This is a genomic window from Streptomyces hygroscopicus, from assembly GCF_026168105.1.
GTDB classification, from domain to species: domain Bacteria; phylum Actinomycetota; class Actinomycetes; order Streptomycetales; family Streptomycetaceae; genus Streptomyces; species Streptomyces hygroscopicus_D.
Window position 1 is genome coordinate 1 of sequence record NZ_LBMW01000020.1, and the last position, 57,671, is coordinate 57,671.

The window sequence follows — 57,671 nt, forward strand, 5'->3', positions numbered from 1 at the left end:
TTCTGGTTCATGTGGGACGACCTGGTCCGCGGCGCCATCGGCGCGATCGTGCTGGTCGACACCCGCCGCCTCGCCGACTGCTTCCCCGCCGTCGACTACTTCGAGAACTCGGGCCTGCCCTTCGTCATCGCCCTCAACGGCTTCGACGGCAACCAGCCGTACAACCCCGACGAGGTCCGCGAGGCCCTGCAGATCGGGCCCGACACCCCGATCATCACCACCGACGCCCGCCACCGCGCGGACGCCAAGAGCGCGCTGATCACCCTGGTCGAGCACGCGCTGATGGCCCGGCTTCGCTAGGGCCGGCCGTACGGACGCCGAAGGGGCCCCTCCTCGGAGGGGCCCCTTCCTTCTGCGCAACGCCCTCGGCGCCCTCCGTCTTCGAGACCCCACCCTTGCACCCCGTGCCTTCACCCCTCCGTCTGCCCTCTCAGCACACCAAGAAGGGCCCCTCCGCGGCGGAGGGGCCCTTCAAGGAGCGACTGAGCGGCGCGGCCTAGCCGTGCCAGCTGTGCGGAGCCCGGAAGCCGGGCTCGCGCTCGAGGCGGCGCCAGCCGGCCTTGGCCCGGCCTCGGCGGGCCGAGGCCGTGGCAGGGGACTGGGCCGCGGCGCGGGCCAGCAGGATGGCCGTGATGGCGGCCACTTCCTCGGGCTCGGCGTGGCCCTTCTCGACGCGGATGTCAGAGCTGTTCATGGGTGTCAGTCTCCGTGAGAGAGTGGTCCGCGGGGTTGCCGCGGTGGGTCCGCCCGGTTACTGCGGCGGGTTGCCGTGCTTGCGGGAGGGCAGGTCCGCGTGCTTGGACTGCAGCATGGCGAGTGACTTGATCAGGACCTCGCGCGTCTGGGCAGGGTCGATGACGTCGTCCACCAGGCCTCGCTCCGCCGCGTAGTACGGGTGCATCAGCTCGGACTTGTACTCCTTGACCATCCGCGCCCGCATGACCTCCGGGTCCTCAGCCCCCGCGATCTGGCGGCGGAAGATGACGTTGGCCGCACCCTCCGCACCCATCACGGCGATCTCGTTGGTCGGCCAGGCATACGTGAGGTCCGCTCCGATGGACTGGCTGTCCATCACGATGTAGGCGCCTCCGTACGCCTTGCGCAGGATGAGCGAGATCCGCGGCACGGTCGCATTGCAGTAGGCGTACAGCAGCTTCGCGCCGTGACGGATGATCCCGCCGTGCTCCTGGTCGACTCCGGGGAGGAACCCCGGGACGTCCAGGAACGTCATCAACGGGATATTGAAAGCGTCACACATCTGGACAAAGCGCGCAGCTTTTTCCGAGGCCTCGATGTCCAGGACCCCGGCGAGCGTCTGCGGCTGGTTGGCGATGATGCCCACCACCTGGCCGTCCAGACGGGCCAGCGCGCAGATGATGTTGCGCGCCCAGCGCTCGTGGACCTCGAGGTACTCGCCGTCGTCGACGATCTCCTCGATGACCTTGGCCATGTCATACGGGCGGTTGCCGTCCGCCGGGACCAGGTCCAGCAGGACGTCGCTGCGCCGGTCCACCGCGTCCGTGCACTCGACCCGCGGCGGGTTCTCCCGGTTGTTCTGCGGGAGGAGCGAGAGGAGGTAGCGCACCTCGGCGATGCAGGTCTCCTCGTCGTCGTACGCGAAGTGGCACACGCCGGAGGTCTCGGCGTGCACATCGGCGCCACCCAGTCCGTTCTGGGTGATCTCCTCGCCGGTCACGGCCTTGACCACGTCGGGGCCGGTGATGAACATCTGCGAGGTCTCGCGGACCATGAAGACGAAGTCCGTCAGCGCGGGGCTGTAGGCCGCGCCGCCCGCGCAGGGGCCGAGCATCACGCTGATCTGCGGGATGACGCCGGACGCCTTGGTGTTGCGCTGGAAGATGCCGCCGTAGCCCGCGAGCGCGCTGACGCCCTCCTGGATCCGGGCGCCCGCGCCGTCGTTCAGGGAGACCAGCGGCGCACCGGCCGCGATGGCCATGTCCATGATCTTGTGAATCTTCGTCGCGTGGGCCTCGCCCAGCGCGCCGCCGAAGATGCGGAAGTCATGGGCGTAGACGAAGACCGTACGGCCCTCCACCGTGCCCCAGCCGGTGATCACACCGTCCGTGTACGGCTTCTTGGCCTCCAGACCGAACCCGGTCGCCCGGTGTCGGCGCAGTTGCTCGACCTCCTGGAACGAACCCGGGTCCAGGAGCAGCTCGATGCGCTCCCGGGCGGTCAGCTTGCCCTTGGCGTGCTGCGCCTCGGTCGCCTTCTCGCTGGGGCCCGCCAGGGCCTGCGCACGGATCTCGTGCAGCTCGGCGACCCGCCCGCGCGCGTCCTTGGGCTCGCTCCCGGAATCCACAGCCTCGTCCAAAACGGTCATGTAGTGACCTTACGAAGTCCACCGAGGAAAGCGGGCCGTCGACTCCGTACAGTCTCCAGCCCGTTTTACTGGTGCCCCTGAACAGAATCCCACCCGGTTGCAGCCGATGTGACTGTCCACAAGGCCCTGGCGTTGTGGAGGTCTCACAAAGTGTTCGGCCGAGAAGCACCCCACATTGAGGGGCCGCACATGCCATCCCTGGAGTGACACGGGGCCGCGAGCGGCAGCCCGGAGCGACCAACCTCCTATTGTTGAAACTTGAATGGAATAGGTCTACCGTCGCCCTTGTTCTCGTTGAACGTTAAACAGCTTGAGCGTCGTGGCCTCCGCCGGAGACCGCGAACCGTCCCCAAAGGAGCACATCATGGGTATCTTCGGCCGCAAGAACACCACCACCGCCCCCGCCGCCGCGGTGAACCCCGACCTCGCCGCACTCACCGGCCACTACACGGTGGACCCGGCGCACAGCACCTTCGGCTTCATTGCGCGCCACGCCATGGTCACGAACGTCAAGGGCAGCTTCCAGGACTTCGAGGGCGCGCTGCGCCTCGACGGCTCGGACCCGTCGAAGTCCACGGCGTCGATCGACGTCAAGATGGACAGCATCGACACGGGTTCGGCCGACCGCGACAACCACCTGCGCAGCTCCGACTTCTTCAAGACCGACGAGCACCCGGCGATGACCTTCCGCTCCACCGAGGCGCAGGCGCTGGGCGGCGACGACTACCGGATCACGGGCGACCTCACGATCCTCGGCACCACCCGTCCGATCACCATCGACCTGGAGTTCAATGGCGCGGCCACGGACCCGTTCGGAAACGAGCGCGTCGGCTTCGAGGGGAAGGCGGAGCTCCTGCGCTCGGAGTGGGGCCTGACCTGGAACGCGGCGCTGGAGACGGGCGGTGTGCTGGTCTCGGACAAGATCAAGCTGGTCTTCGACATCTCGGCGATCAAGCAGGCCTGACCCGCACCCCTGAGCGCGCCCACCCTCCTGTCCCCGTATCGGAGGGCGGGCGCTCACGCCGTATAGGAGGGCGGGCGCTCATGTGCGACACGCGGCCGGTCCGCGCGCGGGCTTCGGCCGAGCGAGAGGTCAGAACCCTCCGCCGAAGTCGCCGCCGCCGCCGAAGTCGCCGCCGCCGCCGAAGTCCCCTCCCCCGCCGAAGTCTCCGCCGTCGCCGAAGCCGCCGCCGAAGTCGCCCGGGTCGAAGTCGGCGCCGGACTGGTCTCCCCCGTCGAAACCGCCGAAGTCGCCGTAGCCGGCGCCGTAGTCGGCCGCGTACGAGGGGGTGGCCATCATGCTGCCGAGCAAGGTGCCGACCAGCAGGCCGGGCAGGATTCCGCCGCCGAAGTAGCCGCCGGCCCAGGGGCCGTAGGCCGGACCCGCGTCCCAGTACGGGCGGCGGCCGTACTCCGTGTCCACCTCGCGGACCATGGGGTCGCGGCCGTCGGCCAGCCGGGCCTGGTCCGCGGCGCATACCGGGACCTCGCGCGCGGTGCCTCCCACCGGCGTCCATGCGGCGTCGGCGACGGACGGGCCGTGGCGCGGATCGAAGAAGCACGGCGCCCGGCGCTCGGGCAGCGGGCGGCCCTCCCGGCGGGCGGCGAGCCGCGCCAGCGAGAAGCGGCCGTCCTCCAGGGCCTGGGTCACGGCCTTCACGTCCTCGGGGCGCTGTGCCGCCGCCATGAAGGACTTCGCCTGCTCGTACGCGTCCAGCCCCCGCTCGTAGTCGGCGCGCATCGCGTCGTCCGCGGCCGGTTCCGAGGGGCTGAAGTCGAGGCGGTCCAGCTCCTCGCCGAAGGCGGTGATGTCCTCGTCGACCACGACCCGCAGCTTCTCCAGTGCGGCCCGCTGCTCCTCCTGGTGGCGCCGCCTGCTGCGTCGTACGAGCGTGTAGGCTCCCGCGCCGCCCAGCACGAGCATCACGCCGGCCGTGATCAGCGCGGTGGACGAGACCCCGCCGGCGCCGCCGGAGCCGCTCCAGCTCGACGGGGCATGACCACGGACGCTGACGAGGGCACGGTCGGTGAAGTCGTTCAACTGGGCCTTGGCGCTCTCGCCCTGGACGCTGCTGACCAGGTTCCGGACGGCGGTGCGGGGCAGGACCGAGGAGTCGGCCCGGGCGTCGAAGCGGTCGCCGAGGCGGATCGCGTACAGGCCCGTGATGCCGGTCGCCGTGCGCAGGTCGGAGAAGATGTTCCGGGTGGGGTAGCCGGCCGGCAGGACCGCGATGAAGACCGGCTTGCCCGCGTCCTCGATCTTCTTCGCGAGGGCGTCGGCGTCCCGGCCCGACAGTTGCCCGGAAGCCGCCGGATCGACGTACACCGGGCCCTTGCGCAGCGCCTCGGCGATGGCCGAGACATTTGTCGCCGCCTGCGCGCGGGGCGCACCGGCGGACAGGACCGTCAGCGCCGCCATGAGCAGGGCGACCAGCGGTACGGCGAGTCCTCGGACCAGTACTGACTTCATACTCCGAAGCTACCCGAACCGGCCTCGGGCACGTCGTCGGGCCTGTTGGTGCAGACCGCGCCGACCGGCTCCGGGACATGCATGACCGGCGGGCGGTACGCGCCGCGTGCCGCACCGCCCGCCGGGGCTTCGCCCGAGGAGCACCGGGCCGTCAGGCCGCCCGGTACGCCTCGCTCAGCTTCGCCACCGCTGCCGCGTACTTCCCGGTCAGCAGCAGATGGTCCGCGTCCGCGAACGGTCCCGCGACCGCCGAGGTGATCCTGGATCCCACCTTCCTCTGGACGAGCAGCCGCGCCGTGGTGACGATCTCGCGCCCCGCCCGCGTGGAGCCCGTCCTCTCGGCCGCCGAAGCCGCGAGGCCGAGCGCCTTCAAGGCCGCCGCTCCCCCCTCCGGCACCGTGGTGAGCGTGGTCAGCCCCCAGCCGTACGGGAACTGCGGATCGTACGACGCGTCACCGACGTTGATCGGCAGCTGGGCCTCCGACTTCGGCCAGGTCACGGGGAGTTGGCCGGTGAAGGGCCGCTTGCCGTAGAGGACGTCGGCCACCCCGTCGCCCTCCGTGCCCGGCAGCCAGGAGGCCACGAGCGCGTCGATGGCGCCGAGCCGGTCGCCGACGAGCTGCGGGCGCCCGGAGACGATCAGCACCGCGCACTTCATGGCGCCGCACACCTTGTCCACGGCGGCCCTGTCGGCGGCGGACAGCTGAAGGTCGTGGCCGTTGCCCACGTCCCCGACGCCCTCGGCGTACGGGGTCTCGCCGACGACGACCACGCCGACGTCATGGCCGGTGGTGGGCGCCGAGGCGTCCTTGGAATAGGTGATGGTCGCGCCCGGGGCCGCGTTGCGCATCCCCTGAAGGATGGTCGTGCCCCGGGTGTGGCTGCCGGACGCGCCCTGCCAGGTGACGGTCCAGCCGCCGGTCTGGTTGCCGAGGTCGTCGGCGTTGGATCCGGCGACGTACACCTTCTGGTTCCGCTTCAGTGGCAGCACGCCGCCGTCGTTCTTGAGCAGCACCTGGGACTCGGCGGCCGCCTGGCGGGCCACGGCCCGGTGTGCGGCGGAGCCGATCCGCGCGGCCCCGCTCGTGTCGGCGTAGGGGTGCTCGAAGAGACCGAGCCTGAACTTCTGCGTGAGGATGCGCGAGACCGCGTCGTCCACGCGCGCCTCGCTGATGCGGCCCGGCTTCACCTCGGCGATGAGCGTCGAGGTGAAGTCCTGATACGCGTAGGGGACCATGATCATGTCGAGGCCGGCGTTGACCGACGTACGGACCTGGGACGGGCGGTCGCCGGGGAGCTGGTCGATGGCCGACCAGTCGCTGATGACGAAGCCGTCGAAGCCCATGCGGTCCTTGAGCACTCCGTTGATCATGTCGCCGCGGGCGTGCATCTTCACCGGCCCGCGGCCGTCGCCGACGATGTCGAGCGACGAGTAAGACGGCATGACCGAGCCGATGCCGCGGTCGACCGCGGTGCGGTACGGGGCCAGGTGGACGGCCTCCAGCTGCCGCCGCGTGACCTTGGTGACGCCCTGGTCGATGGTGTACGAACCGGTGGTGGACGAGCCGTACGCGGTGCCGCCGTCGCCGACGAAGTGCTTGGCGGTGGCGAGGACCTTGTCGTTCCGGCCCAGGTCCCGGCCGTCCGCGCGTCCCTGCAGCCCCTGGATGATCGTCTCCATGGACTGGACGAGGGCCGGGTCCTCGCCGAACGACTCGTAACTGCGGCCCCAGCGCTCGTCGCGAGAGACGCACAGACAGGGCGCGAAGTCCCAGGGGACACCGGTGGCGCGCACCTCGCTGGCCGTCACCGCACCCGTTCTCCCGGCGAGTTGAGGGTCGCGCGTCGCGCCGATGCCGATGTTGTGCGGCATGATCGTGGCGCCCACGAGGTTGTTGTGGCCGTGCACCGCGTCCACACCGTAGATCAGCGGGATCTGGTACCGGGTCGCCCGCGTCCGGAGCTGGAAGGAGTCGACCATCCTCGCCCAGTCTTCAGGGGTGTTGGGCGTCGGGGTCGAGCCGCCGCCGGACAGGAGCGAGCCCAGGCCATAGGTGGCGATGTCGCCCGGTGAGGTGAGGGCGGCGCGCTCGGCCTGGGTCATCTGGCCGGCCTTCTCCTCCAGGGACATACGGGAGAGGAGATCGGCGACGCGCTTGCGCACGGGCAGCCTGCCGTCGAGGTACGGCAGGCCGTGGGCGTCGATGACGATCTGCGGAGTCTCGGCAGGGGCCTTGGCTCCGGTGACCGCCATCTTCAGCGGGATGGTCCCGGCGGGCTCGGCGGCCTTGTCCCTGAGGGTGGGGACCCGGATGGTCCGCGTACTGCCGGAGGCCGTCCCCGCCGGGAAGGTGAGGGTGCCGGTGACCGGGGCGTAGTCCTTGCCGGCCTCGGCGGTGCCGCCGGCCGTCCCGTATGTGACGCTGACGGGTTCGTCGAGGGGCGCGGAGTCTGTGGTGGCCACGGAGACCTTCACCTGGCCCGTGCCGCCCGCCTTGACCGGGTAGACGGCGGAGTCCGTGGTGACAAGGGCCCGCAGGGACTGGTCGGCCTTGCCGTACAACTCGACGTCGTCCAGGGCGAAGTCCCCCCTGAGACCTGGGGGGAGCGTGACGGCGTACCCCCACATCCGCGTGAGGCCGAGGAAGTGGTCGATGCCGCCGACCGGCTGGTAGTCCGTGCGATAGGTGAAGTCGGTGAACGGGATCTCGATCCGTTTCCAGCCGGTGAAGTCGTCGGTGAAGGACGTCGTCCACAGCTCCGAGGCCTCGCCGTTCGCGCCACCGTCCTTGATCTCGAAGGCGATCTTCCTGCCATTGTTCCGGCCGTCCCACCAGAAGCGGATCCCCTTGTGGGCGGACCAGTCGTGGGCGGGCCGGTCGGCGGCGAAGTCATGGGTGAAGCCGCCGTAGCCGCTGATGTCGTAGGTCCCGGTGAGGACCTTGGCGCCCTCGGGGGCGTCCGCGCGGTCGGCGAACTGCAACGCGGGCTGGTCGTGCGTGGAACTGCCCCAGGCGAAGATGCCGTCGGCGGGCTGGTGCGCGAAGGGCACCTCGCCCTCGAAGCGGTCGACCGGGACGGGGGCCGGGTCGTCGGCCCCCGAGGCGGAGGCGGCGGTGGTGAGCGGAAGCAGGGCGGTGAGCAGGGCGGCGGAGGCGAGCAGGGCGGTTCTTCGCATGGACCTTCCCCTTGGCTCTCGTGGTCCACGTGTGTGGGCTCACGGCATGTGCTGTCTCACGACTTAGATCACGGCGTGAGTTAACTGGAGCCCCGCGATGCCGTCAAGACTTCACGTCAGAACGGATACAGACTCAATTCCCGGCGGAATCAATGCCGTTGTTCTTTCGGAAACTGAACGCACACCCCCTTGACGCCGCCGCGCCGCGGTCATTTACTCACGCCTCGCACGCCACCCAATCCCCCACTCCGAAAGGGCGGCGCACCATGAGAAGATCCTTGCGCGCGGTGCGCGTACTCCTCGCCGGACTGCTGACCACCGCCGGACTGACCGCGGCGGACGCCGTGCCCGCGCATGCCGCCGGTGAGCAGATCACGACCTGGCTGACCACGACCGACGACGCGGGCGGACGCCATGTCGTTCGCGGGCTCCAGGCGCAGACGCCGTTCGCCTTCCAGCCGGGGACCGGAGGCGACGGCGAGAACATCACGGTCGACGAGAACACGCGGTACCAGACCTTCACCGGCGGCGGGGCGTCCTTCACGGACACCGCGGCCTGGCTGATCAACGGCAGCGGGGCGCTCTCGCCGGCGACACGGGACGCCACGATGCGGAAGCTGTTCTCGCCGACGGACGGGATCGGGCTGTCGTTCCTGCGCAATCCGATGGGCGCCTCGGACCTGGCGCGCTACGGGTACACGTACGACGACGTTCCGGCAGGCCAGACGGATCCCGGTCTGTCGCGCTTCTCGATCGCGCACGACCTGGCGGACGTGGTGCCGCTGACGCGGCAGGCGCTCCGGCTCAACCCGTCGCTGACGGTGATGGCCACGCCCTGGACGGCACCGGCCTGGATGAAGGACAGCGGGCAGCTCAACGGGGGCTGGCTGAAGGCGGAGGACTACGGGGCGTACGCGTCGTACTTCGTGAAGTACCTGGGGGCCTACCGGGACCAGGGCATCCCCGTCTCGTACGTCACCGCACAGAACGAGCCGACGTGCTGCTCGGGCTATCCGTCGATGAGCTGGAACGCCTCCGGGCTCGCGTACTTCACGAAGAACGAGCTGCTGCCGAAGCTCCAGGCGGCGGGGCTGACGACGAAGGTGCTGGCGCACGACTGGAACTGGGACACGTTCGACTCCTACGCGGCGCAGACGGTGGACGACGCGGCGATCCGCTCGCACCCGAACTTCGGGGGCATCGCCTGGCACGGGTACGGCGGTGACGTGACCGAGCAGACGACCGTCCACGACCGGTATCCGCAACTGGACGCGTTCGGCACGGAGCACTCCGGGGGGACCTGGATCGCGAACCAGCAGCGCGAGGACATGCTCAACATCGTCGACTACACGCGGAACTGGGCCAGGTCGCTGACGAAGTGGTCGCTGGCGGTGGACCAGAACATGGGGCCGCACAACGGCGGTTGCGGCACCTGTACGGGACTGGTCACCGTTCACAACGGGGACGGGGCGAGCGGGACGGTCGACTACACGGTCGAGTACTACACGATGGGCCATCTGACGAAGTTCGTACGGCCGGGTGCGCAGCGCATCGCCTCCACGTCGAGTACGGCGGTACCGAATGTGGCGTGGCGGAATCCGGACGGTTCCAAGGCGCTGATCGCCTACAACGACTCGGCCGCCGCGACGACCGTGACCGTCAACTGGGGCTCGCAGCACGCGACCTACTCGTTGCCGGGCAGGACCTCGGCGACGTTCACCTGGTCGGGGACGCAGTCGGGCGGCGGCAGCCGGTCGGGGTCCTTCGTGGGCCTGGCGGGCAAGTGCCTCGATGTGGCGGGTGGTTCGGACGCCGACGGCACCGCGGTGCAGCTCTACGACTGCAACGGCACGGCGGCCCAGAGGTGGACGGTGCAGGCGGACGGTTCGATCCAGGCGCTGGGCAAGTGCCTGGATGTGACGTCGGCTTCGACGGCGGACGGAGCCAAGGTGCAGCTGTACGGCTGCAACGGGACCGGGGCGCAGCAGTGGTCGTACAACACTTCGACAGGTGATGTGGTCAACCTCGCGGCGGCCAAGTGTCTGGACGTGACGGACAACTCGCCGGCGAACGGGGCGCGGGCGCAGATCTGGTCGTGCACGGGTGCGACGAACCAGAAGTGGCGGTTGCAGTAGCCCAGCGTGGCTGAAGGGTGCCGCCTGCACCCTTCAGCCCAAGCGTGGCTTCTACTGCGCCGGTTCCACGCCCGCGCGCAGCAGCCCGTACGCGTATGCGTCCTCCAGAGCCTGCCAGGACGCCGCGATCACGTTCTCCGCCACGCCGACCGTGGACCACTCGCCCTTGCCGTCCGACGTGGAGATCAGTACGCGCGTCGTGGACTGGGTGCCGTGCTTGCCCTCCAGGATGCGGACCTTGTAGTCGACCAGCTCGAGGGCGGCGAGCTGCGGGTAGATCTTCTCCAGGGCGACACGCAGGGCGCGGTCCAGGGCGTTCACCGGGCCGTTGCCCTCCGCCGTCGCGACGATGCGCTCGCTCTTGGCCCAGAGCTTGACGGTCGCCTCGTTGGCGTGGGTGCCGTCGGGGCGGTCTTCGACGATCGCCCGCCAGGACTCCGTGCGGAAGTAGTCCAGGGGACGGCCCGCCACCTCCTCGCGCAGCAGGAGTTCGAAGCTCGCGTCCGCCGCCTCGTATGTGTAGCCCTTGAGCTCGCGCTCCTTCACCCGCTCCACGACCCGGCCGATCAGCTCCCGGTCGCCGCCCAGGTCGACGCCGAGTTCCTTGCCCTTGAGCTCCACCGACGCGCGGCCCGCCATGTCGGAGACCAGCATCCGCATGGTGTTGCCGACCAGCTCGGGGTCGATGTGCTGGTACAGGTCCGGGTCGACCTTGATGGCCGAGGCGTGCAGGCCCGCCTTGTGGGCGAAGGCCGAGACGCCCACATACGGCTGATGCGTGGAGGGGGTGAGGTTCACCACCTCGGCGATCGCGTGCGAGATGCGCGTCATCTCGCGGAGTCCGCCCTCGGGCAGCACCTTCTTGCCGTACTTCAGCTCCAGGGCCGCCACCACGGGGAACAGGTTCGCGTTGCCGACCCGCTCGCCATAGCCGTTCGCCGTGCACTGCACATGCGTGGCGCCGGCGTCCACCGCCGCCAGTGTGTTGGCGACCGCGCAGCCCGTGTCGTCCTGAGCGTGGATGCCCAGGCGGGCACCTGTGTCGGCCAGGACCGTCGACACCACCGCGTGCACCTGCGCCGGCAGCATGCCGCCGTTCGTGTCGCAGAGGATGACCACGTCCGCGCCCGCCTCCGCGGCCGTACGGACCACCGACTTCGCGTATTCCGCGTTCGCCCGGTAGCCGTCGAAGAAGTGCTCGCAGTCGAGGAAGACCCGGCGGCCCTGGGACCGCAGGTACGCCACCGTGTCGCGGATCATCTCCAGGTTCTCGTCCAGCGTTGTGCGCAGCGCCAGCTCGACATGGCGGTCATGGGACTTGGCGACGAGGGTGATCACCGGCGCTCCGGACTCGAGGAGCGCCCTGACCTGTGGGTCCTCCGCCGCGTTGCCGCCGGCCCGGCGGGTCGCGCCGAAGGCGACGAGCTGGGCGTTTCGGAAGTCGATCTCCTTCTGGGCGCGGACGAAGAACTCGGTGTCCCGCGGGTTCGCGCCGGGCCAGCCGCCCTCGATGAAGCCCACGCCGAAGTCGTCCAGGTGCCGTGCGATGGCCAGCTTGTCCGCGACGGTGAGGTTGATGCCCTCGCGCTGCGCGCCGTCGCGCAGCGTCGTGTCGAAGACGTGGAACGAATCGTCGAGCTCGCTGGTTTCCGTCATGGTGTCAAGGCTCCTGTTTGGATCTCGGTCTACCGGAATGACCGGTTCCACCGTCCCCCCATGGTCCCTCGCGCTCCCCTCCTGGCTGAAGGTGGGCCAGGAAAACGAAAAACCTCTCGCGGGTGCGAGAGGTCTGCGCGCGGGTCGAGGACAACGATGGCCGCCCGTACCTGGTCGTACGTGGCGGTCACTGCGGACCGGCGCGCCTGCTGCCAATAATCATGGCGAACGAGAGCACGGGGGCAGTCTGGCACAATCCGCCCCCGTGCTCACCGGCGTCTCAGGATGCGGTCGTCAGGGTGGACGACTCGGCGCCCTTCATCCGTGTCAGGTCAAGGTCCCGGGTCTCCCTCATGGACAGGTACACCAAGAGGGACACCGCCGCACAGCCCGCCACGTACCAGAAGAACCCGGACTCGGCGCCCGCCTCCTTGAACCACAGCGCGACGTACTCCGCCGTGCCGCCGAAGAGCGCGTTGGCGATGGCGTACGGCAGGGCGACCCCCAGGGCGCGGACCCCCGTCGGGAACAGCTCCGCCTTCACACAGGCGTTGATCGACGTGTAGCCGGTGACCACGACCAGGGCCAGCAGGGACAGGCCCAGCGCCGGCCAGAAGCCTCCCGTGTGCTTCAGCATCGTCATGATCGGCACCGTAAGGAACGTGGAGCCGACCGCGAAGGTGATCAGCAGCGGGCGGCGGCCGATCCGGTCGGAGAGCCGGCCGGCCGGCGGCTGGAGACAGGCGAAGACGATCAGCGCGGTGAAGGAGACGAGGGTCGCGGTCTGCTTGGACAGACCCGCCGAGTTCGACAGGTACTTGGTGAGGTAGGTGGTGTACGTGTAGTAGGCGACCGTACCGCCCATGGTCAGGGCGATCACCAGGAACGCCTCGCGCCTGTGCCGCCACAGCGCGCGCAGCGTGCCGCGCTCCTCGCCGCCCGTCTCGTCGGCCTCGTACACCTCCGTCTCCAGCATGCTCCGGCGCAGATAGAAGATCACCGCCGCTCCGAGCGCGCCCAGGACGAACGGGATGCGCCACCCGTAGCTGTGCAACGCGTCGTCGGACATCGTGCGCTGGAGGACGATCTGGAGGCCGAGGCCGACGATCTGTCCCGCGGTCATCGAGACGTACTGGAAGCTGGAGGCGAAACCGCGCCGCTTCGGATCGGACGCCTCGGTGAGGTAGGTCGCACTGGCGGCGTACTCGCCGCCCACCGACAGACCCTGCAGCAGGCGGGCGACGAGCAGCACGAGTGCGCCACCGTATCCCGCGACCGCGTACGTCGGAGCGATCGCGATGAGGATCGCCGAGGCGGACATCAGCGTGACCGTGAGAGTCAGCGCCGCCTTGCGGCCCTTGCGGTCACCGACCCGGCCGAGCAGCCAGCCGCCGACCGGGCGCATGAAGAAGCCGACCGCGAAGATGCCAGCGGTGTTCATGAGCTGGGCCGTGGGGTTCCCGTCGGGGAAGAAGGCCCCGGCGAAGTAGGTGGCGAAGCTCGCGTAGACGAACCAGTCGTACCACTCCACCATGTTCCCGGCCGAGCCGACCCAGATCCTCTGCCAATGCTGTCGTTCCATGGGCGGTAACGTGCCGGGCGCTCGCGGGTGCGACAAGAGTGCCGCGGGTTGTGGTCATTGCGTTCACGGCGGGCGGGTCACCTCGGCCGCGGTGTGGCGGCCCCCGGCCGGCTCAGCGACTCGTCCAGGAACTCCCTGACGTGGCCGATGATCTGCTGCCGGTCCGTGCCACGCAGGCCGATCGCCACATGGATGGAGAAGCCGTCGAGGAGGGCGCGCAGCCGTGCGGCGAAGCGGTCCGGGTCGACCTCCCGGAACTCCCCCCGGGACACGCCCTCGGCGAGCAGCGCCACGAGGTCGCGGTGCCAGGCGCCCTCGATGGCCGCCTGGCGGTCGCGAGCGTCGTCATCGGCGTTCTGCGAGCGGTTCCAGACCTCCAGCCAGAGTGTCCAGTGCGGGTCGCGGTGGCCGTCGGGGACGTAGAGGTCCACATACGCGTCAAGCCGTTCCCGAGCCGGGGCGGAACGGCTGAGCAGGCGACCGCGTTCGGCGCCCAGTCTGCCCTCGCTCCACTCCAGGGTCCGCAGGAGCAGTTCGTCCTTGGAGCGGAAGTAGTAGAGCAGATGGCCGCTGCTCATCGAGACCTCACGGCCGAGCGCCGCCATGGTGAGCTTCTCCAGGCCGCGTTCGGCGATCATGTTCATGGCCGCGGCGAGGACGTCCTCGCGGGGCGGCGCGGCGGTGCGCCTGCGGGTCACTCGCCGGCCTCCGCGGCCCCTGTGGCCTCCGCGGCCGTCACGCGCAGGGCGTCCGGGGCCGGGCGGGCCTCGTAGGCGCCGCAGCAGACGCGTGCCGGGCCGTGCCGCCGTCCGCCGGGGCCGGGCAGCCCGTCCTGGCCGGGGTACTCGGGCATCTCGTCGAAGCGCCCCACCGGTTCGGTCGGTCGACGGCCGCACGCGGCGCAGAGCAGTACATCCACGCGTACGTTCTACCTGACCGCCGCCGTCACCGGAGCCTCGGCTGCTGCTGGGTGATGCAGTGGATGCCTCCCCCGCCGGCGAAGATCGTCCGTGCGTCGACGAGCGTGACCGTACGGGTCGGGAACAGCCGGCGGAAGATCCCGGCGGCCGTCTCGTCCCGGGGGTCGTCGAAGCCGCAGAGCACGACGCCGCCGTTGCAGAGGTAGTGGTTGATGTACGAGTAGTCGGCCCAGCGGCCGTCCGCCTCCAGGGTCGTCGGTGCGGGAACCTCGACGACCTCCAGGGGGCGGCCGCGCGCGTCGGTCTGAGACCTCAGGATGCCGATGACTTCCCGGGTCACCTCGTGGTCGGGATGCGCCGGGTCCGGCTGGTAGTGCGCCACCACCACACCCGGGCGGGCGAACGCGGCGACGATGTCAACATGGCCGAGGGTGCCGAAGCCGTGCGGGGGGTAGTCGCCGGTCAGACCGCGCGGCAGCCATATCGCCTTGCGGGTGCCGAGGTGGGCGTGGATCTCCGCCTCCACCTGCTCCCTCGTCCAGTGCGGGTTGCGCTCGGGACCGAGCTGGACGGTCTCGGTCAGCAGCACCGTGCCCTCTCCGTCGACATGGATCGCCCCGCCCTCGTTGACGAGTTTCGAGACGTACGTCCGCGCGCCCGCAAGGTCCGAGACATACCCGGCGATCTTCGCGTCGTGCTCCCAGCGGGCCCAGCCCTGGGCGCCCCACCCGTTGAACGTCCAGTCCACGGCGGCGAGTTCACGTCCGTCGGTGAGGAAGGTGGGCCCTGTGTCGCGCATCCAGGCGTCGTCGAGGTCGCGTTCGACGGTCTCGATGCCGTCGCCCAGCAGGGTCCGCGCCTCGGCCGCCCGGCCGGGGCCGCAGACCACGGTGACCGGTTCGAAGCGACGGACCGCGCGGGCGACCGATGCCCAGGCAGCACGGGCTGCGGCGAGGTCGTCCGGGTCCTCGAAGGTCGGGTTGGAGCCCGGCCACGCCATCCAGGTGCGCTCGTGCGGGGCCCACTCGGCGGGCATGCGGAAGCCGTCGGCGGCGGGGGTGTTCATAGGGGTCCTCAGAGGAAGTACAGGCGGTTGAGGGACACCGAGTCGGCGGGCTCGGAGCGAACCGGGTCGCCGTCGAGAGTGACCAGGCCGGTGCGCTGGTCGACATCGACCGCTCCCGTACGGGAGTTGAGACGCAGGTCGGCGGGGCCGATGCCCCGGGTGCCGCGCACGGCGACCCTTCTGCGCCGGGTCGGCATACGGTCGCCGCCCTGCTCGGCGGCGGCCCGCGCGACGAAGGCGACGGACAGGTCGGCCGGGGTCGCGCCGTGCGCGCCGAACTGCGGTCCCAGTACGAGGGGTTCGCAGGTGTCGGTCGCGGCGTTGGGGTCACCGACCACGCCGTACGCCGGGAAGCCGGCCTTGAGCACGAGCTGCGGCTTGGCGCCGAAGTACTCCGGCCGCCACAGCACGATGTCGGCGAGCTTGCCGGCCTCGAGGGAGCCGACCTCGTGCGCGAGGCCGTGCGCGATGGCCGGGTTGATGGTCAGCTTGGCCATGTACCGCAGGACGCGCGCGTTGTCGTCGTGCGGGCCGTCGCCCTCCAGAGGCCCCAGTTCGGCCTTCATCTTCCCGGCCATCGCGAAGGTGCGGCGCACGGTCTCGCCCGCACGGCCCATGCCCTGCGCGTCGGACGAGGTGATGCCGATCGCGCCCAGGTCGTGCAGCACGTCTTCGGCGCCCATGGTCCCGGCGCGGATACGGTCGCGTGCCATGGCGGCGTCGCCGGGCAGATCGGTCTTCAGGCCGTGGACGGAGACGATCATGCCGTAGTGCTCGGCGACGGCGTCCCGGCCGAAGGGCAGGGTCGGGTTGGTGGAGGAGCCGATGACGTTCGTCACGCCCGCCATCTTCAGGACGTTCGGCACATGACCGCCGCCGCAGCCCTCGATGTGGAAGGCGTGGATGGTCCGCCCGTCGAGAACCCGGAGCGTGTCCTCCACGGAGAGGCATTCGTTCAGACCGTCGCTGTGCAGGGCGACCTGGACGTCGTGCTCCTCGGCCACGCGCAGGGCGGTGTCCAGGGCCCGGGTGTGGGCGCCCATGTCCTCGTGCACCTTGAAGCCCGAGGCGCCGCCCTCGGCCAGCGCTTCCACCAGGGGCGCGGGGTCGGACGACGAACCCCGGCCCAGAAAGCCGATGTTGACCGGCCAGGCGTCGAAGGAGTTGAACGCGTGCCGCAGCGCCCAGGGCGAGTTGACGCCGACGCCCCACACCGGGCCGAACTCCTGGCCGATGACCGTGGTCACCCCGGAGGCGAGCGAGGCCTCCATGATGCGCGGCGACAGCAGATGGACATGGGTGTCGACGGCGCCGGCGGTGGCGATCAGCCCCTCTCCGGACACGATCGACGTGCCCGTGCCGACCACGACGTCGACCCCGTCGAGGGTGTCGGGGTTCCCGGCCCGTCCGATCGCGTGGATGCGGCCTTCCCGGATCCCGATGGAGACCTTCCGTATGCCCTGCGCCGCGTCGATCACCACCACGTTGCTGACGACGACGTCACAGGTCTCGCGTACGGCGGCGGCCCGCAGGTGCAGCCCGTCGCGGGCGGTCTTGCCGAAGCCGGCGAGGAACTCCTCGCCGTACTTCTGCGCGTCCGACTCGATCCGCACGACCAGCCCGGAGTCGCCGAGCCGGATCCGGTCACCGGCACGGGGGCCGTGGGTGGCCGCGTACTCGTACGGATTCATCGTCCGGCTCCCAGGTAGCCGCAGGCGGCGGCCCGGCGCAGAGCCTCTTCCCTGGCCCCCGGCGCGTCCAGCGGCCCGTCGACGAGCCCGGCGAAGCCGATGGCCACGCGTCCGCCGCCGATCGGCACGAGCCCGACCTCGATGCTCTCCCCCGGCCCGAAGCGGACGGAGGATCCCGCGGGCACGGCGAGCCGCATCCCGTACGCCGCTGCCCGGTCGAAGTCGAGCCGCGGATTGACCTCGAAGAAGTGGAAGTGGGAGGTGACGGAGACGGGCACGGTCGCGGTGTTGGTGACCGTCACCCGGGCCACCGCAGCGGGCTCGGTGTGCTCCGGTCCCGGCAGCAGCCCGCCCGGGGCCTGCTCCCCCGGTCCGCCCCCGATGGGGTCGCCGACGACAGCGAGGCGCGAGCCGTCGTCGAAGACGGCCTCGACATGCACCTCCGTGACGATGTCCGCGACCCCCGGCAGGACGTCGACCGGGCCGAGGACCGCGCGGGCGCGCTCGATCGCCTCGACGAGACGGGCGCCGTCGCGGGCCGCCTCGCAGACCGTGTCGGCGATAAGGGCGGTCGCCTCCGGCACGTTGAGCCTGAGGCCGCGGGCCTTGCGGGCCCGCGCGAGTTCGGCGGCCGAGAACAGCAGCAGCCGGTCCCGCTCCGTGGGAGTCAGTCTCACGCCGTCTCCTTGACCTTCCGAGATTTAGAGCGTCACTCTAAACGCAGAGTCCTTTAATGGGAAGCATCAGTGGCGTAAGAGATCTCTCTCCATCGACCAGCGCTCTAATTCATGGGCAGGCAAAAGGGCCGTCCCGGACGCGAAGTCCGGGACGGCCCCGAAGGCGGGCGGCGTCTAGCCGAGCCTGTGCATCCAGCCGTGGGTGTCCTCGCGGGTGCCGCGCTGAAGGTCCAGGAGGGCCTCGCGGAGCCTGAGGGTGACCTCACCCGGCTCGCCGCCCGACTGCGTCCACTCGGCGCCTGTGCGCTGGACCGTGCCGACCGGGGTGATGACCGCCGCGGTACCGCAGGCGAAGACCTCGGTGAGGGTGCCGTTCTCGGAGTCGGCCTGCCACTGGTCGATGGAGACGCGGCCCTCCTCGGCCTCGTAGCCGAGGTCGCGGGCGACGGTCAGCAGGGAGTCACGCGTGACGCCCTCCAGGATGGAGCCGGTCAGACTCGGAGTGACGATCTTGTTCCCGTACACGAAGTAGAGGTTCATGCCGCCGAGTTCCTCGACCCACTTGTGCTCCACGGCGTCGAGGTAGCAGACCTGGTCGCAGCCCTTGGCCGCGGCCTCGGCCTGGGCGAGCAGGGAGGCCGCGTAGTTGCCGCCGGTCTTGGCGTCGCCCATGCCGCCGGGGACGGCGCGGACCCGGTCCTCGGACACCCAGATGGAGACCGGCCGCACACCGCCCGCGAAGTAGGCGCCCGCCGGGGAGGCGATGACCAGGAAGAGGTACTCGTTGGCCGGCTTCACCCCGAGGCCGACCTCGGTGGCGATCATGAACGGGCGCAGATAGAGCGACTCCTCGCCGCCGTGGGCGGGCACCCACGCCAGGTCCTGCTGGACGAGGACGTCGCACGCCTCGATGAACGTCTCGACCGGCAGCTCGGGCATGCCCAGGCGGTGGGCGGAACGCTGGAAGCGCCGGGCGTTCATCTCCGGGCGGAAGATGGCGACCGAGCCGTCGGGCTGGCGGTACGCCTTGAGGCCCTCGAAGATCTCCTGCGCGTAGTGCAGCACATTGGTGGCCGGGTCGAGGGAGATCGGCGCGTACGGGACGAGCTGACCGTCGTGCCACCCCCGTCCCTCGGTCCACTTGATAGTCACCATGTGGTCGGTGAAGTGGCGGCCGAACCCGGGGTTGGCCAGGATCGCCGTCCGCTCGGCGTCGGAGAGCGGGGTCGCGGAGGGCTTCAGCTCGATCGTGGGCGTCGTCATGTGTGGTTGTCCTTCACCGGTTGTGTTGACGGGCCGCGCTCACGTCCGTACTGGCAGTGGCCAGTGCTAGGACGTCCGAGCATTCCCTCATTCCGCGGCTCCTCGTTCGATTATCGCAAGCGGGCAGCCGTGGAAGAAACGGTCTGAATGCGGCCCTCGGGTGTGCCCAGGGGTGGGTCGATGGTGACACCCGGCGAGGGCATGGAAAAGCCGCCGGGCGCGATGGCGACCCGGCGGCCTTGTCAGGGAGTGTGAGAGCGGCCGGGTCAGCCGGCTACTCGTGCAGCGAGCGCGTCGCCGATCTCGTCGGTCGTGCGAGCGGGCTTGCCCACCCGCTCCGCGAGGTCGGCGGAGACGGCCTCCTCGATGCGGGCGGCCTCGGCCTCGTGGCCCAGGTGGCGCAGCAGGAGGCCGACCGAGAGGACGGTGGCCGACGGGTCGGCCTTGCCCTGGCCCGCGATGTCGGGCGCCGAGCCGTGCACGGGCTCGAACATCGAGGGGAACTCGCCGGACGGATTGATGTTGCCGGAGGCTGCGACCCCGATGCCGCCGGAGATGGCCGCGGCCAGGTCGGTGATGATGTCGCCGAAGAGGTTGTCGGTGACGATCACGTCGAAGCGCTCGGGCTGCGTGACGAGATAGATCGTCGCCGCGTCCACGTGCATGTACTCGGTGGTGACCTCGGGGAACTCCTCGCCCACCTTGGTGAAGATGTCCGTCCACAGGTGACCGGCGTGCACGAGCACGTTGTTCTTGTGGACGAGCGCCAGCTTCTTGCGGGGACGGGCCTGCGCGCGGGCGTACGCGTCGCGCACGACGCGCTCGATACCGAAGGCGGTGTTCAGCGAGACCTCGGTGGCCACCGCGTGCGGGGTGCCGGTGCGGATGGTGCCGCCGTTGCCCGTGTAGGGGCCCTCGGTGCCCTCGCGGACCACGACGAAGTCGATCTCGGGCTGGCCCGCGAGCGGGGTCTCGACGCCCGGGAGCAGCTTGGAGGGCCGCAGGTTGACGTGGTGGTCGAAGGCGAAGCGGAGCTTGAGCAGGAAGCCGCGCTCCAGGACGCCGGACGGGACCGACGGGTCACCGATCGCGCCGAGCAGGATCGCGTCGTGCTGCCTGAGCTGCTCCAGGTCGGCGTCGGTGAGGGTCTCGCCGGTGGCGTGGTAGCGCCGGGCGCCGAAGTCGTACTCCTTGGTCTCCAGCTTCACATCCTGCGGGAGGACGGCGGAGAGGACCTTGAGCCCCTGGGCCACGACCTCCTGGCCGATGCCGTCACCGGGGATCACTGCGAGATTGATGCTGCGAGACATGACGGCACCGTACTCCTTGTCCCATGGGATGACACGGGCTGTCCGGGATGCGGACGCAGGGGCGGGCCGCCTGATGTGTCGGCGCTGGACGCAGAGCGGCGAGCGGCTCGACCACCTCGAGGTGCGGCGCGGCGGGCGACGCGAGGCGCGCGACCGCGCCGCACCTCGTGCGGGTGCGGCTCCCGGCTCGTGGGTGGTGCTCAGACCCCCGGGGTGGCGGCCCCGGAGTGACGGGGGGTGACGCTGCTCAGTGGCCGGTCTCTCCGCCGTTGTCCCTGCGGTCGAGGGCGCGCTGGAGCGCGGCGGCGGCGTTCTTGCGGTCGGACTCGTTCGTCCGGGAAACGTGACGGACTCGGCGGCGGGCGGTCGTCTCGGCCATGGGGAATCGACTCCTTCGATGATCCGGGAGTGCGGAAAGGGGTTTCGAGACGCCGGAGGGGCGGGGAGCTGTGCCGCAGGGGTTGCCTGCACGGGGCCCGGCTCACGACCGCCATTCGCTGGTTCGAGCGAGACGTTCGGCTCCTACAAAACTAAGGGAGGACCGGGCATCTGTCTCCACAACTACTCGGACTTCCTACTATCTGAGACGGCCGATCGGGTCACACCTCGCTGAACTGCGGAAACGTCGGGCGGCGGGACACACGTTCCATGACGCGCATCCGAGACACCGTCAGATTCGTCAGAGCAGGTCCCCGTTGCGCCAGTCGAATACCAGCTCGTACGCCGGATCGAGCGGGCCGGCCGCCGCCGGGCGCAGGAAAGTGCAGTCCTCCTCGTCGGGGAGGCGCAGCACCCCGTCGGGGCCGAGGGCGCAGACGCGGCCGGACCAGAGCTGCCAGCCCCGGGCCGCATACAGGCCGGCGCCCTCGTCGCTGGCGGAGAGCGCGCCGAGGTCGTAGGCACGGTCGACGATCCGTTCCAGCCCGGCCATGACGCGCCCGCCGAGCCCCTGGCGCTGCACGTCCGGCCGCACACCCACGCTCTCCACGTACCCCACGCGCAACCAGCGGTCACGATGCCCGACGCGCCGCAGGATGACCGACCCGTGCGCGGCGAGCCCCCGGTCGTCGCTCACGAGGACGTGCATCCCGCCGAGTGTGTGGTCCCAGTCCTCGTCGTCGAAGTCGCCCTCGAAGGCCTCCTCGAGCAGTTCCCGAAGGGCCGGCAGTTCGCCGGGAGCCAGGTCGGCCGTATGGACGGTGCGGACTCGGACGGTCACGGCGTCAGTATCCCGTACCGGACCACCGTCGGCCATGACCACGGGCCGCATCACCCGGAAACACGCGCGGGCCGGGTCGTCGTCCTGGCGGACGGCTTCCCGGCCCGGAGCCTCGGGAGGCAGAGGCTCAGCCCATGTGCGGGTACGTGTAGTCCGTCGGCGGGACCAGCGTCTCCTTGATGGCGCGGGTCAGGGTCCAGCGCAGCAGGTTCTGCGGGGCGCCCGCCTTGTCGTTGGTGCCGGAGGCACGGCCGCCGCCGAAGGGCTGCTGGCCGACCACGGCGCCGGTCGACTTGTCGTTGATGTAGAAGTTGCCCGCGGCGTAGCGGAGCTTGTCCATCGTGTACGCGGCCGCCGCGCGGTCGTTCGCGACGACCGAACCCGTCAGGGCGTAGTCGGAGACCGACTCCATCTGGGTCAGCATCTCGTCGTACTTCTCGGCCGAACTGTCGTCGTAGACGTGCACCGCGAGGACCGGGCCGAAGTACTCGGTCCTGAAGACCTCGTTCTCCGGGTCGGTGCACTCGATGACGGTCGGGCGCACGAAGTAGCCGACGGAGTCGTCGTAGGAGCCGCCCGCGACGATGGTGCAGGCCGGGTCCTCCTTCGCCCGGTCGATCGCGGCCTTGTTCTTGGCGAAGGCGCGCTCGTCGATGACCGCTCCGATGAAGTTCGACAGGTCGGTGACGTCACCCATGGCCAGGTAGTCGACCTCGGCCGCGAACTCCTCCTTGAAACCGGAGTTCCAGATCGACGCAGGGATGTACGCCCGGGAGGTCGCCGAGCACTTCTGGCCCTGGTACTCGAAGGCACCACGGGTGAGCGCCGTCTTCAGGACCGCGCGGTCCGCGCTCGGGTGGGCGACGAGGAAGTCCTTGCCGCCGGTCTCGCCGACCAGACGCGGGTACGAGCGGTACTTCTCGATGTTGTTGCCGACCGTCTTCCACAGGTACTGGAAGGTCTTCGTCGAGCCGGTGAAGTGGATGCCCGCGAGGTCGCGGTGCTCCAGGGCGACCTTGGAGACCTCGATGCCGTCACCGGTCACGAGGTTGATGACGCCCTTGGGCAGACCCGCCTCCTCCAGCAGCTGCATCAGCAGCACCGCGGCGTGCGTCTGCGTCGGGGACGGCTTCCAGACCACGACGTTGCCCATGAGGGCGGGGGCGGTGGGCAGGTTGCCGGCGATCGCCGAGAAGTTGAACGGGGTGATCGCGTAGACGAAGCCCTCCAGCGGGCGGTGATCGAGGCGGTTCCAGACGCCCGGGGAGTTGGCCGGGGGCTGCTCGGCCAGGATCTGGCGGGCGTAGTGGACGTTGAAGCGCCAGAAGTCGACCAGCTCACAGGGGGTGTCGATCTCCGCCTGCTGGGCCGTCTTCGACTGGCCGAGCATGGTGGAGGCGGCGATCGTCTCGCGCCAGGGGCCCGCCAGCAGCTCGGCGGCGCGCAGGATGATCGCGGCGCGGTCGTCGAAGGACATCGCACGCCAGGCGGGTGCGGCGGCCAGGGCGGCGTCGATGGCGTCCTGGGCGTCCTGCTGGGTGGCGTTGCGCGAAGTGCCGAGGACCGCCTTGTGGTTGTGCGGCTGCACGACCTGGAACGGCTCACCGCCGCCCATGCGCTTCTCGCCGCCGATGGTCATGGGCAGGTCGATCGGGTTCTCGGCCAGCTCCTTGAGCTTGGCCTCCAGCCGGAGGCGCTCGGGCGAACCGGGGGCGTAGCCGTGCACCGGCTCGTTGACGGGGGTGGGGACCTGGGTCACAGCGTCCATGTGTTCCGTAACTCCTTATTGAGCGGTGTGGGTCGGGCTCAGCCGTTGCTGACCATCGAGCGGACGAAGAAGCGCAGGTTCGCGGGCTTCTCCGCCAGGCGGCGCATGAAGTAGCCGTACCAGTCCGTGCCATAGGCCGTGTAGACCCGCATGCGGTGGCCCTCGGCGGCCAGGCGCAGGTGCTCCTCGCCGCGGATGCCGTACAGCATCTGGAACTCGTACTCGTCGAGCTTGCGCCCGGCGCGCCGGGCGAGTTCCTGCGCGACGGAGATGATCCTCGGGTCGTGGGAACCGACCATCGGGTATCCCTCACCCTCCATGAGGGTCCTCAGGACACGGACGTACGCCTTGTCGATCTCTTGCTTGTTCTGGTAAGCGACCGACGCGGGCTCCTTGTACGCCCCCTTCACGATACGCACCCGGCTGCCGCTCGCGGCCAGGCGCCGAGCGTCGGCCTCCGTGCGGAAGAGGTAGGCCTGGACCACACAGCCGGTCCCCGGGAAGTCCTTCCGCAGTTCCTCGTGGACGGCGAACATCGAGTCGAGAGTGGTGTGGTCCTCGGCGTCCAGCGTGACAGTGGTACCGATCGCGGCGGCGGCCTCGACGACCGGGCGCACATTGGCGAGGGCCAGCTCATGGCCGCCGGGGAGGGCCTGGCCGAACATCGACAGCTTGACCGACATCTCGGCACGGGGGCCCAGCTCCAGCGGCTGCAGCCGGTCGATCAGCTCCAGGTACGCGTCACGGGCTGCGGCGGCCTGCTCGGGGGTCGTGATGTCCTCACCGACGACGTCCATGGTCAGCTCGAGGCCCTTGGCGGTGAGGTCCTCGACGACCGGGACGATCTCGTCGACGCTCTCGCCGGGGATGAAGCGGTCGACGACCTGCCTGGTCACCGGGGCTGCCGAGATCAGACGGCGCATCCGGTCGCTGCGCGACGCGGCGAGAATCACGGGACCCAGCACGGGGCACCTCCACAAAGGCATCAGGAGGCCGAATCCCGACTATTCGGGTACGGCACGGAGAACCACCGTGAAACCTAAGGATTGCTCTGATCTTCAGCCATCGACAGCTGTCACGCATCCGTGCCCTGGATCTCAGACATCTGTATGAGCGCGACGGGAGAATGCGGGAGAATGCCCGCGTGGCGGATGTTTTCAAGGCAGGCCGGGGCGACTACCAGGAGCTCGTGGACGAGATCTCGGAGCTGCTCGGCGCCCCCACGACCCTGGAGAACCGGGACTTCGAGCTGATCGCCTTTGCCGCGTACGACAGCGAGGGCGAGTTCGACGAGGCGTCCCTCGACCCGGTGCGCACCCGCTCGATCCTCACGCGGCGCTCCACGGCGGCGGTGCGCCGATGGTTCGAGGGCTTCGGCATCGCACGCGCCACCGGCCCCGTGCGCATTCCGCCCACGCCGGAGGCGGGCGTCTACCGCGGGCGGATCTGTCTGCCCGTTCGCCACCGGGGTGTCGTCCTCGGGTACGTATGGGCGCTGGCCGACGAGCCGGGCCCGTCCGAGGCGCAGCTGTCCGCCGCGATGGAGGTCGCCGCCCGGATCGGCGCCCTCCTCGCGGACGAGGCGCAGGCGGGCGCGGACCTGACGCGCGAGCTGCGCGCGGTCCTCACCGCCGAGCGCGGCTGGCAGCAGGACATGGCGGTGGCGGAGCTGCGTACGGCGCTGGGGGTGCGGGGCGAGGGCCTGCACACGGTGGTGTGCGTGGCCCCCTGGCCCTCGGCCGACCCCGACCACGCCCCCTCGGTCCGGACGATGCCTGCCACGACCGCGCTGTGCACCGTGCCGTGGGGCGCAGCGGGCCAGTGCCTGGCGCTGCTGGTGCGGCTGCGCTCGACCGACGTCCTGACCCCGGCGCTGACCGCGGCCACCCGGCTGCTGCGGGAGGCGGAGGGCTCGCGCGGCGGCGGGCGGACCGCGGCCGGGGTGGCCGGCGTCCGCCACGGCCTCGCAGAGCTTGGCAACGCCTGGCAGGAGGCGTCGGCGGCGGCCCGCGCCGCCCTGGCGGAGCCACGGCTCGGCCCCATCGCACAGTGGGCGTCCATCGGGCCCTACCGCCTGCTGACATCGCTCCCGCCGCAGGCGGCACGCGACCCGGCCGTGCGTGTGCTGCTGTCCCCCGCCCACCGCGAACTCGCGCGCACCGCCGAGGTGTTCCTGGACTGCGCGGGCCAGGCGGGACGCACGGCGGCGGAACTGGGCATCCACCGGCAGACCCTCTACTACCGCCTGTCCCGCGTCGAGCAGCTCACCGGCCTGGACCTCGACGACGGCGAGGACCGGCTGCTGCTGCACATGGCGCTGAAGGGGGCGCGGCTCTAGCGATCCGCGCTCTTCGCCGTACCGGCACCCTTCGCCGTACCGGCACCCTTCGCCGTACCGGCGATCACCCGGCGCAGCCCCTCGGTGAGCTGATCGGCGTCGGTCGCGGAGTCCGGGTCGAAGAGCCACTGGACCATGAGCCCGTTGAGGAGGGTCTGGTAGAAGCGGCCCTCCGTGTCCACGGCCCCCTTGTCGAGCTCGCCCTCCGGGATGCCGGTGAACATGGAGACAAGGCCCGAGCGCCCCTCGTCCTGTGCTTCACCCAGCAGGCGGCGCACCTCCGGGATCCGGTCGCTCTGGAAGATGAGTTCGAAGCTCAGCAGCCAGATCGCCCGTGACTCCGGCACCGAGCGGATGACGTTCGCCCACACCTCCTGGAAGCGCTCCAGCGAGCCGGGCGGCGCCTTCGCCTCGCCGCCCGCGCCCCAGCCGGGATCCATGGTTTCGCCCACCCCCTCGATCAGTGAGACGTACGCCTGCACCAGCAGCGCGTCCTTGGAGCCGTAGTGGTAGCCGATGGACGCCAGGTTCGTCCCCGACTCCTTGACGATGTCGCGCGCCGTCGTGCGCAGGAAGCCCTTCTGGAGCAGGCAGCGCTTCGCGCCCTCGAGCAGATCCTCACGGTGTCCCATGCCCACCACCCTATCTCGATTCATACAGCCGTCCTATACGAGCGATTTAAACGGCCGTATTAGACAAGCGTTTAAGACGCCCGTACAGTCTCTGGCATGACGAACTCGACAAGCACGACGGCCCAGTTGGGCCCGGACGCCGCTGCCACCCGGGCCGGCCGCCGTGAATGGACCGCCCTGGGCGTCCTGATGCTGCCGCTGCTGCTGGTCTCGATGGACGTCTCGGTCCTCTACTTCGCGATACCGGCGATCAGCGCGGACCTGAGGCCGAGCGGCACCCAGCAGCTGTGGATCTTCGACATCTACGCGTTCGTGCTGGCCGGGCTGCTGATGACGATGGGGTCGCTGGGCGACCGCATCGGCCGTCGCAGGCTTCTGCTCATCGGCGCCGCCGCGTTCGGCGCGGCCTCCCTGGTCGCCGCGTACGCGAACAGCGCCGAGACGCTCATCGCGGCGCGGGCGGTGCTCGGGATCGGGGGCGCGACCCTGATGCCGTCGACGATGGCGCTGGTCCGCACGATGTTCACCGATCCGGGCCAGCGGGCGAAGGCGATCGGCATGTGGTCCGGGGTGATGACGGCCGGTATCGCTCTCGGCTCGGTGATGAGCGGCGTCCTCGTCCAGTACTTCTGGTGGGGCTCGGTCTTCCTGGTGAACCTGCCCGCGATGGCCCTGCTCCTGGTCCTCGGCCCGTTCCTGCTGCCCGAGTCGAAGAACCCCGAGCCCGGCCGGTTCGACCTCCTCAGCGTCCCGCTGTCGATGGCGGCGGTGCTCCCCGTGATCTACGGCCTGAAGGAGATCCCGTCGGAGGGCTGGCACGTCCGTTACGTCGTCTCGGTGACCGTGGGCCTGCTCTTCGCGGCGCTCTTCATCCACCGTCAGCGGACCACGGCTTCACCCATGATCTCCCCCGCCCTCTTCCGCGGACGGGGCTTCGCCCCCGCCGTGGTGCTGAACCTCGTCTCCTCGTTCGGGATGATGGGCTCGGCGTTCTTCACCACGCAGTACCTGCAGTCGGTGCTCGGCAAGAGCGCGATGGAGGCGGCCCTGTGGGCGCTGCTCCCCTCGGTGCCGATCGGCATGGCCGCCCCGATCGCCACCCAGCTGGTCCAGAAGGGCGTCAACCGCGCTTACGTCGTCTCCGCGGGCTTCGCGATCGCCGCGGCCGGCTACGCGATGCTCGCCCTCGCCGGTACGGACTCCCTCTGGCTGGTACTGGCCGCCTGCGGTGTCCTCGCCTCCGGGATCGTCGTCGCCATCTCCCAGATGACGGACCTCGCGCTGAGCGCGGCCCCGGTCGAGCGGGCGGGCTCCGCTTCCTCCCTCCTGGAGACCGGCGGGGAGTTCGGCGGAGCCCTCGGCATGGCGGTCCTCGGCTCCATCGGCACGGCGCTCTACCGCCACGACATCCCGTCCTCGGCCCCGGCCCCGGCCCGGGAGACACTGGGCGGCGCGCTGGCCATCGCGGACCGGCTCCCGGGACGCGCGGGCGACGCCCTGGCCTCGGCCGCCCGGGACGCGTTCACCAGCGGGATGCACGGGGCGGCGATCGCGGGGGCGGTGGTGCTGGCGGGGGCCTCGGTCGGGGCGGCGGCGACACTGCGCCGGATCCACGTACGCGAAACCACGGCCGCGGAGCCGGAGCGGGTCTCCGCCTGAGGACACTCACAGCGCAGGAAAAACGCCGGACGGGCTGGTCAACCAGCCCGTCCGGCGTTTGAGGACGAGCCCGTTCAGGGCGAACGGGGGTCCGGGGGCGAGGTCCCGGGGAGGGCGACCCGGGCCGACGGTCAGCCCGGACGAACGGTCGCCTCAGACCAGGTTCACCGAGCGGGCGGACGTCGCGCCGATCTCCTCCGCCACCTCCGTCAGGACGTTCTGCGGCACCGTGTCGTCGACTGTGAGGACCGCGAGGGCCTCGCCACCGGCGATGTCGCGGGCCACCTGCATGCCGGCGATGTTGATACCGGCCTCGCCGAGGATGCGGCCGAGCGTGCCGACGACGCCGGGACGGTCGGTGTAGCGCAGCACGACCATGTGGTCCGCCAGCGCCAGGTCCACGTCGTAGTCGCCCACCGCCACGATCTTCTGGTGGTGCTTCGGGCCGGCCAGCGTGCCGGACACCGACACCTCCTCGCCGGCCGAGAGCGTACCGCGCACGGTCACCACGTTCCGGTGGTCCGTGGCCTCCGAGCTGGTGGTCAGGCGCACCTCGACACCGCGCTCCTGGGCGAAGAGCGGCGCGTTGACGTACGAAACCGTCTCGTCCACGACATCCTCGAACACGCCCTTGAGCGCGGACAGTTCGAGCACCTTCACATCGTGCTGGGTGATCTCGCCGTACACCTCGACGTCGAGCCGGACCGCGACCTCGCCCGCGAGCGCGGTGAAGATACGGCCGAGCTTCTCGGCGAGCGGGAGCCCCGGCTTGACGTCCTCGGCGATGACACCGCCCTGGACGTTCACCGCGTCCGGCACCAGCTCGCCGGCGAGCGCGAGGCGCACGGACTTGGCGACCGCGATACCGGCCTTCTCCTGCGCCTCGTCCGTCGAAGCGCCCAGGTGCGGGGTGCAGACGACCTGGTCCAGCTCGAACAGCGGCGAGTCCGTGCACGGTTCCTTCGCGTACACGTCGAGGCCCGCGCCCGCGACCCGGCCCTCCTTGAGCGCCGAGTACAGCGCCTCCTCGTCGACGATCCCGCCGCGTGCGGCGTTGACGATGCGGACGTGCGGCTTGACCTTGTGCAGCGCCTCGTCACCGATCAGGCCGAGGGTCTCGGGGGTCTTCGGCAGGTGGACGGTGATGAAGTCGGAGACCTCGAGCAGCTCGTCGAGCGACAGCACCTTGACGCCCATCTGCGCGGCCCGGGCGGGCTGCACATAGGGGTCGTAGGCGACGATCTTCATGCCGAACGCGGACATGCGCTGCGCGACCAGCGCGCCGATGCGGCCGAGACCGACCACGCCGAGGGTCTTCTCGGCGAGCTCGACACCCGTGTACTTGCTGCGCTTCCACTCGCCGTTCTTCAGCGCGGCGTTGGCCTGCGGGATGTTGCGGGCGGTGGAGACGAGCAGACCGCAGGCCAGCTCGGCTGCGGTCACGATGTTCGAGGTGGGTGCGTTGACTACCATCACGCCGGCCTTGGTGGCGGCGGAGACGTCCACGTTGTCCAGGCCGACGCCGGCTCGCGCGACGACCTTCAGCTTCTTCGCGGCGGCGACGGCCTCGGCGTCCACCTTCGTCGCGGAGCGGATCAGGATGGCGTCGACGTCGGCGATCGCGGGCAGCAGCTCGGCGCGGTCCGCGCCGTTGCAGTGCCGGATCTCGAAGTCGGGGCCGAGGGCGTCGACGGTCGCGGGCGACAGCTCTTCAGCGATGAGTACCGTGGCTTTTCGACTGGGGTACGAGCTCACGTGAGTCCTCACAAGTCCAATGCGGACGGCCGTCCCGACGGCCGCAGGCGGTGGAGGGGTGCTAGCCGCGTGGAAGACGCACGACGCTGTGGGCCTGAACGCGATTCTTGTGCAGCAGTGTAGTAGCGCGGCGCTGGTCGTATTACGCCTCTGCGGAAGGATCACCCATCCGTGGCTGGACGGGTTGGACAACGCCCGGTGCCAGGCGTTACCCGCGGTTCGCCGAAGGGGCCGGAGCGGTACGCTCCGGCCCCCCGGGCACCCGACTCACGCCTCTTCGTCGACCCAGCTCATGAGCTTGCGCAGCTCCTTGCCGGTGGTCTCCAGCAGGTGCTCGGAGTCCTGCTGCTTGTACTCGTTGTACTTCTTCAGACCGCCGTGGTACTCGTCCATCCAGTTCTTGGCGAACGTGCCGTCCTGGATCTCGGCGAGGACCTTCTTCATCTCGGCCTTGGTGGCCTCGGTGATGATGCGCGGGCCGGTGACGTAGTCGCCCCACTCGGCGGTCTCGGAGATCGACCAGCGCATCTTCTCCAGGCCGCCCTCGTACATGAGGTCGACGATCAGCTTCAGCTCGTGGAGGCACTCGAAGTAGGCGATCTCCGGCTGGTAGCCCGCCTCGACCAGGGTCTCGAAGCCGGCCTTGACCAGCGCGGCGGTGCCGCCGCAGAGGACGGCCTGCTCGCCGAACAGGTCGGTCTCGGTCTCCTCGGTGAAGGTCGTCTTGATGACGCCGGCACGGGTGCCGCCGATGCCCTTGGCGTACGACAGCGCCAGCGCGAACGCGTTGCCGGATGCGTCCTGCTCGACGGCGACGATGCAGGGAACGCCGCGGCCCTCCTCGTACTGGCGGCGCACCAGGTGGCCCGGGCCCTTGGGGGCGACCATGCAGACGTCCACGCCGGCCGGGGGCTTGATGAAGCCGAAGCGGATGTTGAGCCCGTGGCCGAAGAACAGGGCGTCGCCGTCCTTCAGGTGCGGTGCGACGGACTCCTCGTAGACCTGGGCCTGGATCGGGTCCGGCACCAGGATCATGATCACGTCGGCCTCGGCGGCCGCCTCCGCCGGGGTCACCACGCGCAGCCCCTGCTCCTCGGCCTTCGCCTTGGACTTGGAGCCCTCGTGCAGACCCACGCGGACGTCGACACCCGAGTCGCGCAGCGACAGCGCGTGGGCATGGCCCTGGCTGCCGTAGCCGATGACCGCGACCTTGCGGCCCTGGATGATGGACAGGTCGGCGTCAGCGTCGTAGAACAGCTCGGCCACTTTGGGTTCTCTCCTTGGAGTGCAGGTGTTGCTCCCACCGTATGACGGTGGGGGGAGGGGAAGTTTCGGGGTCTCGGAATACGGGCGGCCGGCGGCTGTCGGACCGCCCGTTTCCAGTCACGGGTGCGGCGCCCGTGCGAGCTACGCGGACCGGTCGAGAGCGCGCAGCGAGCGGTCCGTGATCGAACGGGCGCCCCGGCCGATCGCGATCGTGCCGGACTGGACCAGCTCCTTGATGCCGTACGGCTCCAGCATCTTCAGCATGGCGGACAATTTGTCGCCGGATCCGGTGGCCTCGATGGTCACGGCCTCCGGGGAGACGTCGACGGTCTTGGCGCGGAACAGCTGGACGATCTCGACGATCTGGGAGCGCGTCTCGTTGTCGGCGCGCACCTTCACCAGAACGAGTTCACGCTGAACGGCGGACGACGGCTCGAGCTCGACGATCTTCAGGACGTTGACGAGCTTGTTGAGCTGCTTGGTGACCTGTTCGAGCGGCAGGTCCTCGACGTTCACCACGATGGTGATGCGGGAGATGTCGGGATGCTCGGTGACGCCGACCGCGAGCGAGTCGATGTTGAAGCCGCGGCGCGAGAACAGGGCGGCGATCCGGGCAAGGATGCCGGGCGTGTTCTCGACGAGGACCGAGAGGGTGTGCTTGGACATGGTTCTCACTCTGCTCTCTCAGTCGTCTTCGCTGTCGCCGAAGTCGGGACGGACGTCCCGGGCGGCCATGATCTCGTCGTTGGAGGTGCCGGCGGCGACCATCGGCCACACCATCGCGTCTTCGTGGACGATGAAATCGATGACGACCGGACGGTCGTTGATGGAGTTCGCCTCTTCGATGACCTTGTCGAGGTCCTCCGCGGACTCACAGCGGATCGCATGGCAGCCCATGGCCTCCGACAGCTTCACGAAGTCGGGGACGCGGGTGCCGGCGCCGCGCGGCGTGCCCTCGGTGGCGCTGCCCGGCATGGTGACCTCGGGGCCGGAGTGCAGCACCGTGTTGGAGTACCGCTGGTTGTAGAAGAGGGTCTGCCACTGGCGGACCATCCCGAGGGCGCCGTTGTTGATGATGGCGACCTTGATCGGGATGTTGTTCAGGGCGCAGGTGGTCAGCTCCTGGTTGGTCATCTGGAAGCAGCCGTCGCCATCGATCGCCCAGACAGTGCGGTCCTGGGCGCCCGCCTTCGCGCCCATTGCGGCCGGGACCGCATAGCCCATCGTCCCGGCGCCGCCGGAATTGAGCCAGGTCGCGGGCTTCTCGTACCGGATGAAGTGCGCCGCCCACATCTGGTGCTGGCCGACGCCCGCCGCGAAGATCGTGCCTTCGGGGGCGAGCTGCCCGATGCGCTCGATGACCTGCTGCGGGGAGAGCGTGCCGTCCTCCGGCAGGTCGTAGCCGAGCGGGTACGTCTCGCGCCAGCGGTTCAGGTCGTTCCACCAGGCGGTGTAGTCGCCCTGGTGGCCCTCGCTGTGCTCCTTCTGCACGGCCTGGATCAGATCCGCGATGACCTCACGGGCGTCGCCGACGATCGGCACGTCGGCGGCGCGGTTCTTGCCGATCTCGGCCGGGTCGATGTCGGCGTGGACGATCTTGGCGTACGGGGCAAAGCTGTCCAGCTTGCCGGTGACGCGGTCGTCGAAGCGGGCTCCGAGGGCGACGATCAGGTCGGCCTTCTGCAGCGCGGTGACGGCGGTGACCGACCCGTGCATGCCCGGCATTCCCACGTGCAGCGGGTGGCTGTCGGGGAATGCGCCGAGCGCCATCAGGGTGGTGGTGACGGGCGCTCCGGTGAGTTCCGCGAGGACCTTCAGCTCGGCGGTGGCGTGCGCCTTCAGGACACCGCCGCCGACGTAGAGGACGGGCCGCCTGGCGGAGGTGATCAGCTTGGCGGCCTCGCGGATCTGCTTGGCGTGCGGCTTGGTCACCGGACGGTAGCCGGGCAGGTCCGTGACGGGCGGCCAGCTGAAGGTGGTCTGCGCCTGGAGGGCGTCCTTGGCGATGTCGACGAGGACCGGGCCGGGGCGGCCGGTGGAGGCGATGTGGAAGGCCTCCGCGATCGTCCGGGGAATGTCCTCGGCCTTGGTGACCAGGAAGTTGTGCTTGGTGATCGGCATCGTGATGCCGACGATGTCCGCCTCCTGGAAGGCGTCGGTGCCGATCGACTTCGAAGCGACCTGGCCGGTGATCGCGACCAGCGGCACCGAGTCCATGTGTGCGTCCGCGATCGGGGTCACCAGGTTGGTGGCGCCGGGCCCGGACGTCGCCATGCAGACGCCGACCTTGCCGGTGGCCTGCGCATAGCCGGTGGCCGCGTGGCCCGCGCCCTGCTCGTGCCGCACCAGCACGTGCCGCACCCGCTTGGAGTCCATCAGCGGGTCGTAGGCCGGAAGGATCGCACCGCCGGGAATGCCGAATACCGTCTCGGCGCCGACCTCCTCGAGAGAGCGGATGAGGGACTGCGCACCCGTGACATGCTCGGGCACGGACTGGTGTCCTCCGGATCGGGGCCGCGGCTGCGGATGGTGGGCCCCGGTGGCCTGCTCGGTCATCGGCATTCTCTTCTCGATGCTGAGGGTTTTTGCGAGGTTTGGGCGTTGTACGACTGGTGCCTGTGCAACAAAAAACCCCTCGTGCCGTAAGGCAAGCGAGGGGAGCGCGCCGGGTGCGGTCGCTGGATCTTCCGGTTCATTCCGGTGGGTCCCAGCTCAGCCGACGCGCTGTCCAAGTACGAGAATTCGGGTGCGCATGGCACTGACCCTCCCCCCGGCACGCCATCACTGTCAAGTGGGTGGGACGGGAGTCTCATTATGTGAGCGGAGAGCCGTGCCGCCTCCGAGAACGGCGGCCACACCAGTGGTGTACACCCCCGCGCCTCCGCCGGCGAAGGCGGGCTCCACCGGAACGCGCGGCACCGGATAGTTGCCGGAATTCAGCGCCCGGCGCAGCCGGTACTCGTCCAGCGGCCCGGAGAACGCCATGCCCTGCCCATGGGTGCAGCCCATCGCGCGCAGGGCGACGACCTGCTCGGGCAGATCCACGCCGTCGGCGATGGAGGGCAGGCCCAGATCGGTGGCGATGCGGAGCAGCCCGCTGGTGATCTTGTGCAGCCGCGCGGACTCCACGACCCCCTCGACCAGGCCCCGGTCGAGCTTCAGCACGTCGATCGGGAGTCGGCGCAGCGCCGCGATGGCCGCGTAGCCGCTGCCGAGTCCGTCCAGTGCAACACGGACGCCGATCCTGCGCAGGGCGCCGAGCCGGCGCTCCAGCTCGTCCAGGGAGACCCGGGGGTCGATGTCGGAGAGTTCGATCATCAGGGCACCCGACGCCAGCCCGTGCCGGGTGAGCAGGGCCTCCACGGAGCCGAGCGGCAGGGATCGGTCGAGGAGCCGACGGGCGCCCATCCGGACGGCGACGGGCACGGCGAGCCCGGTGGCGGTGCGCTCGGCCGCCTGCTCGACGGCCTCCTCCAGGAGCCAGCGGCCCAGCTCGCCGGCCTTGTCGCTGTCCTCGGAGACCCGCAGGAACTCCGAGGGCGTGAAGAGCACGCCCTGGGAGGAGCGCCAGCGTGCCTGGGCGCTGACCGCCGTGATCCGGCCGTCCTCGAGTGACACCACCGGCTGGTGCAACAGGGTGAACTCGCCGTCGTGCAGCGCGGCCCGCAGCCGGGTGGCCAGCTCGGCCTTCCGTACGACGTCCTGCTGCATCTGGGGCGCGTACAGCTCGACGCGGCCCTTGCCGGCCGCCTTGGCGCGGTACATGGCGAGGTCGGCGTTGCGCAGCAGTTCGCCGGCGCCCAGACCCGGTTCCGAGAAGGCCACCCCGATGGACGCGGCCACCCGGACATCGTTGCCGTCGATGTCGTACGGCTGCGAGAGCGTGAGCCGGAGCCGGTCGGCGAGTTCGAGGATGTGGCCTTCGCGGGCGGTGCGGTCACGGGTGCCGTCGCCGACGATGAGGGCCGCGAACTCGTCGCCGCCCAGTCGGGCGGCGGTGTCGCCCTGGCGGACCGAGTCCTGGAGTCTGCGGGCGGCCTGGACGAGCAGCTCGTCCCCGGCCTGGTGCCCGATCGTGTCGTTGACGGCCTTGAAGCCGTCGAGGTCGATGAAGAGGACGGCGGTGCCGCGGTCGGAGGTGCGGCGGCCGGTCAGGGCCTGCTGGACGCGCTTGGTGAACAGGGCGCGGTTGGGCAGGTCGGTGAGCGGGTCGTGCTCGGCGTTGTGCTGCAGCTGAGCCTGCAGGCGCACTCTTTCGGTGACGTCCCGGCTGTTGAAGATGAGTCCGCCCTGGTGGCGGTTGACGGTGGACTCGACGTTGAGCCAGCCGCCGGCACCGGACCGGAAACGGCACTCGATGCGGGTGGTGGGTTCTTCGGTGTGGCTGGCGGTGAGGAAGCGGCGCACTTCGTGCACCACGCAGCCCAGGTCCTCCGGGTGGATCAGCGCGGCGAGTTCCGTCCCGACGAGTTCCTCGGCGGACCGTCCGTAGACGCCGGCGGCGGCCGGGGAGACGTACCTGAGGATCCCGTTGGGCGCGGCGATCATGATGACGTCGCTGGAGCCCTGCACCAGGGAGCGGAAGTGGTTCTCCTTCTGCGCCAGCTCCTGGGTGAGGGTGATGTTGTCGAGCAGCATGATGCCCTGGCGCACGACGAGCGCGAGCACCACGGCGCCCGCGGTGATCAGCACCACGCGGTCGACGCTGTGGCCGTTGAGGACGTTGTAGAGGATCCCCAGCGTGCAGACGGCGGCGGCCAGGTAGGGAGTGAGGGCGGCCAGCGATCCGGAGATCGGTCGCGTGGCCGGGTAGCGGTCGCGGTCCGCGTCCTGCGGGAGTCCGGCCGGCCGGCGGTCACGTCCGTAGTCGTGCGTGAGGCCGCGGCCTGGCTCCGGCCGCACGCCGGGGCCGGGACCCGGGTCCTCGGGGTCCACCTGCGGATGCGCATTCCGATGGTCCGGGGGCTGCGGCCCGGTCCCCCGCTGCTCCGGTACGTGCTCGTGGACCACGCGCGACCGTCCGCGGCCGCCCGGCGGTCCGGGGCGGGTGCCGACCCAGGGTGAGTACGCGAGGAGCAGCGAGCCGGAGAACCAGCCCGCGTCCAGCAGCTGACCCGAGTGGTAGCTGTTGTGCAGCAGCGGCGAGGTGAACAGGGCGTCGCACATCACGGTCAGGGCGAGCGCGCCGATGGCGGTGTTGACCGCGGAGCGGTTCACCGCCGAACGCCGGAAGTGCAGTGCGATCACCATGCTGATCAGGGCGATGTCCAGGAGCGGATACGCCAGCGACAACGCGGTGTGCGCGACGCTCGGTCCGTCGAACTTCGCCGCCTGGGCGAGAGCGAGGCTCCAGGACAGCGTCAGCAGCGAGCCGCCGATCAGCCACGCATCGAGCGCGAGGCAAACCCAACCCGCTTTGGTGTCGGGCCTTTTGGCGAGCACGAGCAGTCCTACGATGGCGGGCGGAGCGAAGCAGAGGAAGAACAGGTCGGCGCAGCTGGGCGAGGGGACGGGACTGTCGAGGACGACCTCGTACCAGCCCCAGATCCCGTTGCCCAGGGCCGCCATGGCGGAGGAGAGGGCGAACAGCAGCCATGCCGGTCGAAAACGGCTGCGGCCGCGGCGGGCGTAGAGGAAGCAGGAGACCGACGCGGTGCCGGCCGCCGCACTCAGCCCGAAGTCACCCATGAAGAGCGCGACGCTCCGGGAGCCCCAGCCGACAGCGGAACCGACGGCGTATCCCGCGCACACCAGAGCCAGGACGAGTTGCGGAACGAAGCTCGTCCGGCCGCCCGGCACCGGACGCCGGGCCAGCACCGCTCCGGGGGAGCTCACCGGACCCTCCCGGTCCGGGGAACCGCCGGATCCCGCCGGGCTGGGTGCGCGTGCCTCTTGCGGGCGCCGTGCCTGCGGTGGTGGTGATGACCGTTGTGGCCGCGTCTGCGCGACGTCGCCGCTCGCCAGGGTCGCCGCCCGCGGCCCCGCCGCGTCGGATGGTTCGTCCATAGGCCGTGCATCGCCCGTCGCCCCCCTCGCATGTCTCAAAATTCCGTCCCCGGCGCCGAACGGTGCGCGGCGCAGCCCCTGTCGGGACGATACACCAGTCTCGTCACTCAGGGACATAGTTCCTCTACGCTCCGTGACGGCCAGCGAGGATGTGGGCACGTACCGCGCACGAGGGACTGCGGAGTGTGCCGGAAGCGGAGAGGGCGCGAACCGAGGGTGACCAATGCGCCGGTGGTGCGACCGTCGGCCGGGGACGCGTGGGCGTGTGCGCGGGCGCGTGCGCGGTGGGCGGAGTTGGCTCGAATCATGCGCTGTGCGGGCCTCAACCGCATGCGGCCCCGCCGGTTCCGCACCCCTCGCCGCGCCCCCTTCACTCCCCGGTCGTCAGCACCACGTTCTCCAGCCGTTCCCCCTGCGCGAAACGGTTCAGCTGGGCACTGAGGAGACGTTTGACACGAGGCCAGAACGCCGAGGTGGGACCGCCGGCATGAGGGCTGATCAACAGGCCCGGCGCATGCCACAGGGGGTGTCCTGCGGGCAGCGGTTCGGGGTCCGTGACATCCACGGCGGCCGTGATGCGGCCGATCTCCAGCTCGGCCAGCAGCGCCTTGGTGTCGACGACGCCGCCGCGCGCCACGTTGACGAGCAGCGCCCCGTCCTTCATCCGGGCCAGGAAGTCCGCGTTGACCAGGCCCTTCGTCTCTTCCGTAAGCGGTGTGACGAGCACTACGACATCGGCCTCGGGAAGAAGTTCCGACAATCGGGAGAGAGGATGCACAAGACCGCGCGCCGACTCACGTTCACGGCGCGCGACGCGCGCCACCCGCGCGAGCTCAAACGGCGCGAGCCGGTCCTCGATGGCGGCGCCCACCGACCCGTACCCGACGATGAGGACGGACTTGTCGGCGAGCGCGGGCCGGAACCCGGAGCGCCACTCCTCGCGGTCCTGCCCCCGGACGAAGTCGGGGATGCCGCGGAGCGAGGCGAGGATCAGGGCCAGCGTGAGTTCCGCGGTGCTGGCCTCGTGGACACCCCGGGCGTTGCACAGGCGCACACCCTCGGGCACCAGGCCGAGGCCCGGCTGGACGTGGTCGACGCCGGCGGAGAGCGTCTGCACCACACGGAGGGACGTCATCGCGGCCATGGGACGCACCGCGATCTCGGAGCCCTTCATATAGGGCACGGCGTAGAACGCGCAGTCGGCCGGGTCCGCGGGAAACTCCTGGTCGCCGTCCCAGTAGCGGTAGGTGAGGCCCTCGGGAAGGCCCTCTATCTCGTCGCTGCGGAACGGAAGCCATACGTCGACAGTCATGGTCAGGAGGCTATGCGAAGGATCCGTCACCGCATTGGTTAGTTTGGGGTGCCAGGAAAGGGAGGACACGGCCAGGTGGAGCGCAGGACGATCGGCGCGGGGGCGCTCGAAGTGGGGGCCGTAGGACTCGGGTGCATGCCGATGAGCTGGGCGTACACCGGTTCGCGGCGGCGGGGCGACGAGTCGCTGCGGACTGTTCACCGGGCGCTGGATCTGGGGGTGACGCTGCTCGACACGGCCGACATGTACGGGCCCTTCACCAATGAGCTGCTGGTGGGGCGGGCACTGAAGGAGCGGCGTGCCGAGGCGTTCGTGTCGACCAAGGTCGGTCTGCTGGTGGGTGAGCAGCACATCGTGGCCAACGGCCGCCCGGGCTATGTGAAGAGGGCCTGCGACGCGTCGCTGCGGCGGTTGCAGACGGACGTCATCGACCTCTACCAGCTGCACCGCGCGGACCCCGAGGTGCCCGTGGAGGAGACGTGGGGCGCCATGGCGGAGCTGGTGCGGGCGGGCAAAGTACGGGCGCTGGGGCTGTGCGCGATGGGTGTGCGGGGCGGGCGGCGGAGCGGGGCGCGGCTGTACGACGGCACGATCCGTCAACTGGAGCGGGTGCAGCAGGTGTTCCCGGTGAGCGCGGTGGAGGCCGAGCTGTCTCTGTGGTCGACGGAGGCACTGGACACGCTGGTGTCCTGGTGCGCGGCGCGCGGGGTCGGCTTCCTGGCCGCGATGCCGCTCGGCAACGGCTTCCTGACCGGCACGCTGACGCCGGGTGAGGGTTTCGAACCGGACGATCTGCGCGCCCGCCACCCCCGCTTCACGGCCGAGATGATGGCGGCGAACCAGCCGATCGTGGCCGGGCTGCGGCGCGTGGCCCGCCGCCATGGCGACGACGTCACACCTGCCCAGGTGGCGCTGGCCTGGGTACTGGCACAGGGGCGGCACGTGGTGCCGGTCGCGGGTGCCAAGCGCGAGCGCTGGGTCGCGGAGAACGCCGGCGCGCCGAGCCTGCGACTGACACCGGAGGACCTGAGGGAACTGGCGGACCTGCCGGCGGCGCAGGGTTCGTGGGACTGATTACGGAAGCTCGGGCAGCCGGGACGGGCGCGACCCCGGCGCACGCCGCTCTCTCCGACTGCCTCTCCGGCCGCCGAGAGAGGCGCTCTCCCCGGCGCGGCGAGCATTCTTTCCGGCCGAGCGGAGGGGCGCATCCTCCGGCGCGCTGCGCGCTCCGGGGCCGGGAACACATAAGCCTCCCGGGGCGCGCGCACGGCGCAACGGGCGGCGCGGCTCCGGGCCGGGGGCGGCTCACGAGGGGCGGGGGCCTGACCGATACGGGGAGGGGCCCCAGGGAGGACGGCCGATGCGGCGGACGGCTGGTTTCGCGGTGCCGGATCAGGAACCCCAGGAGCGCCGGCGGTGTAGGAAGAGGGGAAGCCCCACGGCGAAGGGACCTGAATCGTGCGACGTCGAGCTGCGACGGCCGTGGCGGCCGCGACCGTCCTCCTGCTGACGGCCGGCTGCTCCTCGGGCGGCCACGGGCCGGGCGGCGGCAAGAGCTTCGCTTCGCGCGGTGCGGGACCGGGATCTTCCTCCCCCGGGGGGACCGCCGAACAGACGCCGCCGGCCAAGGGATCGGTCCGGGTGGTACGTACGGTCGCCGTGAACCTCAGGACTCCCTGGGGCCTCGCGCCGCTGCCCGAGGGCGGACTGCTGGTCTCGTCCCGGAACGACGGGACGATCGTCCGGGTCGACGGTACGACCGGGAAGAAGACGGTGCTGGGCAAGGTCCCGGGCGTCGCGGCCATGGGCGAGGGCGGGCTGCTGGGCATCGCCCTCTCCCCCGGCTACGCCTCGGACCACATGGTCTACGCGTACCTCACGACCGACTCGGACAACCGCATCGTGCGCATGCTGTACGACCCGCAGAAACCGGCCGGTGAGCAGCTGGGCGCTCCGGACACGGTGTTCAGGGGCATTCCGAAGGGGATGATCCACAACGGCGGCCGGATCGCCTTCGGCCCGGACGGGATGCTTTACGCGGGCACGGGCGAGTCGGGCGACCGGGGTCTGGCCCAGGACCTCACGTCGCTCGGCGGCAAGATCCTTCGCATGACCCCGGACGGCGAGCCCGCCCCGGGCAACCCCTTCGGCGGCTCGGTCGTCTACTCCTACGGCCACCGTAACGTCCAGGGTCTGGCCTGGGACAGCGAACAGCGGCTGTTCGCCTCGGAGTTCGGCCAGGACACCTGGGACGAGCTGAACGCGATCAAGCCGGGCGACAACTACGGCTGGCCGGACGCCGAGGGAAGGTCGGCCAACCCCGAGTACCACAACCCGATCGCCCAGTGGCACACGGACGAGGCCTCCCCCAGCGGCATCGCCTACGCCGAGGGCTCGATCTGGATGGCGGGCCTGCGCGGCCGGCGGCTGTGGCGCATCCCGCTGAAGGGTACGAAGGCCTCCGCGCCCCCGCAGGCGTTCCTGATGGACACCTACGGCCGGCTCCGTACCGTGGTGGCGGCCGGCGGCGACAGGCTGTGGCTGACGACGAGCAACACCGACGGCCGGGGCAAGCCGGCGAAGACCGACGACCGGATCCTGGAGGTGCGGGTGTCGTAGGCCGGCGCCACCGCCATCCCTCCCCGCCACCTCCCCCGGCCGCTATCCCGCCGCCAGACGATCGCCGGTCTCGGTCGGGAACAGCCGCAGCCGGTGGGCCACCGCCGCCGCCTCCCCCCGGCCCGAGACCCCGAGCTTGGCCAGGATGTTCGAGACGTGGACGCTGGCGGTCTTCGGGGAGATGAACAGCTCCTCGGCTATCTGGCGATTGCTGCGGCCGACCGCGACCAGGCGCAGCACGTCCCTCTCCCGGTTCGTCAGGCCCAGCGACTGCGCCGGGTCCAGTACGGGCGGCTCCGCAGCGCACGTCGGCGTGAGACGGGCGCGCCGGGCGAGCAGGTCGACCGACTCGGCGAGCGGCCGGGCACCGATGCGGCCGGCCACCGCGGCGGCCAGCCGCAGCAACTCGGCGGCCCGCTCGCGCGCGTCCTCGCCGCCGTCCGAGGCCAGCAGGGACTCGGCGAGGCGGTGGCGGACGCGGGCCAGGTCGTAGGGGCGGTCCAGGGCCTCGAAGGCGGTCACAGCCTCGCACCAGTCGTGCGGCCCGCCACGGCCCTCGGCGCGCAGCAGCTCGGCGTGGAGCCAGCGTTCGTACGCCCGCCACACCGGCACGTTCGTGGCGAGCGTCCTGGCGCTCGTGCGGAGCCGTTCCAGGATCTCGGCGCGGCCCGGCTCGGCGGCCGGCAGGCCGAGGGCGTCGCCCTCGGCCATGGCGGCGGCGAGCAGCAACTGCCAGCCGTAGCGCTGGGTTCCGGGCGGGAAGCCCGCGGCCAGGGCGGCGTCGACCGCGGCGCGCGCGTCGGCGAGGCGGCCCTCGCCGACGGCAATCCCGATGGTGACGCGCACCAGAGGCAGTTCGTGCTGCGGCATGGTGTCGTGTGTGCCGAAGGAGGCGCGTGCCGCGGCCAGTTGGCGTCCGGCCTCGGCCAGGTCGCCCCGGCCGAGCGCGAGATGCGCATGGATGGTGGCGCGGAAGCCACGGGGCTTGGCGCTCTGGCCGACGCGTTCCGAGGCAACCCCGGCCTCGGCGGCCTCGTCCCAGCGGCCCAGGGAGTACAGGGACTCACCGAGGTTGGCCCACACCCAGGCCTCGGAGTCCGACAGACCGAGCTTCCGGGTCAGCTCGAGCCCCTCGCGGAGCACCTCGACGGCCTCGCGGGAACGGCCGATGCCCTCCAGGTGGGACGGCAGGTTCACATGGAGGCGGCCCGTCACATAGGTGTTGCCGAAGGCCGCCGCCTGCCGCTTGACCTCGTACATCTCCGCGAGCCCGGTGTCGATGTCCCCCGCCTCGACGAGGAGACCGCCCAGGGTCAGGCGCGCGTTCAGCTCGATGTCACGGGCGCCCACCATGCGCGCGTACTCCACGGCGCGCTCCGCGGCCGAGAGCGCGTCGGGGCCCGGAGCGTGCGCCATCGACCAGTTGGCCACCGTGGCGAGCACCTCGGCGTGCACCTCGGAGGGCGGCAGTCCGCGCACCAGCTCCTGGGCTGTGGTGAGTTCCTTCCAGCCGTCGCCGCGGGCGGTGTTCTGCATCAGCCGGGAGCGCTGCACCCAGAACCAGGCGGCGCGCAGGGGGTCCCGCTCGTCCTCCAGCAGACGCAGGGCCCGCTTGGTGATTTTCAGGGCGCGCTCGCGCTCCCCGCACAGCCGGCCCGCGACGGCCGCCTCGGCCATCAGATCGAGAAAGCGCAGGGGAGTGGTGGCGGGGTCGCAGCCGCAGGGCGGATAGGCCTCGGCGTAGTCGAGGGGGCGCAGTTCGGCCCGTACGGCGTCGGGGGCGACGTCCCACAGCTCCATCGCCCGCTCCAGCAGTCGCAGTTGCTCGGCGTGGGCGTGCCGACGGCGGGCCTCCACCGCGGCGTCGAGCACGGCGGGCAGGGCCTTGGCCGCGTCGTGCGCGTGGTACCAGTAGCTGGCCAGACGGGTGGCGCGCTGGTCGGCTGGCACGAGCGTGGGGTCGGTCTCCAGGGCCCCGGCGTACCGCCGGTTGAGGCGGGAGCGCTCGCCGGGGAGCAGGTCGTCGCTGACGGCCTCGCGGACGAGGGAGTGACGGAAGCGGTAGCCGTCGCCGTCGGGCGTGGCGAGCAGGATGTTGGCGCCGACGGCGGCCCGCAAGGCCTCGATGAGGTCGTCCTCGGCGAGCCGGGCCACGGCCGCGAGGAGACGGTACTCGACGGTGGAGCCGCCCTCGGCGACGATCCGGGCGACGCCCTGCGCGGTCTCGGGGAGCTTCTCGACGCGGACCAGCAGGAGGTCTCGCAGGGAGTCGGTGAGGCCGGTGCAGCAGCCTTCGCAGGCGGCCACCGCCAGCTCCTCCACGAAGAAGGCGTTGCCGTCGGAGCGGGCGAAGATGTCGTCGACCTGGGCCGGGTCGGGTTCGGCGGCGAGGATGCCGGCGATCTGGCGCTCGACCTCGGCGCGGTTGAACCGGTCGAGTTCGAGGCGGTGGACCGTGCGGAGCCGGTCGAGCTCGGCGAGGAGGGGGCGCAGGGGGTGGCGGCGGTGGATGTCGTCGGAGCGGTAGGTGGCGACGACCACCAGGCGGCCGCTGCGCAGGGTGCGGAGCAGGTAGGCGAGCAGATGGCGGGTGGAGGCGTCGGCCCAGTGGAGGTCCTCCAGGGCGAGGACGACCGTGCGGCGGGCGGCGACCCGCTCGAGCAGACGGGCGGTGAGCTCGAAGAGGCGGGCCATGCCCGCCTCGTCGTCCCTGGAGACGCGGCGCGCCTCGCCCAGTTCGGGCAGCAGCCGGGCCAGCTCGTCCTCCTGTCCGGCGGCGGCCGTGGCGAGTTCCCCTGGGAGCTGTCGGCGCAGGGCCCGCAGGGCGGTGGAGAAGGGGGCGAAGGGCAGTCCGTCGGCGCCGATCTCTACGCAGCCGCCGAGCGCGACGACCGCGTCCGCGCGGGCCGCCGCCGCGGCGAACTCCTCGATCAGACGGGTCTTGCCGACGCCTGCCTCACCCCCGACGAGCAGCGCCTGCGGCTCGCCGGCTGCAGCGCGGGCGAGCGCGTCGGACAACACCCCCAACTCCTCGGCACGACCGACGAATACGGGGCTCACGGACCTGGTCTCCACGCCCTCGAGGATGACATGCCCCTCTGACAACGCGGCACCGGCTGTCCCTGCCCGCACGCCGGGCCCGCCGGACCGCGGCACCGGGGCCCGATGACCGCTCGCCTTCCGGGCCTGCCCCTGCATCTCCACTCCGGCATACGCCGATACCACCCCCGCCCGAGACGCCGGAGCGGCCGCCGCCTCTACCCGGGACGCCGGAACAGCTGTCTCCGGCCGAGATGCCGGAGCGGCCCCTCCCGCCCCGGACACCGGGACGGCCGTCCCCGCGCCAGACGCCGGAGCGGCCGTCCCAGGCGGTGCTGGGGCGGCCGCTCTCGTGTGTGCGACGGTGCTGCTGTGCCGGATCACGGCCACGGGCTGCTCCTGCGGGCGGCCGACCCCCGTGCGGCCCCCCTTCTGGAGCGCGGGGCCCGTGTGGCCGCCCGCCGGGAGCGAGGCGCCCGCGTCGCCGCGCTCCCGGGGACCCGCGCTCATGCGGTGCGGGGGATCCGGGGCCGGCTCCCTTCGTGGGTATGGGCCCGGCTCTCCTGCGCGGGGTCGCCGTCGGCCTTGCGGGCGGCTCGCCTCAGGCGCAGGAGCTCGCGGCCGCGCCGGTAGTCCTCCGCCTTGCGGATCAGCTCGGCGGAGCGGAGGCGTTGGATCTCGTACTCGATCACGGGTTTTCTCCCCTGAGAGGTCGGTTTCCGGCTTCGCTTGTTGCGATGCCTCAACCTTCGTCTCCCAGGGGGGTCCGCCACATCGGGAGAGTTCCGCATCTTGTGCGGCGGACGGGGCCTTAGATGCACGGAGGGGGTCTCAGGGCTTCCGTAAGGATCCTCCGGAAGTCCTAAGACCCCTCAGGGCCGGCGCCGGTTCAGCCGGCGGACGGCAGCGCGAGCAGGATGTCCGTGTACTTGAGGACGGCCAGGAACAGGCCGACGACACCCAGGGCGACACCGCCCCAGGCGACCGACTTGATCCAGGCGTCCTGCGGCTTCCCGGGCGCGCCGAACGCCGGGCGGGCCAGCACCACGACACCCACGAGCAGCGCGGCCAGCGCGAACAGGCCGCCCCACAGCGCGGTGGTGTGCCAGGCGTCGCCGTAGACGGCCTTGACCTGCTTGGCGACGCTCGCCGAGGACGAGGTCTGGAGTTGCCCGATGAGGGTCTGGCGCGCGGAGGCGACGGTGGCGACCCAGCTGCCGCTGAGGGAGACCACACCGAGCGCGGCGGAGACCACCGCCCCGGCTCCCTGGCCCACCCCGGAGGGGCCCTCCGGCACGGTCTCCTCGGCCGCGCCCCCGGCCGGGCCTTCGTCCGTCTGCGCGGTGGTCTCCTCGGCGTCCTGCCCGGTCCTGGTTGCCTCGGCGCCCTCCTCGCCGTTCGTCGCCTCGGCGCCGGTCCCTGCCCTGTTCTCGTCGTTCTCGTCCACTGTCCTGGTTCCCATGCCTCGCACCGTACGAATGCTGTCTGAGAGGTTTCTTAATGATCGTCGCGGGCGCTACGCGCGCGTGCCTCCCGCCACTCCGGCGCGAGCACCGACCACACCTCGGTGTCCTGGCGCACCCCGCGGTACAGATAACTCTCCCGCAGCACGCCGTCCCGGCTCATGCCCAGCCGTCGCGCCACATTGACGCTGGCCACGTTTGCCGACGACGCGTACCACTCCACACGGTGAATGCCGCGCTCGTCAAACGCCCAGTCGATGAGCACCCGCATCGCGCGTGTGACCAGCCCCCGACCGGTTCCGGCAGGCTCCAGCCAGCAGCCGACCTCGCAGTTGCCGCCCGCCGCGTCGAAGATCCGGAAGAGCACGCCGCCCACCAGCTTCTCCTCCAGCCACAGCCCGTGCAGGCTGCCGGTGTCGGCGGCGCGCTTGTCGGCGTACGACTGCAGGACGGCCCGCGCGGAGGCGGTGTCCGTGGCGTTCGCCCCGAACGGAATGTGCTGGGTGATGAACTCGCGTCCACGGTCCAGGTGGGCAAGGAACTCCTCGGCGTGCCAGGGCTCCAGGGGCCGCAGTTCGGCTCCGTCGTCACCGAGGGGTATCGCGTACATCCTGCTGCCGCTCCTTCACCAGTGCGTCCACCAGCGCGTCCTCGTCGGCGCGCCGCTCCGGAATGGTCGCACGGCACTCGGGCGGCTCGATGCTGATGCGGGGCAGCCGGCGGTCCAGCCAGGACGGCAGCCACCAGTTGCCTCCGCCGAGCAGGTGCATCAGGGCGGGGACGAGGAGGGTACGCAGGACGAAGGCGTCGAGGGCGACGGCGGAGGCGAGCGCGATGCCGAACATGGCGATCACACGGTCGCCGCTGAGCACGAAGGCGAGGAAGACGGAGATCATGATGACGGCGGCCGAGTTGATCACCCGGCTGGTCTCGGCGAGGCCGACGCGAACGGCCCGCCGGTTGTCGCCGGTCTCGAGCCACTCCTCGTACATGCGGCTGACCAGGAACACCTGGTAGTCCATGGACAGCCCGAAGAGCACCGCAACCATGATCACGGGAAGGAAGGGCTCGATCGGGCCGGCCCGGCCGAGGCCCAGCAGCTCGCTCCCCCAGCCCCACTGGAAGATCGTGACCACCACGCCGAACGCGGAGGCGACGGCGGCGACGTTCATCGCGGCGGCCTTCAGCGGGATGCCGAGGGACCGGAAGGCGAGCAGCAGCAGGACGCAGCCCAGGCCGATCACCACGCCCACGAACAGCGGCAGCTTGCCGACGATCACCGCCGCGAAGTCGTCGTAGCCCGCCGTCACCCCGCCGACGTACAGGTCCAGGGTGGTGCCCTGCTCGGCGCGCGGCAGCACGTCGGAGCGCAGCCGGCTCACCAGTTCGCTGGTCTGCTTGGACTGCGGGGCGGTGTCCGGTACGACGGTGAGGTAGGCCGTGTCGCCGCCGGTGTTGTACGTCACGGGGGACACCGAGGCGACGCCCTTGGTGGCCGCGAGGGTGGTGTCGAGGTTGTCCAGCGCGAGCTTGTCCTCGCCGCCGCCCACATGGGTGACAAGGGTGAGCGGGCCGTTGACGCCGGGCCCGAAGCCCTCGGCGATGAGGTCGTACGCCTGTCGGGTGGTCGTCGTCTTCGGGTCGTTGCCCTGGTCGGAGGTGCCCAGACGGAGGGAGAGCGTGGGCAGCGCCAGCAGGGCCATGACGACCAGGGCGACGGCACCGAGCTTCTTGGGGTGACGTTCGACGAACGCGGACCAGCGGGCGGCGAGCCCGGTCGGCATCTCGGGTTCGGGCCCGCGCTCGCGCAGCCGGCGCCGCTCGCGTCTGCTGAGGGCGCGCGGTCCGATGAAGGACAGCAGGGCGGGCAGCAGGGTCACGGAGGCCGCGACGGTGAGGAGGACGGTGAGACAGGCGGCGACCGCGACGCCGTTGAGGAAGCCGAGCCGCAGGATCAGCATGCCGAGCAGCGCGATGCACACGGTTGCGCCCGCGAAGACGACGGCCCGTCCGGTGGTGGCGACGGCACCGACGGCGGCCTCCGCCACCGGGACGCCACGTTTGAGGCTCCTGCGGTGCCGGGTCACGATGAACAGCGCGTAGTCGATTCCCACGCCGAGCCCGATCAGCAGGCCGAGCATGGGCGCGAAGTCGGCGACGGTCATCGCGTGGCCGAGCAGTCCGATGCCCGCGTACGCGGTGCCGACACCGATCAGCGCGGACCCGATGGGCAGCAGGGAGGCGGCGAGCGAGCCGAAGGCGAAGAAGAGGACCACGGCGGCGACGATCACGCCGACCGCCTCCGCGAGGTGGCCGCCCTGCGACTGGGTGAGCCCCACGGCGCTGCCGCCCAGGGCGACCGTCAGGCCCTTCGTCTGGGCGGCCTTGGCGGTGTCGACGACGGCCTTGGCCTCGCCCTTGCTGATCTTCTCGGTCTGCTGGTCGAAGGTGACCGTGGCGTACGCGGTGCGGTCGTCACGGCTGATCTGTCCGCTGTGGCTGCCCTCGTAGGGGCTGGTGACGGAGGCGACACCGGGAAGCGCCCCGATCCGGTCCAGGGTGCGGGTCATCGTCTGCTCGACGTCGGCGGCGCTCACACTGCCGGGGCTGGTGTGCCAGACGACCGTGTCACTGTCCCCGGCGAGGCTGGGGAAGCCCTTCTCGAGCAGCTGGGCGGCACGGCCCGACTCCGTGCCGGGAGCCGCATAGTTGTTCGAGTACGCCGACCCCGTGACGGCCGCGGCAGCGGTGACCCCGCCGAAGGCGATCAGCCAGAGCAGAACGGTGACGAGGCGGTGGCGTACACACCAACGTGCAAGGGCTGCCACGAACGTGCTCCCTGGGGGTATTTCGTAGATCTTTGACCGGGAACAGCAGCAGATGGAACTGAACAGCCCGCAAAGAACTTATGAGCAATCCCAAACACTCTCGCAGCCGGAAGAGATCGTTTGCCGCTTTCGTGGGTTTAGTCACAGGAGTGGGACCCAATTCACAGGACAATCCGAGCAACCCTCTCAGCCCATAAGATTTCCATAAGCACAAGGGGCGGTACGTCGCATGCGACGTACCGCCCCCGGCGTCGGACCGCGGGTTTCTCAGCCCTCGCTGACGCCCAGCTTCTGAAGGATCAGCTCCTTGACGCGGGCGGCGTCGGCCTGGCCGCGGGTGGCCTTCATTACCGCGCCGACCAGGGCGCCGGCCGCGGCCACCTTGCCGCCGCGGATCTTGTCCGCGATGGCCGGGTTGCCCGCGATGGCCTCGTCGACGGCGGCGGTCAGCGCGCCCTCGTCGGAGACGACCTTCAGACCGCGCTTCTCGACGACCTCGTCCGGGGTGCCTTCGCCCGCGAGGACGCCCTCGATGACCTGGCGGGCCAGCTTGTCGTTCAGGTCGCCGGAGGCAACGAGCTTGGCGACACGGGCGACCTGCTCCGGTGTGATGGGCAGTTCGTCCAGGGCCTTGCCCGCCTCGTTGGCGCTGCGGGCGAGCTCGCCCATCCACCACTTGCGGGCGGAGGCCGCGTCGGCGCCCGCCTCGATGGTGGCGACGATCAGGTCCAGGGCACCCGCGTTGAGGATCGCCTGCATGTCGGTGGCGGAGACCCCCCACTCCTCGCGCAGCCGGCTGCGGCGTACGAGGGGCAGCTCCGGCAGCCCGGAGCGCAGCTCCTCGACCCACTCGCGCCGGGGCGCGACCGGAACCAGGTCCGGCTCGGGGAAGTACCGGTAGTCCTCGGCCTCCTCCTTGGTGCGGCCCGAGGTGGTCGTGCCGGTGTCCTCGTGGAAGTGCCGGGTCTCCTGGATCACCGTGCCGCCGCTGTTGAGCACGGCGGCGTGGCGCTGGATCTCGAAGCGGCAGGCACGCTCCACGGAGCGCAGCGAGTTGACGTTCTTCGTCTCGGAGCGGGTGCCGAACTTCTCGGAGCCCTTGGGCATCAGCGACAGGTTCACGTCGCAGCGCATCTGGCCCATCTCCATCCGCGCCTCGGAGACGCCGAGCGCCCGGATGAGCTCGCGCAGCTCGCGGACGTACGCCTTCGCCACCTCGGGTGCGCGCTCGCCGGCGCCGACGATCGGCTTGGTGACGATCTCGATCAGCGGGATGCCGGCGCGGTTGTAGTCGAGCAGCGAGTGCGACGCGCCGTGGATACGGCCCGTGGCACCGCCCACGTGCGTGGACTTGCCGGTGTCCTCCTCCATGTGGGCGCGCTCGATCTCCACGCGGAAGGTCTCGCCGTCCTCCAGCTGCACGTCGAGGTAGCCGTTGAAGGCGATCGGCTCGTCGTACTGGGAGGTCTGGAAGTTCTTCGGCATGTCCGGATAGAAGTAGTTCTTCCGGGCGAAGCGGCACCACTCGGCGATCTCGCAGTTCAGCGCGAGGCCGATCCTGATCGCGGACTCCACTCCGGTCGCGTTGACGACCGGGAGCGAGCCGGGCAGGCCGAGGCAGGTGGGGCAGGTCTGCGAGTTCGGCTCGGCGCCGAGCGCCGTGGAGCAGCCGCAGAACATCTTGGTGTCGGTGCCGAGTTCGACATGGACCTCAAGGCCCATGACGGGGTCGTACGACGCCAGCGCGTCCTCGTACGACTCCAGGTCGGTCGTGGTGGTCACGGTGAAACTTCCCTCTCAGCCCAGCAGGACGTCGTCGTCGCCCAGGCGCTTCAGCTCCCGGTAGAGGATGGCGAGGCCGGTGACGATGGCGGCGGCGGACACGGCGGCGTCGATCAGGCGCAGCGTGTCGTGTTCCAAACGGGCCTTCTTGGCCTGCTTCGCGACACTGATCGCGCCGAACGCGGTGGTAGCCATGGACAGGTACGTACCGGACTTGGACTTCTTGAAGCCCTTGGCCTTGGACAGTGCCTTACTCACAGCGACGGAGCCTCCTCGAGAAGCGGGTGCCCCCACCTTTCCACGAAGGCGGCCTCGACGGCGGCGCCGACCTTGTACAGCCGGTCGTCCTTCATCGCCGGGGCGATGATCTGCAGCCCGACCGGGAGGTTGTCCTCGGGCGCGAGGCCGCAGGGCAGGGACATGGCGGCGTTGCCGGCCAGGTTGACCGGGATGGTGCACAGGTCCGCCAGGTACATCGCCATCGGGTCGTCGGCGCGCTCGCCGATCGGGAAGGCGGTGGTGGGGGTCGTGGGCGACACGATCACGTCCACCTTCTCGAACGACTTCTCGAAGTCGCGCGTGATGAGCGTACGGACCTTCTGCGCGGAGCCGTAGTACGCGTCGTAGTAGCCGGAGCTGAGGGCATAGGTGCCGAGCATGATGCGGCGCTTGACCTCGGGGCCGAAGCCCTCCTCACGCGTGAGGGAGGTGACCTCCTCGGCCGAGTGCGAGCCGTCGTCACCGACGCGCAGGCCGTAGCGCAGACCGTCGAAGCGGGCGAGGTTGCTGGAGCACTCGCTCGGTGCGATCAGGTAGTACGCGGCCAGCGCCAGGTCGAAAGAGGGGCAGTCCAGCTCGACGATCTCGGCGCCCAGTTCCTTCAGCAGGGCGACGGACTCGTCGAAGCGCTGCAGGACACCGGCCTGGTAGCCCTCGCCGCGGAACTGCTTGACGACACCGACGCGCATGCCCTTCACGCTGCCGTTGCGCGCGGCCTCGACGACCGGCGGGACCGGGGCGTCGACCGACGTGGAGTCGAGCGGGTCGTGCCCGGCGATGACCTCGTGCAGCAGGGCGGCGTCCAGGACCGTACGGGCACAGGGACCGCCCTGGTCGAGGCTGCTGCTGAACGCGACCATGCCGTAGCGGGAGACGCCGCCGTACGTCGGCTTGACACCGACCGTGCCGGTGACGGCGGCGGGCTGGCGGATGGAGCCGCCCGTGTCGGTGCCGATGGCGAGGGGTGCCTGGAAGGAGGCGAGCGCGGCGGAGGAACCGCCGCCGGAGCCGCCGGGGATCCGGGTGAGGTCCCAGGGGTTGCCGGTCGGCCCGTAGGCGCTGTTCTCGGTCGACGACCCCATGGCGAACTCGTCCATGTTGGTCTTGCCGAGGATGACGACGTCGGCGGCCTTCAGCCGCTTGGTGAGGGTGGCGTCGTACGGCGGGATCCAGCCCTCCAGGATCTTCGAACCGACGGTCGTCGGAACGCCCTCGGTGGTGAAGATGTCCTTGAGCGCGAGGGGCACACCGGCGAGCGGGCCGAGCTTCTCGCCGCGCTCGCGCTTCTCGTCGACGGCGCGGGCCCGAGCCAGCGCCCCCTCGCGGTCGACGTGCAGGAAGGCGTGCACCTTCTCGTCGACGGCCTCGATACGGGCGAGGTGTGCCTCGGCGACCTCGACGGCGGTGAGCTCGCCGGAGGCGATCTTCGCGGCGGTCTCGGCGGCGGTGAGCCGGATGATGCTGTTCTTGTCCGTCATGACGGGCTACTCCTCCCCCAGGATCTGCGGCACCTTGAAACGCTGCTGCTCCTGGGCCGGGGCGCCGGACAGCGCCTGCTCGGGGGTGAGCGACGGACGGACCTCGTCCCGCCGCATGACATTGGTCAGCGGCAGCGGGTGAGAGGTCGGCGGTACGTCTTGGTCGGCGACCTCGCTGACGCGGGCGACCGCGCCGATGATGTCGTCGAGCTGACCGGCGAAGTGATCGAGCTCTTCGGCCTTCAGCTCCAGACGCGCCAGCCGGGCGAGGTGGGCGACCTCCTCGCGCGTGATGCCAGGCATGCAGCGATCCTCTGGGGTGAGTGTGTGTGGTTTGGGCCCAATCCTATGGCGCGGGGCCGTGTGCCCGTGAAACGGTTTCGCGGGCCGTACGCCCAGGGGCTCAGCGGCGCCCGTCCCAGGCCGCGCTCCGCAGGAAGTGGTTGTCGTACAGCTCCTGCACCTCCATCAGGCTCTCCGCAGTGACCTCGCCGAGGCGGATGCGCTGGAGGTGGCGGAAGTACTCGAAGCGTTCGACGCCCGGTGTGATGACGATGAGGAGGTCCGCGGCGGCCCCGGGGGCGGCGGCGAAGGCGTGCGGCATGCCCGGCGGGACGACTACCAGGTCCCCGCGCTCGGCGGTGAGGACCTCGTCACCGGAGAGGACTTCGGCGGCGCCGTCGAGCAGGTAGAACATCTCGGCGGAGTTGTTGTGCAGATGCGGGTGGGCACCGTCGGCGCCCTCTGCGAGGGTGACGCGCACCGTGGACAGCGCCCCTGCGGTGGCGCTGCTGTCGGCCAGCAGCTTCACCGTCGTCGGGGCGTCGCGGCCGACGATCTCGGCCTCGGCGTCGCGGACGACCACGGACTCGTCGAACTTCGGCACGAACAGCGACATCTGTGAACCCCCTGTTGTCGTTACGGACGCGCTCAGACGGCGAAGAGCAGTACGGCACTGATCAGCACGACGGCGGCCGTGGCGAAGTGAATTCCGAAGGCCACGGCCTTGGTGCCGCCATGGCGCAGCACTTTCAGGGTGTCTCCGAGCGGCACGATCGCGACGGCCAGCATGAACCAGGCTTCGGCGCGGGCACCGGCGAACGCGAGCAGGGCCAGGCCCAGCAGACCGAAGGTGCCGTCCCGCAGGCCCTTGATCGTGAGGTAGGCGGCGTCGCCGTCGGGCTTGGCGGGCACGCCGTAGCCGGCGGCGGCGGGGCGGGGCTGGAGCAGGAAGCGGGCCCCGATGAACAGGACGAGCAGGTCGAGCACGATGGCCAGGATGTACGCGGTCGTGGTCACGTCACTTCTCCTTGCTAGCAGCGCTAGGGACAAGAGCGAAGCTATCAGAGCGTAGAAAGAAAGGCTAGCGGTGCTAGAATTCGGATCATGTCGATCCAGACGCGCCGGGAGCGCGAACGAGCGGAACGCGAGCGGCTGATCGTCACGGCCGCACGGGAACTGGCTGAGGCCGAGGGCTGGGACGCGGTCACCACGCGGCGGCTGGCCGCCGAGATCGAGTACAGCCAGCCCGTCCTCTACAGCCACTTCAAGGGCAAGGACGCCATCATGGCCGCGGTCGCGGTGCAGGGCTTCGGCGACATCGCCGCCGAGCTCAGGGCGGCCCGTACGGCTGCCGGGGGCGCACGCGAGGCGCTGGCGGCGGTGGGTGAGGCGTACACCGCGTTCGCGCGGCGACGGCCCGCGCTCTACGACGCGATGTTCACGCACACCGTGGACCTGCCGTTCGCCACGCCCGAGGCACCCGCCGCACTGCGGGAGGCGTTCGGCGAACTGCTCGAGGCCGTCCGGCCGATCGCCGCCGACGGCGACGACCCCGGTCTGCTCACCGAGACATACTGGGCCGGACTCCACGGCCTGGTGACGCTGATGCGCAGCGGACGCCTCCCGGCCAAGGCCCACGAGCGCCGACTCGCCCTGCTGATCGGGCACTTCACGGCCGGGGCGAGCTGACCCGGCTCGGGCCCGAGCCGTGGAGCCGTCTCGGGCCCGGGCCGTGGAAGGCTCCTAGCCGGTTCGTCCGGGGTCGTCCCCGGCGGCCGCCGGGAGTGCGGCCCTCGGGCGCTGCCAGCCCCGGGAGCCGCGGGCCCGCAGCCACGCCGTCGTCTCCTCCGCCGGCATCGCGGCGGCGACCAGCCAGCCCTGCACGGCGTCGCACCGCAGGTCCCGCAGCCGCTCCCAGGTCTCGTCGTCCTCGACGCCCTCCGCGACGACGAGCAGGCCCAGCGAGTGCGCGAGGTCCACCGTGCAGCGCACGATCTCCGCGTCCTCCGTGTCCACCGCCAGCCGCGCCACGAACGAGCGGTCGATCTTCAGCTCGCTCACCGGCAGCCGCCGCAGATGCACGAGCGACGAGTAGCCGGTGCCGAAGTCGTCCAGCGACATCTTCACGCCGTGCCCGGCAAGCCCGGCCAGTGTGTCCGCGGCCCGCTGCGGGTCCTCGAGCAGCACATGTTCCGTGATCTCCAGCTGCAACGCCCCGGCGGGCACCCCGTGCCGGGCCAGCCGCGCGGCCACCGCGCCCGCGAAGCCCGGTGTGTGGACGTCCCGCGGCGAGACGTTGACGGCCACCGGCACCCGCAGTCCCTGCGCCCGCCACCGCGCCATCTGCCCGAGCGCCGTCTCCAGCACGTACTCCGTCAGGTGCGGCATCAGCCCGGACGACTCGGCGATCGCGATGAACTCGTCCGGCGGCACCTTCCCGCGCTCGGGATGCACCCACCGTACGAGCGCCTCGAGCCCGGCGACCTGTCCGTCGAAACGCACCTTCGGCTGGTAGTGCAGCTCCACCTCGTGGGCGTCCAGCGCCCGTCGCAGATCCCCCAGCAGCCCGAGCCGGTCCGGTGTGTTCGAGTCGCGCTTGGACTCGTACACCTCCACGCCCGTACGGTCCCGCTTCGCCTGGTACATGGCCACGTCCGCCCGCCGCAGCAGACCCTCCGCGTCGAGCGCGTGGTCCGGGAAGACGGCGACCCCGGCACTGGCTTCCAGGACGAGGGTCAGCCCGTCCAGGTCGAGCGGCGAGCTGAGCGCGGCGACCAGGTTGCGGGCCGCCCGTGACGCGGACGTCGTGGAGTCCGCGACGGGAAGTAACACGGCGAACTCGTCTCCGCCGAGCCGCGCCGCCTCCGCCCCGCGTGGCAGCGCCAGCCGCAGCCGCTCCGCTATCTGCAGGAGCAGCCGGTCGCCGGCGAGATGGCCGAGAGTGTCGTTCACCGACCGGAAACGGTCGAGGTCGATCAGCATCAGTGCGGCCCGCGCGCCGATCCGCTCGGCGTCGTCGAGCGCCGTCCAGGTGCGCTCGAGAAGCCACTGCCGGTTGGGCAGGCCGGTCAGCGGGTCGCGCAGCTGCTCCTCCGCCCGGGCGCGGGCTATCCACAGGGTGGAGTCGAGGGCGATGAGCGGGATGGAGAACAGCGGCAGGAGGATCGGCTTCGCCACGGCGACGACGCAGACCAGCGGGGCGATACCGACCAGCGCGACGCCGACGAGTCCCTGCCGGACCAGGGCGGTGCGGGCGAGGGTGGGCAGCCCGCCGGTGCGTGGCGCATGCAGGTACCACAGCAAGAGCCGGGTCACCGCGAGGTACGTGGTGGCGACGAGGACGACCTGCGGCACGGTGTAGAAGGTCCAGCTCTGCGGGTTCCAGGGCGTCTCGACGGTGGGGACGCGTCCGAAGAGGGCCAGGACGAGCGCTCCGGCGCCGATGCCGAGGATGTCCACCGCACCCTGCAGGATGCCCTGCCGCCAGCGGCCGAGCCGGGCTATACCGACCAGTACGACGACGGTGAGGCTGACCATCCCCGCGGGCACCCAGCCGTACAGCAGCAGGACAGCGAGGGTGAGGGCCGCGCCCGAGCCCGTGCCGCCCCACCGGCGGACCCGGCCGAGCGCGACCAGGTGGCCCACGATGATGCCGGTGAGCACGGCCAGGGACCAGCCGACGGTGCCGCACGGGAAGAGCGCGTGGTGACCGCCGAACGCCTGGTAGAAGCCGGCGCCGAGGACCAACCCGCCGGCCGCGACGACCACCGTGGGCAGTGCGGGCCAGGGCAGGTGCCGCTCACCGTCCGGGCCGGGCAGTCCGGACGCGGGCCCGGCGGCGAGCGGGCCGGTTCCCGCGGCGAGCGCCGGTACCTGTCCGGCCGGTGCGGTCCTCGCAGGACGTCCGGTGCCCGATACGGCTCCGGGCGCGGGAGTCACACCGTGGGAGGCCTTCGGCACGGCGGTGCGGCCGTTCACGCCCAGGGGCCCCGACGGCCGCGCTGACCGGCGGGCGGCTCGCCAGGCGCCGGACATCCGGCGCAGGCGCAGCCGTGAGTCCGGGGCGGCGCTCTTGGTCGGTTCCATTCCCGTCCCTCTCACAGCCGGCGGTGCCCACGCCACGCGGCCCGATGCCCGACGAACCGTCAACGGCACCGCGTCTGAAAACCCACCACGCGTCCGGGCACGGCAGGCGCACACCTCAACAGTAGGCCGCAGAGGGCTTCCACGGGCAGCGGTCGTCGACGGTTGCCCGAATGCGCCCCGGCCACCCGTATGCATCTGGTATGCGCCGAACGGGTGACCTTCAACCGCTACTCCCCGGTTGGAATTGCGACTTCCAGCGCGGCGTCCGGCCCTTGTTCCAGCAGGACGGCAAATCCGGCCTCGTTCAGAACCGGAACCTTCAACTGCATTGCCTTGTCGTACTTCGAACCGGGATTGTCACCGACAACCACAAAGGACGTCTTCTTCGAAACAGAGCCGGTCACTTTCGCCCCGCGGCTCTGCAGGGCGTCCTTGGCGCCGTCCCGCGTGTAATGGGCCAGTGTTCCGGTGACGACGACCGTGAGCCCCTCCAGCGGGCGGGGTCCCTCGCCCTCGCCCGAGCCCTGTTCCTCCATACGGACGCCCGCGGCTTTCCACTTACGGATGATTTCGCGGTGCCAGTCCTCGGCGAACCACTGCTTGACGGCGGCGGCCACGATGGGACCGACGCCGTCGGTGTCCTTGAGTTCCTCCTCGGTCGCCTGATCGATTCGCTCGATCGAGCGGAACTCACGGGCGAGCGCCTCGGCCGCCACCGGGCCCACGTGACGGATCGACAGACCGGTCAGAATGCGGGCGAGCGGGCGTTCCTTGGCCGCCGCGATGTTCTCCAGCATCGCGATCGCGTTCTTCCTGGGCTCGCCCTGCTGGTTGGCGAAGACCGTGGCGACCTTCTCCTCGCCCGTTCTGGGGTCACGCTTGGGCAGGCCGCTGTCCTGGTCGAGAACGTACGCCTTGATGGGCAGCAACTGTTCGACGGTGAGGTCGAACAGACCGCCCTCGTCCTTGAGCGGCGGGTCGGCCGGCTCCAGCGGCTTGGTCAGCGCGGCGGCGGCCACATAGCCGAAGTGCTCGATGTCCAGCGCCTTGCGGCCCGCGAGGTAGAAAAGGCGCTCGCGCAGCTGGGCCGGGCAGGTGCGCGCGTTCGGGCAGCGCAGGTCGACGTCGCCCTCCTTCATGGGGCGCAGCGGCGTGCCGCACTCGGGGCACTCGGACGGCATCACGAACTCGCGCTCCGTGCCGTCACGCAGGTCGACGACCGGACCGAGGATCTCGGGGATGACGTCACCGGCCTTGCGCAGCACCACCGTGTCGCCGATGAGCACGCCCTTGGCCTTGACGACGTCCTGGTTGTGCAGGGTGGCGAACTCGACCTCCGAGCCCGCGACCGTGACCGGTTCGACCTGCGCGTACGGCGTGACCCGGCCCGTACGGCCCACGCCCACCCGGATGTTGACCAGCTTGGTGTTGACCTCCTCGGGCGCGTACTTCCACGCGATCGCCCAGCGCGGGGCTCGCGAGGTGGAGCCCAGCCGCCCCTGGAGCGGGATCTCGTCGAGCTTGACGACGACTCCGTCGATCTCGTGCTCCACGGAGTGGCGGTGCTC

Annotated in this window: 45 protein-coding genes (1 of these 45 running past the window's edge); 8 read left to right on the forward strand and 37 right to left on the reverse strand. The window is 70.7% G+C overall.

Annotated features, from left to right (window positions below; genetic code table 11):
- The coding region (locus AAW14_RS20095) for a GTP-binding protein (RefSeq protein WP_265565277.1) at positions 1–300 on the forward strand (300 nt) is incomplete at its 5' end.
- A 196-nt stretch (positions 301–496) separates the two neighbouring features.
- Here AAW14_RS20095 and AAW14_RS20100 read toward each other — a convergent pair.
- Complete coding sequence (locus AAW14_RS20100) at positions 497–694, reverse strand: acyl-CoA carboxylase subunit epsilon (protein WP_265565278.1); 198 nt, start codon at positions 692–694, stop codon at positions 497–499.
- Positions 695–751: 57 nt separating this feature from the next.
- A complete protein-coding gene (locus AAW14_RS20105; RefSeq protein ID WP_265565279.1) occupies positions 752–2,344 on the reverse strand; it encodes an acyl-CoA carboxylase subunit beta in 1,593 nt (530 codons plus the stop codon).
- Positions 2,345–2,708: 364 nt separating this feature from the next.
- Here AAW14_RS20105 and AAW14_RS20110 point away from each other — a divergent pair, with 364 nt between their 5' ends.
- Complete coding sequence (locus AAW14_RS20110; protein WP_265565280.1) at positions 2,709–3,308, forward strand: YceI family protein; 600 nt, start codon at positions 2,709–2,711, stop codon at positions 3,306–3,308.
- 129 nt (positions 3,309–3,437) lie between these two features.
- Here AAW14_RS20110 and AAW14_RS20115 read toward each other — a convergent pair whose 3' ends face one another.
- Together AAW14_RS20115 and AAW14_RS20120 are read right to left on the reverse strand one after the other, a co-directional pair.
- Positions 3,438–4,814, reverse strand: coding sequence for a hypothetical protein (locus AAW14_RS20115; RefSeq protein WP_265565281.1), 1,377 nt, complete (start codon positions 4,812–4,814; stop codon positions 3,438–3,440).
- Positions 4,815–4,965: 151 nt separating this feature from the next.
- Positions 4,966–7,992 carry a glycoside hydrolase family 3 protein gene (locus tag AAW14_RS20120; RefSeq protein WP_265565282.1) on the reverse strand — a complete coding sequence of 1,009 codons (3,027 nt, stop codon included), beginning with the start codon at positions 7,990–7,992 and terminating at the stop codon, positions 4,966–4,968.
- A gap of 266 nt (positions 7,993–8,258) precedes the next feature.
- Between AAW14_RS20120 and AAW14_RS20125 the strand changes: the two genes are divergently transcribed.
- The gene (locus AAW14_RS20125; RefSeq protein WP_265565283.1) at positions 8,259–10,127 is read left to right on the forward strand and encodes a ricin-type beta-trefoil lectin domain protein; all 1,869 of its coding nucleotides are present in this window, start codon (positions 8,259–8,261) and stop codon (positions 10,125–10,127) included.
- A 51-nt stretch (positions 10,128–10,178) separates the two neighbouring features.
- On the opposite strand, the gene cimA is transcribed toward AAW14_RS20125, so the two are convergent.
- The 13 genes from cimA to AAW14_RS20190 form a co-directional block, all read right to left on the reverse strand.
- A complete protein-coding gene (cimA, locus tag AAW14_RS20130) occupies positions 10,179–11,783 on the reverse strand; it encodes a citramalate synthase (protein WP_265565284.1) in 1,605 nt (534 codons plus the stop codon).
- Positions 11,784–12,063: 280 nt separating this feature from the next.
- Entirely contained in the window at positions 12,064–13,365 is a 1,302-nt protein-coding gene (locus tag AAW14_RS20135) for an MFS transporter (RefSeq protein WP_265565285.1), read from the reverse strand.
- 77 nt (positions 13,366–13,442) lie between these two features.
- Positions 13,443–14,009 carry a TetR/AcrR family transcriptional regulator gene (locus AAW14_RS20140; protein WP_265565385.1) on the reverse strand — a complete coding sequence of 189 codons (567 nt, stop codon included), beginning with the start codon at positions 14,007–14,009 and terminating at the stop codon, positions 13,443–13,445.
- Positions 14,010–14,059: 50 nt separating this feature from the next.
- Positions 14,060–14,284 carry a hypothetical protein gene (locus tag AAW14_RS20145; RefSeq protein ID WP_265565286.1) on the reverse strand — a complete coding sequence of 75 codons (225 nt, stop codon included), beginning with the start codon at positions 14,282–14,284 and terminating at the stop codon, positions 14,060–14,062.
- Positions 14,285–14,310: 26 nt separating this feature from the next.
- Positions 14,311–15,351 (reverse strand): agmatine deiminase family protein, encoded by a 1,041-nt coding sequence (locus AAW14_RS20150; protein ID WP_265565287.1) that lies wholly within the window; start codon positions 15,349–15,351, stop codon positions 14,311–14,313.
- Between the two features lie 8 nt (positions 15,352–15,359).
- Entirely contained in the window at positions 15,360–17,042 is a 1,683-nt protein-coding gene (locus AAW14_RS20155) for an urease subunit alpha (RefSeq protein ID WP_265565288.1), read from the reverse strand.
- The gene (ureA, locus tag AAW14_RS20160) at positions 17,039–17,719 is read right to left on the reverse strand and encodes an urease subunit gamma (RefSeq protein WP_265565289.1); all 681 of its coding nucleotides are present in this window, start codon (positions 17,717–17,719) and stop codon (positions 17,039–17,041) included. The genes AAW14_RS20155 and ureA overlap by 4 nt, the downstream gene beginning before the upstream one ends.
- A gap of 174 nt (positions 17,720–17,893) precedes the next feature.
- Complete coding sequence (locus AAW14_RS20165; RefSeq protein WP_265565290.1) at positions 17,894–18,982, reverse strand: branched-chain amino acid aminotransferase; 1,089 nt, start codon at positions 18,980–18,982, stop codon at positions 17,894–17,896.
- A 266-nt stretch (positions 18,983–19,248) separates the two neighbouring features.
- Complete coding sequence (locus tag AAW14_RS20170; protein ID WP_265565291.1) at positions 19,249–20,292, reverse strand: 3-isopropylmalate dehydrogenase; 1,044 nt, start codon at positions 20,290–20,292, stop codon at positions 19,249–19,251.
- A 247-nt stretch (positions 20,293–20,539) separates the two neighbouring features.
- Positions 20,540–20,671, reverse strand: a complete 132-nt coding sequence (locus tag AAW14_RS20175) for a hypothetical protein (protein ID WP_265565292.1) — start codon at positions 20,669–20,671, stop codon at positions 20,540–20,542.
- A 300-nt stretch (positions 20,672–20,971) separates the two neighbouring features.
- Positions 20,972–21,511 carry a GNAT family N-acetyltransferase gene (locus AAW14_RS20180; RefSeq protein ID WP_265565293.1) on the reverse strand — a complete coding sequence of 180 codons (540 nt, stop codon included), beginning with the start codon at positions 21,509–21,511 and terminating at the stop codon, positions 20,972–20,974.
- Between the two features lie 127 nt (positions 21,512–21,638).
- Positions 21,639–23,279, reverse strand: coding sequence for an L-glutamate gamma-semialdehyde dehydrogenase (gene pruA / locus AAW14_RS20185; RefSeq protein ID WP_265565294.1), 1,641 nt, complete (start codon positions 23,277–23,279; stop codon positions 21,639–21,641).
- A gap of 38 nt (positions 23,280–23,317) precedes the next feature.
- A complete protein-coding gene (locus tag AAW14_RS20190; RefSeq protein ID WP_265565295.1) occupies positions 23,318–24,244 on the reverse strand; it encodes a proline dehydrogenase family protein in 927 nt (308 codons plus the stop codon).
- Positions 24,245–24,405: 161 nt separating this feature from the next.
- Between AAW14_RS20190 and AAW14_RS20195 the strand changes: the two genes are divergently transcribed.
- Positions 24,406–25,617, forward strand: a complete 1,212-nt coding sequence (locus AAW14_RS20195) for a PucR family transcriptional regulator (protein ID WP_265565296.1) — start codon at positions 24,406–24,408, stop codon at positions 25,615–25,617.
- Here the strand turns inward: AAW14_RS20195 and AAW14_RS20200 are convergent.
- On the reverse strand, positions 25,614–26,249 hold the full coding sequence (locus AAW14_RS20200; RefSeq protein WP_265565297.1) for a TetR/AcrR family transcriptional regulator: 636 nt from the start codon (positions 26,247–26,249) through the stop codon (positions 25,614–25,616). The genes AAW14_RS20195 and AAW14_RS20200 overlap by 4 nt on opposite strands.
- Positions 26,250–26,345: 96 nt before the next feature.
- Here AAW14_RS20200 and AAW14_RS20205 point away from each other — a divergent pair, with 96 nt between their 5' ends.
- Entirely contained in the window at positions 26,346–27,908 is a 1,563-nt protein-coding gene (locus tag AAW14_RS20205) for an MFS transporter (protein ID WP_265565298.1), read from the forward strand.
- Positions 27,909–28,061: 153 nt separating this feature from the next.
- On the opposite strand, the gene serA is transcribed toward AAW14_RS20205, so the two are convergent.
- From serA to AAW14_RS20235, 6 genes are all read right to left on the reverse strand, one after another.
- Positions 28,062–29,663 carry a phosphoglycerate dehydrogenase gene (gene serA, locus AAW14_RS20210; protein WP_265565299.1) on the reverse strand — a complete coding sequence of 534 codons (1,602 nt, stop codon included), beginning with the start codon at positions 29,661–29,663 and terminating at the stop codon, positions 28,062–28,064.
- A gap of 267 nt (positions 29,664–29,930) precedes the next feature.
- A complete protein-coding gene (gene ilvC / locus AAW14_RS20215) occupies positions 29,931–30,929 on the reverse strand; it encodes a ketol-acid reductoisomerase (RefSeq protein WP_265565300.1) in 999 nt (332 codons plus the stop codon).
- 141 nt (positions 30,930–31,070) lie between these two features.
- Positions 31,071–31,595, reverse strand: coding sequence for an acetolactate synthase small subunit (gene ilvN, locus AAW14_RS20220; RefSeq protein WP_265565301.1), 525 nt, complete (start codon positions 31,593–31,595; stop codon positions 31,071–31,073).
- 18 nt (positions 31,596–31,613) lie between these two features.
- Complete coding sequence (locus AAW14_RS20225; RefSeq protein ID WP_265565302.1) at positions 31,614–33,491, reverse strand: acetolactate synthase large subunit; 1,878 nt, start codon at positions 33,489–33,491, stop codon at positions 31,614–31,616.
- 225 nt (positions 33,492–33,716) lie between these two features.
- Positions 33,717–36,764: an EAL domain-containing protein gene (locus AAW14_RS20230; RefSeq protein WP_265565303.1), complete on the reverse strand. Its 3,048-nt coding sequence runs from the start codon at positions 36,762–36,764 to the stop codon at positions 33,717–33,719.
- 541 nt (positions 36,765–37,305) lie between these two features.
- Positions 37,306–38,247, reverse strand: coding sequence for a 2-hydroxyacid dehydrogenase (locus tag AAW14_RS20235; RefSeq protein ID WP_265565304.1), 942 nt, complete (start codon positions 38,245–38,247; stop codon positions 37,306–37,308).
- Positions 38,248–38,322: 75 nt separating this feature from the next.
- On the opposite strand from AAW14_RS20235, the gene AAW14_RS20240 reads away from it, so the two are divergent.
- Both AAW14_RS20240 and AAW14_RS20245 read left to right on the forward strand, forming a co-directional pair.
- Positions 38,323–39,321, forward strand: coding sequence for an aldo/keto reductase (locus AAW14_RS20240; protein WP_265565305.1), 999 nt, complete (start codon positions 38,323–38,325; stop codon positions 39,319–39,321).
- A gap of 384 nt (positions 39,322–39,705) precedes the next feature.
- Positions 39,706–40,866 (forward strand): PQQ-dependent sugar dehydrogenase, encoded by a 1,161-nt coding sequence (locus AAW14_RS20245; RefSeq protein WP_265565306.1) that lies wholly within the window; start codon positions 39,706–39,708, stop codon positions 40,864–40,866.
- 42 nt (positions 40,867–40,908) lie between these two features.
- On the opposite strand, the gene AAW14_RS20250 is transcribed toward AAW14_RS20245, so the two are convergent.
- The 11 genes from AAW14_RS20250 to AAW14_RS20300 all read right to left on the reverse strand — a co-directional run bounded on the left by AAW14_RS20250 (position 40,909) and on the right by AAW14_RS20300 (position 53,034).
- Positions 40,909–43,953: a helix-turn-helix transcriptional regulator gene (locus AAW14_RS20250; protein ID WP_265565386.1), complete on the reverse strand. Its 3,045-nt coding sequence runs from the start codon at positions 43,951–43,953 to the stop codon at positions 40,909–40,911.
- Between the two features lie 458 nt (positions 43,954–44,411).
- On the reverse strand, positions 44,412–44,597 hold the full coding sequence (locus AAW14_RS20255; RefSeq protein ID WP_265565307.1) for a hypothetical protein: 186 nt from the start codon (positions 44,595–44,597) through the stop codon (positions 44,412–44,414).
- 197 nt (positions 44,598–44,794) lie between these two features.
- Entirely contained in the window at positions 44,795–45,367 is a 573-nt protein-coding gene (locus tag AAW14_RS20260; RefSeq protein ID WP_416223340.1) for a hypothetical protein, read from the reverse strand.
- A gap of 35 nt (positions 45,368–45,402) precedes the next feature.
- On the reverse strand, positions 45,403–45,978 hold the full coding sequence (locus AAW14_RS20265; RefSeq protein ID WP_265565309.1) for a GNAT family N-acetyltransferase: 576 nt from the start codon (positions 45,976–45,978) through the stop codon (positions 45,403–45,405).
- Entirely contained in the window at positions 45,956–48,196 is a 2,241-nt protein-coding gene (locus AAW14_RS20270; protein WP_265565310.1) for an MMPL family transporter, read from the reverse strand. Before AAW14_RS20270 ends, AAW14_RS20265 begins: the two co-directional genes overlap by 23 nt.
- A gap of 267 nt (positions 48,197–48,463) precedes the next feature.
- Positions 48,464–49,978, reverse strand: a complete 1,515-nt coding sequence (gene gatB / locus AAW14_RS20275) for an Asp-tRNA(Asn)/Glu-tRNA(Gln) amidotransferase subunit GatB (RefSeq protein ID WP_265565311.1) — start codon at positions 49,976–49,978, stop codon at positions 48,464–48,466.
- Positions 49,979–49,993: 15 nt separating this feature from the next.
- Positions 49,994–50,236: a hypothetical protein gene (locus AAW14_RS20280; RefSeq protein WP_265565312.1), complete on the reverse strand. Its 243-nt coding sequence runs from the start codon at positions 50,234–50,236 to the stop codon at positions 49,994–49,996.
- Positions 50,233–51,735 carry an Asp-tRNA(Asn)/Glu-tRNA(Gln) amidotransferase subunit GatA gene (gene gatA / locus AAW14_RS20285; RefSeq protein WP_265565313.1) on the reverse strand — a complete coding sequence of 501 codons (1,503 nt, stop codon included), beginning with the start codon at positions 51,733–51,735 and terminating at the stop codon, positions 50,233–50,235. Before gatA ends, AAW14_RS20280 begins: the two co-directional genes overlap by 4 nt.
- Before the next feature lie 6 nt (positions 51,736–51,741).
- Positions 51,742–52,038, reverse strand: coding sequence for an Asp-tRNA(Asn)/Glu-tRNA(Gln) amidotransferase subunit GatC (gene gatC / locus AAW14_RS20290; protein ID WP_265565314.1), 297 nt, complete (start codon positions 52,036–52,038; stop codon positions 51,742–51,744).
- 100 nt (positions 52,039–52,138) lie between these two features.
- Positions 52,139–52,633 carry a cupin domain-containing protein gene (locus AAW14_RS20295; RefSeq protein WP_265565315.1) on the reverse strand — a complete coding sequence of 165 codons (495 nt, stop codon included), beginning with the start codon at positions 52,631–52,633 and terminating at the stop codon, positions 52,139–52,141.
- Positions 52,634–52,665: 32 nt separating this feature from the next.
- Positions 52,666–53,034, reverse strand: a complete 369-nt coding sequence (locus AAW14_RS20300; RefSeq protein ID WP_265565316.1) for a DUF4267 domain-containing protein — start codon at positions 53,032–53,034, stop codon at positions 52,666–52,668.
- Positions 53,035–53,121: 87 nt separating this feature from the next.
- Between AAW14_RS20300 and AAW14_RS20305 the strand changes: the two genes are divergently transcribed.
- Positions 53,122–53,706 carry a TetR/AcrR family transcriptional regulator gene (locus AAW14_RS20305; protein ID WP_265565317.1) on the forward strand — a complete coding sequence of 195 codons (585 nt, stop codon included), beginning with the start codon at positions 53,122–53,124 and terminating at the stop codon, positions 53,704–53,706.
- A 54-nt stretch (positions 53,707–53,760) separates the two neighbouring features.
- On the opposite strand, the gene AAW14_RS20310 is transcribed toward AAW14_RS20305, so the two are convergent.
- Both AAW14_RS20310 and ligA read right to left on the reverse strand, forming a co-directional pair.
- Positions 53,761–56,103 (reverse strand): putative bifunctional diguanylate cyclase/phosphodiesterase, encoded by a 2,343-nt coding sequence (locus tag AAW14_RS20310; protein WP_265565318.1) that lies wholly within the window; start codon positions 56,101–56,103, stop codon positions 53,761–53,763.
- Between the two features lie 227 nt (positions 56,104–56,330).
- A protein-coding gene (ligA, locus tag AAW14_RS20315) for an NAD-dependent DNA ligase LigA (RefSeq protein WP_265565319.1) crosses the window boundary here: on the reverse strand, positions 56,331–57,671 show its 3' portion. 852 nt of this gene lie beyond the right edge of the window; only the last 1,341 of its 2,193 coding nucleotides appear in the window; its start codon lies off the right edge, out of view; it ends in the stop codon at positions 56,331–56,333.

What these genes read in the sequence shown, in the direction of transcription:
- AAW14_RS20125 (WP_265565283.1), top strand. Translation starts at nt 8,259, where the DNA reads ATGAGAAGATCCTTGCGCGCGGTGCGCGTACTCCTCGCCGGACTGCTG.
- cimA (WP_265565284.1), bottom strand. Translation starts at nt 11,783, where the DNA reads ATGACGGAAACCAGCGAGCTCGACGATTCGTTCCACGTCTTCGACACG.
- AAW14_RS20105 (WP_265565279.1), bottom strand. Translation starts at nt 2,344, where the DNA reads ATGACCGTTTTGGACGAGGCTGTGGATTCCGGGAGCGAGCCCAAGGAC.
- gatA (WP_265565313.1), bottom strand. Translation starts at nt 51,735, where the DNA reads ATGACGGACAAGAACAGCATCATCCGGCTCACCGCCGCCGAGACCGCC.
- AAW14_RS20205 (WP_265565298.1), top strand. Translation starts at nt 26,346, where the DNA reads ATGACGAACTCGACAAGCACGACGGCCCAGTTGGGCCCGGACGCCGCT.
- AAW14_RS20175 (WP_265565292.1), bottom strand. Translation starts at nt 20,671, where the DNA reads ATGGCCGAGACGACCGCCCGCCGCCGAGTCCGTCACGTTTCCCGGACG.
- AAW14_RS20155 (WP_265565288.1), bottom strand. Translation starts at nt 17,042, where the DNA reads ATGAATCCGTACGAGTACGCGGCCACCCACGGCCCCCGTGCCGGTGAC.
- AAW14_RS20150 (WP_265565287.1), bottom strand. Translation starts at nt 15,351, where the DNA reads ATGAACACCCCCGCCGCCGACGGCTTCCGCATGCCCGCCGAGTGGGCC.
- gatC (WP_265565314.1), bottom strand. Translation starts at nt 52,038, where the DNA reads ATGCCTGGCATCACGCGCGAGGAGGTCGCCCACCTCGCCCGGCTGGCG.
- AAW14_RS20120 (WP_265565282.1), bottom strand. Translation starts at nt 7,992, where the DNA reads ATGCGAAGAACCGCCCTGCTCGCCTCCGCCGCCCTGCTCACCGCCCTG.
- AAW14_RS20170 (WP_265565291.1), bottom strand. Translation starts at nt 20,292, where the DNA reads ATGTCTCGCAGCATCAATCTCGCAGTGATCCCCGGTGACGGCATCGGC.
- AAW14_RS20305 (WP_265565317.1), top strand. Translation starts at nt 53,122, where the DNA reads ATGTCGATCCAGACGCGCCGGGAGCGCGAACGAGCGGAACGCGAGCGG.
- AAW14_RS20265 (WP_265565309.1), bottom strand. Translation starts at nt 45,978, where the DNA reads ATGTACGCGATACCCCTCGGTGACGACGGAGCCGAACTGCGGCCCCTG.
- AAW14_RS20260 (WP_416223340.1), bottom strand. Translation starts at nt 45,367, where the DNA reads ATGGGAACCAGGACAGTGGACGAGAACGACGAGAACAGGGCAGGGACC.
- AAW14_RS20100 (WP_265565278.1), bottom strand. Translation starts at nt 694, where the DNA reads ATGAACAGCTCTGACATCCGCGTCGAGAAGGGCCACGCCGAGCCCGAG.
- AAW14_RS20310 (WP_265565318.1), bottom strand. Translation starts at nt 56,103, where the DNA reads ATGGAACCGACCAAGAGCGCCGCCCCGGACTCACGGCTGCGCCTGCGC.
- pruA (WP_265565294.1), bottom strand. Translation starts at nt 23,279, where the DNA reads ATGGACGCTGTGACCCAGGTCCCCACCCCCGTCAACGAGCCGGTGCAC.
- AAW14_RS20165 (WP_265565290.1), bottom strand. Translation starts at nt 18,982, where the DNA reads ATGACGACGCCCACGATCGAGCTGAAGCCCTCCGCGACCCCGCTCTCC.
- ilvN (WP_265565301.1), bottom strand. Translation starts at nt 31,595, where the DNA reads ATGTCCAAGCACACCCTCTCGGTCCTCGTCGAGAACACGCCCGGCATC.
- AAW14_RS20115 (WP_265565281.1), bottom strand. Translation starts at nt 4,814, where the DNA reads ATGAAGTCAGTACTGGTCCGAGGACTCGCCGTACCGCTGGTCGCCCTG.
- AAW14_RS20110 (WP_265565280.1), top strand. Translation starts at nt 2,709, where the DNA reads ATGGGTATCTTCGGCCGCAAGAACACCACCACCGCCCCCGCCGCCGCG.
- AAW14_RS20135 (WP_265565285.1), bottom strand. Translation starts at nt 13,365, where the DNA reads ATGGAACGACAGCATTGGCAGAGGATCTGGGTCGGCTCGGCCGGGAAC.
- AAW14_RS20200 (WP_265565297.1), bottom strand. Translation starts at nt 26,249, where the DNA reads ATGGGACACCGTGAGGATCTGCTCGAGGGCGCGAAGCGCTGCCTGCTC.
- AAW14_RS20225 (WP_265565302.1), bottom strand. Translation starts at nt 33,491, where the DNA reads ATGCCGATGACCGAGCAGGCCACCGGGGCCCACCATCCGCAGCCGCGG.
- AAW14_RS20140 (WP_265565385.1), bottom strand. Translation starts at nt 14,009, where the DNA reads ATGAACATGATCGCCGAACGCGGCCTGGAGAAGCTCACCATGGCGGCG.
- AAW14_RS20295 (WP_265565315.1), bottom strand. Translation starts at nt 52,633, where the DNA reads ATGTCGCTGTTCGTGCCGAAGTTCGACGAGTCCGTGGTCGTCCGCGAC.
- AAW14_RS20235 (WP_265565304.1), bottom strand. Translation starts at nt 38,247, where the DNA reads ATGACTGTCGACGTATGGCTTCCGTTCCGCAGCGACGAGATAGAGGGC.
- AAW14_RS20195 (WP_265565296.1), top strand. Translation starts at nt 24,406, where the DNA reads ATGCGGGAGAATGCCCGCGTGGCGGATGTTTTCAAGGCAGGCCGGGGC.